The sequence below is a fragment of the Dethiosulfovibrio peptidovorans DSM 11002 genome (genome assembly GCF_000172975.1).
Taxonomy (GTDB): domain Bacteria; phylum Synergistota; class Synergistia; order Synergistales; family Dethiosulfovibrionaceae; genus Dethiosulfovibrio; species Dethiosulfovibrio peptidovorans.
Window position 1 is genome coordinate 732397 of the sequence record NZ_ABTR02000001.1, and the last position, 47604, is coordinate 780000.

At 56.5% G+C, this 47604-nt stretch carries 42 protein-coding genes, 2 rRNA genes and 1 pseudogene (2 of these 45 cut by a window edge); 21 read left to right on the forward strand and 24 right to left on the reverse strand.

Annotated features, from left to right (window positions below; translation table 11 throughout):
• The 9 genes in view from DPEP_RS03605 to DPEP_RS03645 are tightly spaced (at most 22 nt apart) and all read right to left on the reverse strand, a layout consistent with a single transcriptional unit that may run on beyond the window.
• Positions 1–974: the 5' portion of a putative bifunctional diguanylate cyclase/phosphodiesterase gene (locus tag DPEP_RS03605; RefSeq protein ID WP_005659677.1), read on the reverse strand. Its footprint begins 727 nt before the window's first position; only the first 974 of its 1701 coding nucleotides appear in the window; its start codon is at positions 972–974; its stop codon lies off the left edge, out of view.
• A gap of 22 nt (positions 975–996) precedes the next feature.
• A complete protein-coding gene (locus DPEP_RS03610) occupies positions 997–1842 on the reverse strand; it encodes an FAD binding domain-containing protein (protein WP_005659679.1) in 846 nt (281 codons plus the stop codon).
• Entirely contained in the window at positions 1839–2312 is a 474-nt protein-coding gene (locus DPEP_RS03615) for a (2Fe-2S)-binding protein (protein WP_005659682.1), read from the reverse strand. The genes DPEP_RS03610 and DPEP_RS03615 overlap by 4 nt, the downstream gene beginning before the upstream one ends.
• A complete protein-coding gene (locus tag DPEP_RS03620) occupies positions 2296–4599 on the reverse strand; it encodes a xanthine dehydrogenase family protein molybdopterin-binding subunit (RefSeq protein WP_040382360.1) in 2304 nt (767 codons plus the stop codon). Before DPEP_RS03620 ends, DPEP_RS03615 begins: the two co-directional genes overlap by 17 nt.
• Before the next feature lies 1 nt (position 4600).
• A complete protein-coding gene (locus tag DPEP_RS03625; protein ID WP_005659687.1) occupies positions 4601–4840 on the reverse strand; it encodes an acyl carrier protein in 240 nt (79 codons plus the stop codon).
• A 19-nt stretch (positions 4841–4859) separates the two neighbouring features.
• On the reverse strand, positions 4860–5942 hold the full coding sequence (locus DPEP_RS03630; RefSeq protein WP_005659689.1) for an SGNH/GDSL hydrolase family protein: 1083 nt from the start codon (positions 5940–5942) through the stop codon (positions 4860–4862).
• Positions 5939–6919 (reverse strand): GNAT family protein, encoded by a 981-nt coding sequence (locus DPEP_RS03635; RefSeq protein WP_005659691.1) that lies wholly within the window; start codon positions 6917–6919, stop codon positions 5939–5941. The genes DPEP_RS03630 and DPEP_RS03635 overlap by 4 nt, the downstream gene beginning before the upstream one ends.
• A gap of 16 nt (positions 6920–6935) precedes the next feature.
• Positions 6936–8051, reverse strand: coding sequence for a histidinol-phosphate transaminase (gene hisC, locus DPEP_RS03640; protein ID WP_005659692.1), 1116 nt, complete (start codon positions 8049–8051; stop codon positions 6936–6938).
• On the reverse strand, positions 8048–9259 hold the full coding sequence (locus tag DPEP_RS03645) for a hypothetical protein (RefSeq protein ID WP_005659694.1): 1212 nt from the start codon (positions 9257–9259) through the stop codon (positions 8048–8050). Before DPEP_RS03645 ends, hisC begins: the two co-directional genes overlap by 4 nt.
• 98 nt (positions 9260–9357) lie before the next feature.
• On the opposite strand from DPEP_RS03645, the gene DPEP_RS03650 reads away from it, so the two are divergent.
• The 7 genes from DPEP_RS03650 to DPEP_RS03680 all read left to right on the forward strand — a co-directional run bounded on the left by DPEP_RS03650 (position 9358) and on the right by DPEP_RS03680 (position 16788).
• The gene (locus DPEP_RS03650) at positions 9358–9831 is read left to right on the forward strand and encodes a methylglyoxal synthase (protein WP_005659696.1); all 474 of its coding nucleotides are present in this window, start codon (positions 9358–9360) and stop codon (positions 9829–9831) included.
• On the forward strand, positions 9828–11567 hold the full coding sequence (locus tag DPEP_RS13635; protein ID WP_005659699.1) for a methyl-accepting chemotaxis protein: 1740 nt from the start codon (positions 9828–9830) through the stop codon (positions 11565–11567). The genes DPEP_RS03650 and DPEP_RS13635 overlap by 4 nt, the downstream gene beginning before the upstream one ends.
• 51 nt (positions 11568–11618) lie before the next feature.
• Entirely contained in the window at positions 11619–12482 is an 864-nt protein-coding gene (locus tag DPEP_RS03660) for a metal ABC transporter solute-binding protein, Zn/Mn family (RefSeq protein WP_005659701.1), read from the forward strand.
• Positions 12479–13213, forward strand: a complete 735-nt coding sequence (locus DPEP_RS03665; protein ID WP_005659703.1) for a metal ABC transporter ATP-binding protein — start codon at positions 12479–12481, stop codon at positions 13211–13213. Before DPEP_RS03660 ends, DPEP_RS03665 begins: the two co-directional genes overlap by 4 nt.
• Complete coding sequence (locus tag DPEP_RS03670; protein ID WP_005659705.1) at positions 13206–14006, forward strand: metal ABC transporter permease; 801 nt, start codon at positions 13206–13208, stop codon at positions 14004–14006. Before DPEP_RS03665 ends, DPEP_RS03670 begins: the two co-directional genes overlap by 8 nt.
• A 94-nt stretch (positions 14007–14100) precedes the next feature.
• The gene (locus DPEP_RS03675; RefSeq protein ID WP_040382964.1) at positions 14101–15543 is read left to right on the forward strand and encodes an alkaline phosphatase; all 1443 of its coding nucleotides are present in this window, start codon (positions 14101–14103) and stop codon (positions 15541–15543) included.
• Between the two features lie 93 nt (positions 15544–15636).
• Positions 15637–16788 (forward strand): YibE/F family protein, encoded by a 1152-nt coding sequence (locus DPEP_RS03680; RefSeq protein WP_005659709.1) that lies wholly within the window; start codon positions 15637–15639, stop codon positions 16786–16788.
• Here the strand turns inward: DPEP_RS03680 and DPEP_RS12665 are convergent.
• Positions 16779–18797 (reverse strand): HD domain-containing phosphohydrolase, encoded by a 2019-nt coding sequence (locus tag DPEP_RS12665; protein ID WP_005659711.1) that lies wholly within the window; start codon positions 18795–18797, stop codon positions 16779–16781. The genes DPEP_RS03680 and DPEP_RS12665 overlap by 10 nt on opposite strands.
• A gap of 265 nt (positions 18798–19062) precedes the next feature.
• Here DPEP_RS12665 and DPEP_RS03690 point away from each other — a divergent pair, with 265 nt between their 5' ends.
• From DPEP_RS03690 to DPEP_RS03730, 9 genes are all read left to right on the forward strand, one after another.
• Positions 19063–19872 (forward strand): phosphate ABC transporter substrate-binding protein, encoded by an 810-nt coding sequence (locus DPEP_RS03690; protein ID WP_005659713.1) that lies wholly within the window; start codon positions 19063–19065, stop codon positions 19870–19872.
• A gap of 97 nt (positions 19873–19969) precedes the next feature.
• Positions 19970–20839, forward strand: a complete 870-nt coding sequence (pstC, locus tag DPEP_RS03695) for a phosphate ABC transporter permease subunit PstC (RefSeq protein WP_005659716.1) — start codon at positions 19970–19972, stop codon at positions 20837–20839.
• The gene (pstA, locus tag DPEP_RS03700) at positions 20836–21684 is read left to right on the forward strand and encodes a phosphate ABC transporter permease PstA (protein WP_005659718.1); all 849 of its coding nucleotides are present in this window, start codon (positions 20836–20838) and stop codon (positions 21682–21684) included. The genes pstC and pstA overlap by 4 nt, the downstream gene beginning before the upstream one ends.
• 16 nt (positions 21685–21700) lie before the next feature.
• Positions 21701–22465 carry a phosphate ABC transporter ATP-binding protein PstB gene (gene pstB, locus DPEP_RS03705; protein ID WP_005659720.1) on the forward strand — a complete coding sequence of 255 codons (765 nt, stop codon included), beginning with the start codon at positions 21701–21703 and terminating at the stop codon, positions 22463–22465.
• 23 nt (positions 22466–22488) lie between these two features.
• Positions 22489–23214, forward strand: coding sequence for a phosphate signaling complex protein PhoU (gene phoU, locus DPEP_RS03710; protein WP_005659721.1), 726 nt, complete (start codon positions 22489–22491; stop codon positions 23212–23214).
• 19 nt (positions 23215–23233) lie between these two features.
• A complete protein-coding gene (locus DPEP_RS03715; RefSeq protein WP_005659722.1) occupies positions 23234–23956 on the forward strand; it encodes a response regulator in 723 nt (240 codons plus the stop codon).
• Positions 23937–25643 carry a sensor histidine kinase gene (locus DPEP_RS03720; RefSeq protein WP_005659723.1) on the forward strand — a complete coding sequence of 569 codons (1707 nt, stop codon included), beginning with the start codon at positions 23937–23939 and terminating at the stop codon, positions 25641–25643. Before DPEP_RS03715 ends, DPEP_RS03720 begins: the two co-directional genes overlap by 20 nt.
• A 111-nt stretch (positions 25644–25754) precedes the next feature.
• Positions 25755–26522, forward strand: a complete 768-nt coding sequence (locus DPEP_RS03725) for an oxygen-binding di-iron domain-containing protein (RefSeq protein ID WP_005659724.1) — start codon at positions 25755–25757, stop codon at positions 26520–26522.
• A gap of 12 nt (positions 26523–26534) precedes the next feature.
• The gene (locus DPEP_RS03730; RefSeq protein ID WP_005659725.1) at positions 26535–27377 is read left to right on the forward strand and encodes a methyl-accepting chemotaxis protein; all 843 of its coding nucleotides are present in this window, start codon (positions 26535–26537) and stop codon (positions 27375–27377) included.
• Here DPEP_RS03730 and DPEP_RS03735 read toward each other — a convergent pair.
• Complete coding sequence (locus DPEP_RS03735; protein WP_005659726.1) at positions 27359–28534, reverse strand: CdaR family transcriptional regulator; 1176 nt, start codon at positions 28532–28534, stop codon at positions 27359–27361. The genes DPEP_RS03730 and DPEP_RS03735 overlap by 19 nt on opposite strands.
• A gap of 145 nt (positions 28535–28679) precedes the next feature.
• On the opposite strand from DPEP_RS03735, the gene DPEP_RS03740 reads away from it, so the two are divergent.
• The gene (locus tag DPEP_RS03740; RefSeq protein WP_005659727.1) at positions 28680–29057 is read left to right on the forward strand and encodes a hypothetical protein; all 378 of its coding nucleotides are present in this window, start codon (positions 28680–28682) and stop codon (positions 29055–29057) included.
• 97 nt (positions 29058–29154) lie between these two features.
• Here DPEP_RS03740 and DPEP_RS03745 read toward each other — a convergent pair whose 3' ends face one another.
• The 4 genes from DPEP_RS03745 to DPEP_RS13530 form a co-directional block, all read right to left on the reverse strand.
• A complete protein-coding gene (locus DPEP_RS03745; protein WP_005659728.1) occupies positions 29155–30036 on the reverse strand; it encodes a GGDEF domain-containing response regulator in 882 nt (293 codons plus the stop codon).
• A complete protein-coding gene (locus DPEP_RS03750) occupies positions 30033–32117 on the reverse strand; it encodes an ATP-binding protein (protein WP_005659729.1) in 2085 nt (694 codons plus the stop codon). Before DPEP_RS03750 ends, DPEP_RS03745 begins: the two co-directional genes overlap by 4 nt.
• A gap of 9 nt (positions 32118–32126) precedes the next feature.
• Entirely contained in the window at positions 32127–33374 is a 1248-nt protein-coding gene (locus DPEP_RS03755) for an HDOD domain-containing protein (protein WP_005659730.1), read from the reverse strand.
• A 120-nt stretch (positions 33375–33494) separates the two neighbouring features.
• Complete coding sequence (locus tag DPEP_RS13530; RefSeq protein ID WP_005659733.1) at positions 33495–34451, reverse strand: methyl-accepting chemotaxis protein; 957 nt, start codon at positions 34449–34451, stop codon at positions 33495–33497.
• On the opposite strand from DPEP_RS13530, the pseudogene DPEP_RS12990 reads away from it, so the two are divergent.
• A pseudogene (locus tag DPEP_RS12990) lies at positions 34440–35058 on the forward strand (transposase); the annotation flags it as partial. The gene DPEP_RS13530 and the pseudogene DPEP_RS12990 sit on opposite strands and share 12 nt — an antisense overlap.
• A 203-nt stretch (positions 35059–35261) precedes the next feature.
• On the opposite strand, the gene DPEP_RS03770 reads toward DPEP_RS12990, so the two are convergent.
• The 3 genes from DPEP_RS03770 to DPEP_RS03780 form a co-directional block, all read right to left on the reverse strand.
• Entirely contained in the window at positions 35262–35504 is a 243-nt protein-coding gene (locus DPEP_RS03770) for a hypothetical protein (protein WP_005659737.1), read from the reverse strand.
• Positions 35505–35518: 14 nt separating this feature from the next.
• Positions 35519–35710, reverse strand: coding sequence for a hypothetical protein (locus tag DPEP_RS03775; protein WP_005659738.1), 192 nt, complete (start codon positions 35708–35710; stop codon positions 35519–35521).
• Positions 35711–35889: 179 nt separating this feature from the next.
• A complete protein-coding gene (locus DPEP_RS03780) occupies positions 35890–36936 on the reverse strand; it encodes an IS5 family transposase (RefSeq protein ID WP_005658687.1) in 1047 nt (348 codons plus the stop codon).
• Positions 36937–37122: 186 nt separating this feature from the next.
• Between DPEP_RS03780 and pepT the strand changes: the two genes are divergently transcribed.
• Entirely contained in the window at positions 37123–38340 is a 1218-nt protein-coding gene (gene pepT, locus DPEP_RS03785) for a peptidase T (RefSeq protein WP_005659740.1), read from the forward strand.
• Positions 38341–38598: 258 nt separating this feature from the next.
• Here pepT and DPEP_RS03790 read toward each other — a convergent pair whose 3' ends face one another.
• The 4 genes from DPEP_RS03790 to DPEP_RS03805 form a co-directional block, all read right to left on the reverse strand.
• On the reverse strand, positions 38599–39711 hold the full coding sequence (locus tag DPEP_RS03790; RefSeq protein WP_005659742.1) for a Fic family protein: 1113 nt from the start codon (positions 39709–39711) through the stop codon (positions 38599–38601).
• 98 nt (positions 39712–39809) lie between these two features.
• Positions 39810–40868: an ABC transporter ATP-binding protein gene (locus DPEP_RS03795; protein ID WP_005659744.1), complete on the reverse strand. Its 1059-nt coding sequence runs from the start codon at positions 40866–40868 to the stop codon at positions 39810–39812.
• A 4-nt stretch (positions 40869–40872) separates the two neighbouring features.
• Entirely contained in the window at positions 40873–42543 is a 1671-nt protein-coding gene (locus DPEP_RS03800) for an ABC transporter permease (RefSeq protein ID WP_040382370.1), read from the reverse strand.
• Positions 42544–42631: 88 nt separating this feature from the next.
• Complete coding sequence (locus DPEP_RS03805) at positions 42632–43645, reverse strand: ABC transporter substrate-binding protein (RefSeq protein WP_005659748.1); 1014 nt, start codon at positions 43643–43645, stop codon at positions 42632–42634.
• Between the two features lie 168 nt (positions 43646–43813).
• On the opposite strand from DPEP_RS03805, the gene DPEP_RS03810 reads away from it, so the two are divergent.
• A complete protein-coding gene (locus DPEP_RS03810) occupies positions 43814–44005 on the forward strand; it encodes a type II toxin-antitoxin system HicA family toxin (protein ID WP_005659749.1) in 192 nt (63 codons plus the stop codon).
• 29 nt (positions 44006–44034) lie between these two features.
• Positions 44035–44454 carry a type II toxin-antitoxin system HicB family antitoxin gene (locus tag DPEP_RS03815; RefSeq protein ID WP_005659751.1) on the forward strand — a complete coding sequence of 140 codons (420 nt, stop codon included), beginning with the start codon at positions 44035–44037 and terminating at the stop codon, positions 44452–44454.
• Between the two features lie 61 nt (positions 44455–44515).
• Here DPEP_RS03815 and rrf read toward each other — a convergent pair.
• Together rrf and DPEP_RS03825 are read right to left on the reverse strand one after the other, a co-directional pair.
• Positions 44516–44630: ribosomal RNA gene (gene rrf, locus DPEP_RS03820) — 5S ribosomal RNA — on the reverse strand.
• Positions 44631–44683: 53 nt separating this feature from the next.
• A 23S ribosomal RNA gene (locus tag DPEP_RS03825) occupies positions 44684–47604 on the reverse strand; it runs 57 nt beyond the window's last position.

Here is a 47604-nt window from a genome sequence, read left to right on the forward strand (position 1 = left end):
AAGAACTCGCCTCGCTCCATGGCGAGCCTCATCTCCTGCTCTAGTGCGACCCGGCGACGGGCATCGCGGTCCATCTCGTCGTTGTACAGAGCATAGCCTCCAAGTAAGGCCTCCCTCTTTACCCTGTGCATGGCCAGTCCGGCGTTTCGTATCATCTCGTCTCCGTTGGCAGCATCGTCGGGGAACACGCTGACCCCCACGCTGACCGATATGTTGAGCTCCGCCTCGGAGATGGAGATGGGGCTGCTGAACACCTCGCAGATCGAGCGTAGGACCGTTCGTATCCTGTCGGATTTTCCGTTCTGAGGGATAACGAAGGCGAACTCATCGCTGCCGACCCGAGCCACCATCTCGTGGTCCTTCACGATAGACCGGAAACGATCGCCTATATGTCTCAGGACTTTGTCGCCCACCAGATAGCCGAAACCGTCGTTGACGTCTTTGAAGCGGTTCAGGTTCAGCACTATCAGCCCAACCGATTCGCTCTGCCTCTCCCCCCGGGCCAACGACGCCGAGAGCCGTTCCATAAGGACGAAACGATCGGACAGGCCGGTCAGGGCGTCCTTAGCGCCGTGAAAGGACTTGCCCTCTTTCATCGACTTCATCCTGGACAGATCGGAGAAGACCGCCATGTAATATATCGAGCCGTCCGAGCCGGGAAGTCTCTTTATGGAAAGCCACTCGGGATAGATCTCTCCGTCCTTGCGGCGGTTCCAGATCTCCCCCTCCCATCGGCCTTCGCCCTTTATGGACAGCCACATGTTCCTGTAGAAAAAATCGTCGTGATGCTGGGACTTCAATATCCTGGGGTTTCGGCCCATCGCCTCGGATGCCTCATAGCCGGTTATAGCGGAGAAGGCCCTGTTGACCGCCAGTATGGTCCCAGAACTGTCGGTCAGGGTAACCCCCTCTGTTATCTCGTCCCAGACAGCCTCCACCAAGGAGCCTCGGTCAACCGAAAAATTCAAAATCATATGAAATCCCTCCCGACGAGGATTATACGTCGACCACGACGGCGGACGACCTGAAGATCATAGGATAATTCCTCGCCAACTCCACCCGATAGGCCCTGGACGCCCGGATGTCATCTACAGGTTCTACCTCGGAGCTCAGAATATCTCCTGCAGACCGAAAAGGCCCCTCATCGGAAAGGCTAGCTCCTGCCATGGCCGCCTCAGTCCTAAGCGACCTGACCGGAACCGGCCCCATGGAGCCCAGGGCCATCCGAATATCCTCCACCGATCCTCCATCCTCCGAAGGCCTCCAAATTGCCGCACAGGAACCCACCGAGATAGCCATGGCCCTGCGCAGACCGTCTTTTCGGAAAAAAGGACGCCAGCCGGGCCTCAGAGGGACCAGTATCTCCGTCAGAAGCTCTCCCGGTTTCAGGGCGGTCTTTCCCGGTCCCAGTATGAAATCGTCTATAGGCAAGGACCTGGCCGAGTCAACCGACCTTATACACACCTCAGCTCCCAGGGCCCAGAGGGAACAGAGACCGTCCGCCCCGGGGGAGCCCGTACATATATTCCCCCCTACCGTCCCCATATGGCGCAGGGCCGGACCTCCCACGGAGGAGGCGGCCATGGCCAACAGGGGCACCTCATCGTCTATGAGGGGACTGTCTATCACCCTCTGCCAGGTGGCGCAGGCCCCTAAAGCCAGATAGTTTCCCCCTAGAGAGATCCATTTCATGCTCTCTATCCGGTCGAGCAGGACAAGATCGGGACGTTTTTCCGAGGATCGGAGCCTTAACGAAAGATCCGTGCCTCCCGCCATGGGGACAGCCCCGTCGGACAGGCATTCCAGGGCCTCTCCGACGGTGATCGGGCTGTATACCGTCACGAAGGGAGCTCCCTCATAATCTCGGCCCCCTCCATGACGGCGTCGACTATGGCCCTGTAGCCGGTGCAACGGCAGATGTTGCCGCTCAGGGCGATTCTGACCTCGTCCCTGGAGGGATCGGGATTCCTGGTCAGAAGGTCGACGGCGGCCAGCACCATGCCGGGAGTGCAGTAGCCGCACTGGACCGCTCCCAGGCGATCGAAGGACTCGAAAAGGGGCGCCCACCTGGGGAGGTCCCTTACCCCCTCCACGGTGGTGACGGTTTTCCCGTCCAGCTGAGCGGAGACCATGAGACAGGACAGACGGCTCTCCCCGTCGACCAGCACGGTGCAGGTTCCGCACTCTCCTGTACCGCATCCCTCCCGACAGGATGAGATACCCACCCTCTCCCTCAGGATCTCCAGAACTCTTTCGTCCCCGGACAGATCCATGGAGAGGGGCTCTCCGTTCAGCTTAAACTCTATCTTCATCTATCGTACCTCCGGACAAAGAGAAAAACACCCTCTCGGCGGTGAAGGGAGAGACTGTCAGAGGGCCGCATATATGGGCCAGACCGTTCGCCACCGCAGGGAGAGGCCCTATCAGGGGGAGCTCTCCCAACCCCTTCAATCCCTTCGGGCCGGAAGGTTCGTCCAGCTCCACAGCCAGACATTCCACCTCGGGAAGGTCCATGGAGGTGGGTACTATGTAGGTGGAGAGGTCTTTCGAAGCAACCTCGCCGTTCTTGACGGAGAAATCCTCGAAAAGGGCGTATCCCAGTCCCTGGGCTACGCCGCCCTCTATCTGCTGACGGTACATCTGAGGGTCCACCACCCGCCCCGCCTCGGTGATCGCCAGATAACGGGGAACCGACACCTGGCCGGTTAAGAGATCCACCTCGACTCTGGCGATGTGCACCGCCCAGGAGAAGATACAGTGAGGAAAACCGGAGCTCTTCGGACCATAGTCCGTCTCCGGCCCAGGAAAGGAAACGGGAGCCAAGCTCCCCGCCACGGAGCATCTTTCCGGAGGCTCCATGAAACCGGCGAGACCCTTCAGGGGCAGTTCCCTTCCGGAAGAAATACATCTTACCTTGCCGGGGAGGAGGGCAAGATCGTCCTCCCTCGCTCCTAGGACCATTCCGGCCTTTACGTACATGCGCCTCTTCAGCTCGTCCACCGCGGCGAGGAGGGCCCTGCCGTATATATAGGTGGTGCGGCTGGCAGCAGCAGGACCGGAGCGGAGGCTCCTGTCCGTGTCGGGCTGGACGAGATCGAATCTATCCCGCTCCTGACACAGAGACTCTCCCGCAAGGTGTACGTAGGTGGAACCGTTGCCCTGCCCCATGTCGGGTATTCCAGAGTAGAGCCTGAAGCGCCCCTCCTCGGTCAGCTCTATTCTGGCATTGGCGAAATCCGGTATGCCAGGGCCGAAGCCCTGACCGTGACATATCAGAGCAGCTCCGGTGGAACGGGCCTTGCCCTCCGGGGCGGAGTTTCGCCATTCCTGTCTGGATCTCCAAATTTCCTGTTCCAGAGCTCGATCCAGACAGGGGACGGCTCCTACCGTAGAGGTAAGGACCACTCCTGAACCATTCATATCGCCTCGTACAAGTCCGTTCTTTTTGCGAAACGCCAGGGGATCCGCTCCGAGTCTCTTGGCAAGGCGGTCCACCAGCTGTTCCAGGGCTCCCATCACCTGAGGGGCACCGAAGGCTCGAAAGGCTCCCCCGAAGGGGTTGTTGGTGTAGACCGCCCGCCCCTCCAGTTCTACCGCCTCGAACCGGTAGCCCCCGCAGCAATGATCCAGACCGTTGGTGAGCACGGGGACGGACATGGATGAGTAAGCCCCCGAGTCCAGGGTGAAGCGACACTTTATGGCCCTGAGGGTTCCGTCGGAGGAACACCCCAAGGTCATTTCGGTCACGGAAGAATGCCTTTTGGGGGAGCAGAGAAAGCTCTCCTCTCGAGAGAAGACCATCTTAACCGCCCGCCCCGGGCAGGTCATGGCGGCGGCACCGAGAAGTCCCTGAATCACCACTCCGTCCTTCCCGCCGAAGCCTCCTCCCAGACAGGGAGCCTTGACCCTTATCCTCTCCCGGGGAAGACCGAGCGCCCTCGACAATTCGTCCCTATCCCTCCAGGGATTCTGAGTGGATACCTCCATCTCCAGAACCTCTCCGTCATAAAGTGCCACTCCAGACTCGGTCTCCAGATAGGCGTGCTCCTGCATGGGGAAACGAAAGACATCGTACTCCATCAGATCGCAGTCCTCCAACACCGACCGGACGTCTCCTCTTCTGACCCATCCCGACGCCAGGAGATTGCCGCCCTCTCTGCCAGGATAGAGAACGGGAGCCTCCGGAGACAGGGCCTCCAGGGGATCGAAGACCGCCGGAAGGGGGTCGATCTCCACGGTCAAAGCCCTGGCGGCCGCCTCGGCCCTTTCTCTAGTGTCAGCAACGACCACGGCCACAGGGTCTCCGCGATATCTTATCCTCCCTCCCAGAGGGACCAGGACCGGCTGATCCAGCTCCAGTATCCCCAGGAGGTTCTCTCCCTCTATCGAATCAGCCTTACAGACGGCTACGACCCCGTCCATTGAGGCCGGCTCGTCCCCCAGAGATCGTAGAATCCCCGAGGGAGTTCCGGCACGGCGGGCCACCGCCCATAGGATTTTAGACCCGGTTATGTCCGAGGCGTAGCGTTCCTCGCCGCGGATCTTGGCCATTCCCTCGATCCTGGGCACCGAGATCCCGGCGACCAAGGGGCCTCTCATATCACGAAACCCGGGCCGCCACGTAGTTGGTTAGGTCCGATACAAGCTTGACCGCCTCCATGGCCTCCTCGGGAACCTCGAGGCCGTAGGCGTCCTCCAGCTCCATCACTATGTCCACCACGTTCATCGAATCGGCCCCGAGGGTCTCCAGATCGCCGTCTGACGGGACGTCCTCCACCGACATACCCAGCTCGGTGGCCACAGCCTGACGAACCTTAAGCTCTATATCCGCTCTGCTCATCTCTTTCTTCCTCCTTAATTCAACGGTCCAGGTCGAGCCATCCTAGGTCTTCCAGGGCCTTTTCCATGTATTCCGCGACGACGGTATGTCCTCTGTCGTTCCAGTGAACCCCGTCGAAATAAAGCGTTCCCACATCCTCCCTCCGGGAAAGGTGCTCCCTCAGGTCCAGAAAGGGAATTCCGGCGTCGGAGCAAAAATCGTCCCTCAGGAGGTCTTGACATATGTCCAGGGTGGGGCCGTACCCCTCGGAAAAGGCCCTCCAGTTTTCGTTGAGGGCGTCGAGAGGGCCCTTGTCCTCCCCGTCCCTGAGACACTGCTCCAATCCGGCGGCGGATAGGACCGCCACCTTGGCCCCCGACGCTTCGGCTATCTTCAGGATTTTTCGGTGGTTGTCCATGACTACCGCCAGTGCCTCGTTTCGCTTCTCCTCGGGGAAGGTCTTGAGCACGTCTCCGAATGCTCTCCTGTAGAAATCCCGCCCCTTCCCCTGATAATATAGACAGCTGTGCATCATGGCAATCTGAAGAGGCGACTGGGCGGAGTTCATGCCCCATAGAAATTTTATAGGCCAGCGACTTTCCCTGTTCCACCTCCGCCCCATGGCGTAGGCCATGGATAGGTCGTTTCCTCCGAAACGCAGCAACACCACGTCCGGTCGAATAGATTCCATCAGCTCGCCATCCCACAGAAGCCGATGCTGCTCCGACGAGTAGCCGGGATGGCCGCCGTTTATGACCTCCCACCGTCCCGGGCGACTCCGGTCCAACGAGTCCTGCAGCACCCTGCGCCAGACCATGTCCTCTCGAGAGAGCTTCACACCGAAGATCTCCGATTCGCCTATGACGACCAGCCTTTTTCTGCCCTCGAGGGGTTCGGGCCCTCTCAGCCCCCAACGGTTAATGGAGACGCATCGTGAACGATACCCCCTGAGAAGCCTGCTGTCCAGAGGTCCGTCGTCCTTCACGACGAACTCCCTGTATCTGTAGTCGCCGTAGATCCTGGGTCTGTAGGGTATACCGTAACGGTGTTTGTAGGAATATCGGGAAAGTATCTCCGCCGTGACCGTGACCATCGCCCCGGCGGAACAGAGAGTGCCTATCAAAGCGATCCCTCCCGGTCGGATCTGACCAGATCCATCAACATCGTGCCTCTCGGTGGAAGCACCTTTATCTCCTCCCACGTAGGCTCGCCGGTTCTCTGAAGCAGAATACCGTCCGACCCCTGGAACCACCGTGGAAGATAGCCCCCCAGGCGAAATCCCATCTCACGAACGACCTCCACCGATCGGTCGATACCCGGAAGTAGAGGCATCTCCAACATAATCACGTCCAGATCTCCCATCTCCTCCAGAGATTCCTCCATCGTGTCGACCAGTTTTTCGCCCAAATCGGTCACGGTGATGTAAGCCACTCCGGCCACAGGAAAAACAGCAGACTTGAGGCAGGCTTCCCCTTTAGGGAAACAGTTGTCCCGTCGGAACATCCTGGGAAACCCCTCGGCCAATGCCTCGATAGCCGAGGCATATCTGATGGGCAAAACCGATTCGACAGGAGGGATCCCCGGTTTTTCCATAAAGCTCATTATACAGCTGACCCGTCCGGACACGGAGAACAGCTCGTCGTGACCGTAAGCCCTTCCTGGAAGGAGGTTCAGAGCCAAAGCGCAGTGTTGGTGCCCCATTCGAAGGTCGATCCTCTGGGAACGGTCATGGGCCGTCGTGCTCTCGGTGTAACGAGCCTCCCATTCCAGTGAGGGCAACACCTCGTCGGAGATAGCCTTCGCCAGCATAGAAGCCGCAGGAGAGGACCTGAACTCGGGCAGAACCATGAGTCCCATGAGCTCGTAGAGGCCGGGATTCCATGCGGACCGGGACGCAACAGCCTGTCCAATCACCCGATCTCCGGAAAAGGCCAGCAAGGTAACCTGATCGCCATCCCTGTCGGCCTTGAAAACCGCCTCGGGATCGTAGACCACCGATGCTGGAAAATCGTCGCCGTATATGGCCCTGTAGAGCTTCGGAACCTCTTCGGCCGAGCTCTTTTCCAATCGTCTTATGCTTATCTCCAATCTATCCGACAAGCCATACACCTCCTCGTCAAGTTATTATCCCCCTTAAAGCCTTCACAAACTCCTCCATCACCGACAAAGTCGAAAGGGTTACCCTTATCTGATTAGGGGCCCGAAAGCCCGTCATGGAACGTATCATTATACCCCTCCGCATAAGTTTTCTGTACGCCAGGGTATCGCTCATGGGAAGGGACACAACGGCGAAGTTACCCTCCCTCACAGTGTGTGGTAGCCCCATGCCGGCCAGTTCCTCCAGTAGATATTCCCGGGCCTTACGACACATCTTTCTGGTACCCTTTATATGGGGTCCGTCGTCGGACAGAGCAGCCATCGCCGCCACCTGGGCCGGACCATTCACCGAGTAGACTACGCAGGTCCTCCGGATATCGTCCACCACCCTCCTGTCGCCGAACAGATAGCCGATTCGGAGTCCGGCCAGACCGTACATCTTGGAGAAGGTACGAAACACCACCAGGTTGGGGTAATCGTCCAGCATGGATACGGTCCGGGGAAAGTCGGATGCCTCTACGAACTCCATATAGGCCTCGTCCACCACGACTATGCACCGGCCGTTCACACTGTCCAGAAAAGACCTGAGCTCGTCCTCGGACCAGTAGGTCCCGGTGGGGTTGTTGGGATTGCACAGAAAGAGAACCTTGGTCCTCTCGTCCATCGCAGCAAGCATGGCCTCGCCGTCGAAACGATCGTCCTTCAGCGGAAGCACCCTCGCCTCGAAGCCGGAGAACTGGGCCACCCACTCGTAAACGGCGAAGGTCCTGTCGGCTGTGACGATGTTGTCTCCCTCCTTACAGAAGGCCTTGATGACGAAGGCTATCACCTCGTTGGCGCCGTTGCCCACTATGAAACAATCCGGATCCAGACCTAGCCTCTCTCCCAGACGGCAGCGGAGGTGATAGGCATCTCCGCTGGGATAGACCGAGGCCTCCGAAGGGGGCCAATTATCCAATACTTTCCTCGCCGCCTCGGGAGGCCCCAGTGGATTTTCGTTGTTGTTTAGCCTGTAGAGTCTTTCGCAACGATACAGACGACATAGGACGTCGTCGGGGCGACTGGGTATATAGGCCTCGAATCCCCTGACGTGATCCGGCACTAGCCGATCCAAAGGAGGGAAAGGGATCCTCACTTCCGTACCTCCATCACCAACAGATCCCCCTTGCCTCCCCAAGGTATAAGAACCTTGGGAACGAAACCGGCTTCAAGGGCATCTTGAGCCATATAGGCGAAGTCGGGCCATCCCAGATCCAGGTGGAAAGATACGGACCGAACGCCCCTCTCGATCAGAACGTCGAGATGGGCCAGGAGGTTTTTACCAACGTCGTTACCGGCCAAAAGAGGCTCTATCACCGCCGAGCCGTCCACCTCGGTGGAGACGGCCAAGAGGGACTTTTCGTCCAAATCTTCTCGTCGCTCCGCCGAACGGATATCCCTCGGAAGCTCCAGACGGTCCACCCCTTCCTCAACGAAAGGACGAAGGTCGTTCGGAACCCAGATCAGGGCGCCGTTGTCCTCCCTGAGCTGTCGAAAAAGGACACCTTCCGACGAGGACAGAGGCTCGAAATATCCCTCGGGCACATCGGCAACAGGTCGATCAACCACAATACCCATGGCGTCGCTCTTGCCCAAGACCTTCAAAGCCTCCTCGACCAGATCTCTGCCCACCGGCGAGAAACAAAACGGCCCTCTAAGCTCTATGACCCTCCCCATGGGCCTCCATAGGACGAGCCCTCCCAGCCGTCCCCTAGGAGAGCGGGCCACCAGAGCCCCTATAAGGCCCAGCTCCAGGGAGCGGTCCATACGTCCCGCCTTTTTGAGATCTCCGCCGCAACCGTAACGCTCCTCCACCTGGGTCGCCAGATGAGGCCATTCGTCCAGCCTGGGGATCCCTACATCCATCGGCTCGTCTTTATCTGGATAGAGGGGCTCCGCCGAGATCTCCCTGTACTCCCGATCCCTCTCGAAGGATATGACCGCCAGATCCCCCTTCTCCAGGGCGACTCCCATCCTGTGAGCCGATCTCGCCGCCAGGACCAGCCCCATCCTGTCCGGGTCGTCCGCTCTAGAGGTCATGTTGAAGGCCTCCAGGGGAAGCCTTTCCCGAGGGACCCTGCATTCCACCCTTATGGAGACTCCCCTGTCGGAACAGACCACATCCATGGTTCCTCCCCCTCCGGAGGAACCGGCAAATGCCAGAATTTCCTCCGCCGCCAGGGCGAGTCCCAGCTGTCCTCTACGGTCCAGGCCGAAGGCCTCGGAGGACCTCTCCACCACGGAGGTCGCCACTGGAATCATAGCTACCTCGAATGGGACCGATACAGACACCTCTCGTTCCATGAAAAAAACACCTCCCGATTTAAGCACCAATCTTCACGATTATAACCTCATGGAGGTACAATATCGATGGAATACCACCTATATAGGAGGGGATACCCTTGGAAGCAGTCAAGAAAATCGCCCTGGTGGCCCACGACAGCAGGAAGAAGGACCTGATACGATGGGCTAAAAGACACAGGGAGCAGCTGGCGGCTCATCGGCTATGCTCCACCGGAACGACCGGAGCCCTTCTGGAGGCAGCGCTGGGTCTTCCGATAGACAAGCTGAAATCGGGACCTCTCGGAGGAGATCAGCAGCTCGGAGCCAGAATAGCCTGCGAGAGACTGGACGCCATCGTTTTTCTGTGGGATCCGCTCAACACACAGGCCCACGATTCGGACATAAAGGCACTGCTGCGCATAGCGACCTTATACAACATCCCCATGGCCTGCAACATGGCCTCGGCGGACTTCCTATTCTCGTCGCCTCTGATATCCCTGCCATACAACAACGAACACAGGGATTTCGACGCCCATCAGCAGGCTAGAAATGAGGCTATCATAGAGGAATACCTGAAGGAGGAAGAACGATGAAAAGAGGAGGACTCATACCGCTAAGTCTCTTCGGAAAATCGGAAGCAAGGCGCCCATCGATCGAGACGCCCCACAGACCCGCCGAAGACGACCGATCCGTCAAGAAACTGTCCCTCTCCATAAGAGCTCAGGGCCTCTCGGAGGACCTGGAGGCCCTGGTCTCCGACGGCAGCGATTCTATGGACAAAGTGGGAGAACACGCCGACGGAATAGCCGAGTCCCTCTGCGACCTGGACCGCATAACGGGACGACTTAGCGAAGAGGTAACGAAAATAGGCGAACTGCACCACGGTTCCGCCGAGATACTGAAAGAGATAGCCCAAGGAGGCGCCTCCGTAAGAGAGAAGGCGGAGAAGAACAGAGATCTCGCCGTCGACACGGAGGAGGCCAACGAAAGGGTCGAGACGACCGCCAGGGCACTGGGAGAGGCCATAGAGAAGATGGTCTCCGTCAGCGGAGACATAGGCCGTTTCGTAAACGTCATAGCAGGGGTCGCAACTCAGACCAACCTGTTGGCCCTCAACGCCGCAATAGAGGCCGCCAGGGCTGGAGAACACGGAAGAGGCTTCGCCGTCGTGGCCGAGGAAGTTAGAAAGCTGGCGGAGGAATCCTCCCTGGCTGCCAAGCAAATCGGAGATCTGGCCCACTCCATAGAGGAACTGGCCCAAAGGGGGCAGGAGAGAATCTCCGAGGCGGATCGGTCCGTCTCGGAGGCGGGCAGACAGGCCAGAGAGAGCAGACTCAACCTGGAGTCCATGCTGGACGATCTGGTCAAGGTGCAAAACAGCCTGGAGACCGCATCCTCCAACGTGAACGACCAGGCCGAAGGAGTGGAGACCTTCGTGGCGTCCCTCCAGGAAACCGCATCGGTGGTGACCCAGGAATCGGTCAGGGTGGAGTCTCTCGCCGCCGCCATAGGAGAACAACGGGTCATAATGAGGTGCCTGGAGAAGAGGACCACGGAACTGAGCCCCATCGCCCGAGACCTGGAGAGAGAGGAACTCCCCCTAGATGGATATCCTTCGGTGAGATCGATATTGGACGACGGCAGGCTCAAGGTGGCCATGCTGGACACCGACTACGGCCTGTTCCACTTCGACCTGCACGGCAGCCCTAAGGGATTCGACGTCGATCTGTCCCGCGCAATAGCGGAAAAGATAGGTGTACCACTGGAGATAGTGCCGGTTCCCCAGGGAAACGGCGAGCCCGGAACCAGGTCGGGAATACTGAACCAAGGCCTCTGGGGAAAGGACGTCCACATCATGGCGTCCGCCGTGACCAAGACGGTAAAAAGAGGCGAAAAGGTCCTGTTCTCGCCCCTTTCCTTCGCCAGCGGCCAGTGCGCCGTATCCACCTCGGACAGAGGACTGACCCATCTGAGAGACCTCAGGGGAAAGACCCTGGCGGTTCACGGAGGACTCACCGGATCCGACCTGGCCCGGGAACTATTCCCCGACGGCAGAATCGTCGAGAAGGACAATTGGGACGACATCTTCCAGGCGGTGAAAAAAGGCGAGGCCGACGGCGCCATAGTTGAGACGCCGGTCTTCCTCCAGTACGGCTCTAACGACCCATCTCTCGTCATGGTGGGATCCCAGATGGACCGGGAAAACTACGGGGTGGTCATGCCTCTGACGACCTCCTCGGACCTGTTCGACCTTATAGCCAAAGTGGTAAAGGAAAAGCGAGACGAACTGGAACGCCGCTGGTTCGGAAAGGGCTTGCAAAAAAGTTAGCACCTTCTTATACTTAAAGGCTGCACCATCGGGAAAGGAGAGATACAACCTATGAGAAAATTTTTTCTATGGCCCCTGACGGCGGCACTATGTCTGACCGCCGGAGCGGCCTTGGCAAGTCCTACTCTTCACGTGGCGGTAAGCATTCTGCCTCAGAAATTCTTCGTCGAGAAGATAGGGGAAAGCTATGTGGACGTGACCACCGTGGTTCCCAAAGGGGCAAGCCCTGCCACCTACGAGCCCAAGCCCTCTCAGATGGCCGAGCTGTCCAGCTGTTCACTCTGGTTCACGATCGGTGTTCCCTTCGAGAGAGCCCAGAAAGACAGGCTGCTGGCAGCCCTACCGAATCTCGAGGAGGTCCCCACCTACCAGGGGATCAAGCTCTACCCCATAGAGGGAGCCGATCACCACGACAATCACGGCCACGGAGCCCTGGACCCCCACATATGGCTCTCCCCGCCGGAGGTCATGCTCCAGGTCAGGTCTATCGCCATGGCTATGGCCGAGGCAGACCCCCCTCGAAGCGACGTCTACATGAGCAACTACATAAAGTTCGCCACAGAGCTGGCGGATCTGGACCGCCGCCTGGCCCAGGAGCTCGCCCCCTTGAAGGGCAGGTCCTTCATGGTGTTCCACCCGTCCTGGGGTTACTTCGCCAGAGCCTACGGACTTAGGCAGAGGGCGGTGGAGCTGGAGGGCAAGGAGCCAAAACCAGCGGAATTGGGACAACTGGTAGAGCTGGCGAAGAACGAGGGGATAGATACGATATTCGTACAGCCGCAGTTCTCCACCGCCGCGGCTAAGACTCTGGCAAAGACGCTCGAAGGGGAGGTGGTCCCTCTGGATCCCCTTGCGGAGGACTGGGACTTCAACCTCCGCAAGACCGCCAAGGCCCTCAGGAAGGCCCTGCGGTGAACTCCGTAGAATTCGACCAAGTATCGTTCGGATACGAGGGAGCCCCGATCTTCGATCGAGTCTCCTTCTCCGTACCCACCGGGGAGTTCCTGGTGGTGATCGGCCCCAACGGAGGAGGCAAGTCCACCCTCCTCCGGCTTATGCTCGGGCTTCTCTCCCCGTCGGAGGGTAGAATCAACGTATTGGGCAAACCTCCGGGCAAGACCTCCGAGGTGGGCTACGTCCCTCAGGACGTGGAGAAGAGCCTTTCCATGCCTGTGACGGTAAGAAGGGTGGTCTCCATGGGCAGACTGGGAGCCCGATCCGGAGGAAACGACTCGGTCGATCGGGCCATGGATGCCATGGACCTGAAGCCCCTTTCGGACAGGCCGGTCGGGTCCCTGTCCCAGGGGCAGAGACAGAGAACCCTCATAGCCAGAGCACTGGCCAGCGAGCCCAAACTGCTGCTTTTGGACGAACCTCTTGCCAGCGTCGATCCCGACGCCAGAAAATCCGTCTTCGACAGCCTCAACGACGTGGCAGAGGGACGAACGGTCGTAGTGGTAAGCCACGACTACTCGATAATCCCCGCCTGCGCCTCCGCAGTGGCCTGCGTGGACCGAAGCGTCTATTACCACGACGGAGGGGAGTTGACCGAGAAGCTATTCTCCAAGGCCAGCGGTTCCTGTCCGGTGGAGATAATAGGGCACGGCCTTCCCCACAGAGTGCTGGAAGAGCATCGCCATGGTTGATCTTCTGCAATACGAGTTTATGAGAAACGCCCTGGCGGCGGCGGTACTGGCCAGCCTTATATCGGGAATACTGGGACCTATCACAGTCATAAGGCGTTCGGTAATGACCACCGGAGGGGTGGCCCACGGCGCCTACGGCGGACTCGGCCTGGCGTGGTTCGTGGGATGGCCCCCAAGGGCGGGGGTCTACGGTGCCGCCCTGATACTGGCCGGAATCGCAACCTATTTGAACAGGAAGGCCCCGGACAGATCCGACTCGATCATGGGGATCCTCTGGGCGGTGGGGATGGCGGTGGGAATAATCTTCACCGACCTGACCCCGGGATACGGAACCGAGCTGACCAGCTACCTCTTCGGCAGCATATTGACCGTGTCCTCCTCGGACCTGGCTGTAATGGCCTGCCTGGCCCTGGCGTCTATCGGACTGACGATCTTTCGCTATTCCTCCATCGAGGCCTTTCTCTTCGACGAGACCTACGCCGCCACCAGAGGCATCCCGGTCGGCAGGCTGGACTGGATCCTGACGGTCCTGACCTCCCTGGCGGTGGTGGCGGTTATAAGGGTGGTCGGTCTGATACTGGTTATAGCCCTTTTCACCATACCCTCCGCTCTGACCGAGAAGGGCTCCCGGTCACTGGCGTCGATGATGGTCCGATCCACCCTGGCGGCGGGGACCTTCTGCATGGCCGGGCTCTGGTTGTCCGTGCGGTTCGACGTCACCGCCGGGGCCGCCATAGTTCTCATAGCCGCTCTGAGCTGCCTTGCGGCATATGGAATGAAATCGTTACGCTGAGGGAACTCTATCGTTACGTCGAGAGAACAGAATGGGGACGACCTCCTAGGAGGCCGTTCCCATTCTTTTTCAGAGGTGATTCGCGGTGATATTTATGAGAGGGAGACGCTTTTTAGCTAAGTTCGTCCTTGCGACGGTCATGGTGACGGTCCTGGCGGGAGGAGCCTGGGCCGATAGGGCAAAGTACGTCTTTTTGATGATAGGCGACGGCATGGCCATGCCCCAGAGAAACGCGGCGGAGATATACCTGGCCTCCATGGCTGGCAAAGACGCCAGACCGGGGATAGTCAAGCTGGCCATGAGCACCCTTCCAGCCCAGGGTTTCTGCACCACCTACTCGACCAACTCGATCATAACCGACTCGGCGGCGGCCGGGACGGCCCTGGCCACGGGGAACAAGACCAAGTCGGGGGTCATAGCCATGAACCCCACCGGCACGGAGTCCCACGAGACCATCGCCGAGATGGCCCATAAAAGGGGTATGAAGGTCGGAATCGTGTCGTCCGTGTCCATAGAACACGCCACCCCCGCCTGTTTCTACTCACACAACGAGTCCCGCAACGACTACTACGAACTGGCCTGTCAGCTTCCAGAAAGCGGCTTCGAGTACTTCGCCGGAGGCGGTTTCAAGAAACCCAAGGGCCCCAAGGGAGACCAGCCCGACGTCATGGGAATCATAGATAAGGCGGGCTACAGGATAACCGAGACGATCGAGGATTTCCGGAAACTTTCCAAAGAGGATGGCAAGATCGTGGCGATCAACCCCGTGTTGTGGTCCGGCAAGGCCATGCCCTACGCCGTAGACGAGACGGACCGGTCCATCTCCCTGGCCGACTTCACCGCCAAGGGTATAGAGCTCCTGGACAACCCCGAGGGCTTCTTCATGATGGTCGAGGGCGGCAAGATAGACTGGGCCTGCCACGCCAACGACGCGGTCTCCTCCATAGGTGACACCATAGCCTTCGACGAAGCGGTCAAGGTAGCCCTCGATTTCTACAACGATCACCCCGAGGACACCCTGGTGGTGGTGACCGGAGACCACGAGACCGGAGGTCTCACCATAGGCTTCGCAGGAACCAAGTACGACACCTTCTTCGGCAAGCTGGACGGACAGAAGATGTCCTACGAGGCGTTCGACCTCGTCCTGGTCGACTATAGAAAATCCACCGAAGGCAAGGGATCTCTGGAGGACTTCTTCCCCCAGGTGGAAAAGGCCTTCGGCCTCAGCCTGAAGGGACAGGACGCCGTAACCGGCTCGGAACTGGCATCCCTCAAGCAGGCCTTCGCAGAGAGCATGAAGGGATCCAAGGAAAGGTCCGAGGACCAGGAGACCTATCTCCTCTACGGAGGCTACGAGCCCTTCTCCATAGCCCTGACCCATCTTCTCAACCGCAGGGCCGGTCTGGCCTGGACCAGCTACGCCCACACAGGCGTACCGGTTCCGGTAAGTGCCGTCGGAGTCGGACAGGAGACCTTCAACGGCTACTACGACAACACCGACGTATTCCGCAAGATGACATCCGCCATGGGGCTCTAAGCCCCTTTTCTTCCCCCCTGAACGAGGAGGGACGAGCCTGGACGGGCTCGTCCCTCCCTTTAATATGGAGAAAACACGAGAGGAGCGAACAACATGCTGAGACATTTCTACCGGTGGTTTCTGGACGGCACGTCGACGAAAGATCTGGCCTTCACCGCAATGATATCGCTTATATGTGCGGCTCTCTGGACTATGCCCACCGGCTTCGAGGACAAGCTGGACGGAAACGTGGGACACTACAAGGGCAGGGTTATCGCCGTTGATAACTCCACGGTGGTTCAGTGCGGCATAATCAAGACCGGAGACCAGGGATTGACAGTGAGGATAGAGGAAGGCCCCTTCGAGGACCGGACCGTGGAGGGAAGCAACGTACTGAGCGGCAAGCTCGAGCTGGACAGCTTCTACGCTACGGAAGACAGGGTACTCCTGGACATCACGACCGTCGACGACGAGATCGTAGGCGTACACGCTTCGGGGAAATACAGGCTGGGAGTGGAGGCGCTGCTGCTGCTGCTATTCGCGGCCACTCTGGCGGTGGTGGGAGGTTTCACCGGGGTGAAGGCCATGGTGTCCTTCCTCTTTTCGGCCCTCATGATCTGGAAGGTCATGATCCCCCTGTTCCTCAAGGGGTGGGACCCGGTGTTCGTGGCCTTCGGGGTGGTATCGGCACTGACATTCGCCATAGTATTTCTGGTGGCCGGCTTCGGCCGCAGAGGGGCCACTGCCTGGATCGGCGCCATGACGGGACTGGGGCTCACCTGTATACTGGCGGAAGTCTTTTCCGGACCCTTCGGGATCCACGGGGCTGTGAGGCCCTTCTCGGAGATGCTGCTTTATTCCGGCTATCCCCATCTGGATCTGACGAGGATATTTCTGGCCGGGATCTTCCTGGCCTCATCGGGCGCCGTCATGGACCTGGCGATGGATATATCCGCCGCCGTGGCGGAGGTTAAGGAGCACAGGCCCGATATAGACCGATGGAAGCTGTTCAAGTCGGGACTCAAGGTGGGAAGAGCCGTTATAGGGACCATGACCACCACCCTGCTGCTGGCCTACTCGGGGGGATACCTGACGATGATGATGGTATTCATGGCCCAGGGAATACCCATGTCCAACATACTGAACGTCAACTACGTAGCGGCGGAGATACTCCACACGATGGTGGGAAGTTTCGGCCTGGTCACGGTGGCTCCTCTGACCGCCCTCACAGGGGCCTTCGTCCAGTCCCGAACGGATCAGATCTGATCCGCGAAGAGATCGTCCAGGTCGGTTCTTCCCTCGAGAACGTCCAGACAGGCCCCAACCGCGTCGGGGTCGTAGAGAAATCCGCGACCCCGCCTTATCTCGTCCAGAGCCGCCGACAGCCCCAATCCGGCCCGATAGGGACGATGGGATGTCATGGCCTCCACCACGTCGGCGACGGCGAGTATCCGGGCTTCGAAAAGTATCTCGCCACCACCGAGATGTCTGGGATATCCGGAACCATCTAGCCTCTCGTGATGCTGCGAAACTATCGTAGCCACAGGCCAGGGGAACTCGATGTTAGAGAGGATCTCCTCGCCCAGCTGGGGATGTTCCTTTATTATCTCGAACTCCAGCTCGGAAAGCTCTCCCGGCTTGTTCAGGATCTCCGCCGGAACCCTTATTTTTCCAAGATCGTGAACCAAGGCCGCTATCCTCAACCCCTTCCTGCTCTCTTCGTCAATTCCCAGCCTTTCGGAGATCATGTCGGACAGCACCGCCACGTTTCTCTGATGCCGAGCCGTGTAGGGGTCCCTGACGGCCAACATATCCCCCATGGTCTTTATGCTGCTCTCGAAGGTCCGATGGAGCACTTCGTAGTTGGCCTTTATGGACCGTTCCCCTTCGTGACGCTCCAGAGCGGCGGATATTATGCTGCTAAAAACGTAGAAGTCGGTGGTTTTGTCCGAACCGGAATCGTCCCTTTCGGATCGGATAAGAGAAATCATTCCGCTTAGCTCACCACGGATAAAAAGGGGATAAACGTAGGCCTCGCCTCCGCCCAATAGCTCGAACAGCCTCCGCTCCATACAGGCCCTGGCGGGGATGGCGTCTTCGTTTCCGATCATCACGATGTCGTCCACCTGGAGGCGATGCCAGAGCCAGGGGATATCCCTCGAAGAAACGTTCTCTACGATATCGCCCAGATCGGGGTTCAGAGGTCCCTCGTGCCACCATATGGACCTCACCATATCTCCGTCGGGATCGAACTGTATTAGGTTGCAGTGGGATGCCCTGAAAAAGGACCCGAAATCCTCCAGAGCCTGCTTCAGGGAACCGTCTATGTCGTTCGAGGGAAAGACGAAACGATAGGACACCCTGGAGAGCAGATTCTGGAGGGTAGAGTGATACCTCAGCCTTTTCTCGTCCCGTTTTCTCTCCGTTATATCTCTGTAACCACAGTAAGCGAAGGTTTTATCCCCGAAAAGAAAGGGAGAGGCATGGATAGACACAGGCATCACGGTACCGTCGGTCCTGGTGCGGTATGTATCGTACACGAAAGCTTCCCCACTGAAGAGCTTCCTGGTCATCCTCTCGGCGTCTATCTGTATTCCCGGGGCCTTTCCGACTATGTCGTTTATGGACGTACCCCGCACCGAATCGGCTTCGCACAGAAACATACGACAGAAGGATCCGTTGACCTGGATTATTCTGTCCCTGTTGTCCAAAAAGGCGATCCCTTCCGGCGACTCCTGAAACAGGGCCTCCCAGAAACTCTTGCTCTTCTCCAGCTCCTCGGTCCTCCTGGCGACCTCCAGCTCCAGTCGTTCCTCCCACTCGGCCCGTTCCGCCAACTCCTGTTGAAGTGCGGCGTAGGCTCTCTCAAGGGCCTCCAGCCTGGGGTCATCTCCGTCCCTGCCCTCGGAGCCCCTTCTTCCAGTGACATCCACCATGGACAACAGATAGGATTTTATGCCGTCGATTCCGGTTATGGGGGTAACGCTGAGCTCGACCCATATGGACGAGCCGCCTTTTCCCAAATATCGTCTCTCCAGCCGGGAGACACCTTTCATGTAAAGGGTCTTCTGATCCTCTAATGTCAACACAGGAAAATCATCTTCTCCGTGACCCCACCAGGGATAGGGAGGCACAATGCCCAGCACTTCCGATTCGTCGTAGCCGGACATGTCCAGAAAGGCCCGATTCGCCAGGACGACCTTCAGCTCTCTGGACAGGACCAATATCGGTATGGGGGACTGAAGAAGCAGCGAAGAATGCATGTCCTCGGCCAAGGGGTCGACCTCCTCTTTTATAACTTTACATTTGATTATAGGGGTAATAAGCACGATGCAAAAGGGCCTAGATACCCAAAGAAACAACGAAACTCTTCCGTAAGTTCATGCCGTTCAAGTCCGTATCTTCGCCCCGCCGGGGAATACCTCTTTTACCTTATAGTTACCTCCGCTACATAAGTCCGTTACACAACCGTCCTATACTGACGTCACAGTCCGAGGGGAAGGTACCCTCGCTAGATCATCCAAGGAGGATCTCTATAAGATGAAAAAATCGGCTATCGCACTGGCACTGGCGGCAACTCTGTCTCTGGTCGGATCGGCTTTCGCCGGCGACCTGGTAATCAAGGGCTCCACCACCGTCCTTCCCATAGCTCAATCCGCGGCGGAGAAGTTCATGGAGAGCAATTCGGACGTGGCAATAACCGTGTCCGGCGGAGGAAGCGGAAACGGCATCAAGGCAATAATCGACGGAACCACCGACGTGGCCAACGCATCTCGATTCATCAAGAACAAAGAGGTCAAGGCAGCGGTGGAAAACGGCACCTACCCCGTACCCTTCGCAGTAGCCATGGACGCTCTGATACCGGTGGTGCACCCTTCCAACCAGATCAAAGACCTCTCCATCGAGCAGCTCAAGAAGATCTATAAAGGCGAGATAACCAACTGGAAGGAAGTCGGAGGATCCGACGCCAGGATCGCAGTTGTGGGACGTGACACCAGCTCGGGCACCTACGAGGTCTGGGAAAGCAAGATCATGAACAAAGACAGGGTGACCCAGAGAGCCCTTGTGGTGGCCTCCAACGGAGCCATGGTTCAGACCGTCGCAAAGAATAAACTGGCCATAGGCTACATCGGCCTCGGATACCTGGACAAGTCGGTCAACGCCCTGACCGTCGGAGGGGTCGAGGGAACGGTCAAGTCCGTCCTGGACGGAGATTACCCCGTCTCCCGCTACCTCTACATGTTCACCAAGGGATGGCCCACCGGCGACACCCTCAAATTCATCAACTTCGTCCTCAGCGACGCCGGACAGGAGATCGTAGGCAACACCGGCTACATCCCCCTTCGCTGATACGGATTCATAGAACACTAGGATACCGGGAACTTCAGCCCGCCGCCCGAGATGGCGGCGGGCTGGAGTCTATTCCAGAACACGAGAGGTTTTGTCGATGGACGAAAGAATTCCAGGGTGGCTGATCACCCTTACGGCTAGCGTAAGCCTTTTCATAATGGTCTTCCTGATCTACTTCCTCCTTCAGGAAGGAATACCCACATTGAGAGAGGTCTCCCTCAAGGAACTCCTGCTGGGCTTCGATTGGTACCCCACAGAGGAACCTCCGGCTCTGGGGATGGCGCCTCTGATCGTAGGATCCATGACCGTGACGCTGCTGTCCGCCGTCATGGCAGTCCCCTTCAGTTTCCTCATAGCCATATTCCTGTCCGAGGTGGCTCCGTCCTGGTTCAGGGAAATACTCAAACCGGCACTGGAGCTTCTGGGCTTCCTGCCGTCCATAGTCCTGGGATTCCTGGGCATGGTGGTACTGGCCCCATGGCTTCAAGAGAGATTCGACCTCCTCTCGGGACTGAATCTGTTCAACGCATCTCTGCTCATGGGAGCCATGATAGTTCCCATAGTGGCCTCACTGGCGGAGGAAAGCCTTCAGGCGGTGCCTAGAGAGCTGCGAGACGCCTGCTACGCCCTGGGAGCCACCAGATGGGAGACAATCCGAAAGGTAGTCCTGCCCGCCGCCCTTCCGGGGCTTCTCAGTGCATCGCTGCTCGGGATAATGAGAGGTCTGGGAGAGACCATGGTGGTGCTGATGGCGGCAGGGGGGGCCGCATTGGTTCCCATATCGATATTCGATCCGGTAAGGCCTCTGACCTCGGCCATAGCGGCGGAGATGGGAGAGACCCCGGTAGGTTCCGCCCATTACCACGCCCTGTTCTTCGCCGGACTTCTGCTATTGACCATGACCCTTGGGATCAACCTGATCTCCATGTGGATAGAGAAAAAGGGAAAGGAGCGCTGGATGGCATGAGCAGAAAACTGGTGGACAGAGGAGCATCCATACTGCTCTGGACCTCGGCGGCCCTTCTGGTGCTGGGGCTGCTGTCCATACTGGCCTACCTGATGGCCAACGGGGCGGAATCCATGAGCTGGGAGTTCGTCACCAGACCTCCCAGGGACAACATGACCAAGGGCGGCATAAGCACCCCCATAATAGGAACGCTCCAACTGGTGATCGTCTCCATGGTCTTCGCCATTCCCGTCGGAGTCGCCACCGGGATCTTCTTCGCCGAATACGCCACGGAGGGGCCGTTCACCACGGCGCTCAGGCTCTGCGTTCGATGCCTGGCCGGGGTGCCCTCGGTGGTATACGGTCTGTTCGGCCTCTCTCTGTTCGTGGTTTTTCTGAACTTCGGATCGTCCCTCCTATCGGCGGGGCTTACACTGGCCTGTCTGTCGTTACCCCTCATAGTAACGGCGTCGGAGACCGCTCTCCTGGCTGTGCCTCAGGACTTCAGACTGGCCTCTTACGCCCTTGGCGCCAATAAATGGCAGACAGTTCGGAAGGTGGTGCTCCCGGCGGCCCTTCCCACCATATTGACCGGAGCGATACTCAGCGTAGGAAGGGTGGCGGGGGAGACGGCACCGATAATCTTCACCGGAGCGGCGTTCTTCACCCCAAAGGTGGCTACGAGCCTCTTCGACGAGGTAATGGCGCTCCCCTATCACATAATGGTCCTTGCAACCGCCGGGACCCACATAGAGCAGACCAGGCCCATACAGTACGGCACCGTGCTGGTGCTGATTCTCCTGGTCATGGGAGTAAGCTCCCTGGGGATAATTCTCAGGGCCCGGCTACGCCGGAACAGACGATAACTCAGAGGTGAAGGCAATGACCGGAAGGGATACCGCGATAGAGATAAAAAATCTGAACCTGCACTACGGAACGGCTCACACGTTGAAGGATATATCCATGTCCATAAACGCAAACTCCGTGACCGCCTTCATAGGCCCCTCGGGATGCGGAAAGAGCACCTTCCTGCGGTGCCTTAACAGGATGAACGACTTCATCCCCAGCGCATCGATCAAGGGAACCGTGCTGGTCGACGGAGAGGACATCTACTCGCAGGGAACGGACGTTATAGAGCTACGGAAAAAAGTGGGAATGGTCTTTCAGAAACCCAACCCATTTCCCATGTCCATATACGACAACATCGCCTTCGGTCCCAGGATCCACGGCATAAAGGACCGGGACCGCCTGGACGGCATAGTGGAGTCGAGCCTGAGAGGGGCGGCCCTGTGGGACGAGGTGAAGGAGAAGCTCCACTCCCCGGCCAACGGCCTGTCCGGAGGACAGCAGCAAAGGTTATGCATAGCCAGAACCATAGCCACCGAGCCGGAGGTGGTCCTTATGGACGAGCCGACCTCGGCCCTGGACCCTATGGCTACGGCCCGCATAGAGGAACTCTGCCGACAGCTCAGGGAAAGATACACCGTGGTAATAGTAACCCACAACATGCAGCAAGCGGCCAGAATATCGGACGACACGGCCTTCTTCCTGATGGGCGACCTGGTGGAATACGGCCCTACGGAGAAGATCTTCACCTCGCCGGAGGACAGGAAAACCGGCGATTACATAACTGGACGGTTCGGCTAGATCCGTCGGGGAGGCTATCTGATATGATGAACATAGACTCTAGAAGCCACATAGAGGAGGAGCTCGGGAACCTCAAGAGGGAGACCCTATACCTGGCGGCCCTTGCGAGGGAATCGCTCAACAGGGCCGTGTGGGCCCTCAAGGAAAGGGATCGGGACGCGGCGTTGGAGGTCGTCCGAAAAGACGACGAGATGGACGACCTGACCAGATCCATAGACCAGAGATGTCTCCAGTTCCTGGCCCGCTTCCAACCCATGGGAGAGGATCTAAGGACGGTGCTGTCCATAATGCACATGGCGGTAGACATGGAGAGGATAGGCGACTACGGCGACAACGTGGCCAGGGTAGCCTTGGAACTATCGAATCAGCTTCCCATAAAGCCTCTCATAGATATACCCAGGATGTCCCAACTGTTCTCTCGGATGCTGGACCAGTGTATGGAGGCCTTCGACCGGTGCGACGTAGAGAAGGCCAAAGCGATCTTCCCCATGGACGACGACATGGACGATCTGGAGAGTCAGATACTCAGGGAGCTGCTCTTCCTCATGATGGCCCGTCCGGAACGGATAGAACAGGCCTCCCAGCTGTTGACCGTGGCCAGGACCCTAGAGAGAGCGGGAGACAGGGTTACCAACATAGCCGAGAGGGTGGTCTACATCTGCACCGGCGATACCGTGAGATCAAGCCGCTACAGACGTCCCAAACCGGGAAGCGAGATCGTAGACGAAGACGGGGAAACACTGCGATAATCGGAGGAGGGATCGGCCCGTGAGCTTACAGGGCAAGAGAATTTTATTGGTGGAGGATGAATCCTCCATAGTGGACGTCGTGTCTCAGGCTCTGAAGAGACACGGCTTCGACGTCATGACCGCCGACAACGGAGACGACGCCCTGGACATGCTGTATCCCGTGCTGCCCGATCTGGTTCTTCTGGACCTGATGCTCCCCGGCATGGACGGCTGGGAGGTCTGTCGACGGATAAGATCCTCTCCGGAGAGTCGGGCTCTTCCCATAATAATGATGACGGCCAGAAGAGACGAGCGGGATCTGGTACAGGGGCTAGAACTGGGCGCCGACGACTACATCCGGAAGCCCTTCTCCCTGGTGGAACTGATGGCCCGGGTGAAATCCCTGATAAGACGCACCCAGCTCGTCCAGACCAAACCGACCGTATCGGTAGGCGACCTGGAGATAGACCTGGAGGGCCAGATAGCCAAGTTCAAGGGAGAGGAGATCAACCTGAGCCTGACCGAATACAGGCTGCTCCGAACCCTGGCTGAGAGGCCGGGACAGGTTGTCCCGAGGGAGAGACTTCTCTCTTTGATATGGGGGGTCTACGGGGGCGACACCAGGACCGTAGACGTCCACATATCAAGGCTGAGGAAGAAACTGGCTCAGGCCGGAGGAGACTCGGCTCCTACCATAACGGCCCTCAGAGGCCGAGGATACAGGATAATCGTGGAGGAATCGGATGAAAAGCCTGAAGGGTAAGACCCTGCTGGCCGCAGCGGCCGCGGTATTGCTGACCTTTTTCGGATCCTGGCTGCTGATGAGCCGGATAGTGGAAGATCACATCGCCGACGAGGCGGTTCGAGAGCTGTCCCGACAGGCGGGGCTCGTGGCCCGTCTGGTTGAGGAAAGCGACGGCTCTCTCGATCTCGAAGAGCTGGCCCAAGAGTTGGAATGCAGAATCAGTCTGATAGACGAAAACGGCACGGTGCTTCGGGACACGGAGGCATCGGTCGAGAGATTGGACAACCACGGCAACAGACCGGAGATAAAGAGGGCCTTCTCATCAGGAGCGGGATCGGAGATAAGATACAGCAGGAGTCTGGACTCCACCATGGTCTACTCCGCCAGGGCCCTGTCGATAGACGGGAACTTACATGTGGTGCGGCTGGCCTACAGGCTGTCCGCCTTGGACCAGGCCGCGGCGGAAGGGCGCAAAAGGCTGTTTGGGCTATCCATACTGGCGGCCCTGGCCGTTTTGGCCCTGGCCCAGTTCATGATAAGGCGATTCTTCAGACCTCTGGAGAGGATAGTCGCGGCGGCGGACGACATAGCGACAGGGAGGGAATCCCGGTTCCCCATAATGGCCGACAGGGAACTTCAAAGCCTGTCGAGAGCCCTGGACGACATGTCCCAGCAGCTCCATGAAGCCATGGAGGAATTGCGTCATGAAAGAGGCGATCTGGAGACCCTGATAGCATCCATGCCGGTGGGACTGATACTTCTGGACAGAAAAAAGTCCATAAGGATGATAAACCACTGCGCCAGAGAGCTGTTGGACCTGAAGACCGGCGTACTCCTTCCCGGCAGCCTCCACCCTCTGATAGACCGGGTGGCCGAGTCTGGACAAGCCGATCCAATCACTCTGGACCTGCCGGAGAGGGGACTGTTCCTTACCGTTTCTGCCGAATCGATAGAGACGGGCATACTGCTGGTCTTTCATGACATGACGGAAGAGCACAGGCTGGACCTGGCAAGACGTAATTTCATAGCAGATGCAAGCCACGAGTTCCAGACCCCTCTGACCTCCATAGGGGTCACAGCGGAGTTCCTCATGGACGAGGAGGACGTCGACACCAGAAAACGATACCTCAACTCCATTCTGGAACAACAGAGACGGCTGACCTCCCTTGTGGACGATATGCTGTTACTCTCCAGGCTGGAAGCCGAGCCTCCCAAGGAAAAAAGAGAGCCCTTCGACCTGGCAAAAGTCCTGTCAGAGGTGATATCGGAACACCGATCCCACCCGATGGCCTCAAAGGTAGAGATAACTCTGGAAGCCCCCGAAAAGGCCCCCATGGTGGGACGAAGAGACGAGCTCTACCGGGCCCTGGGCAACCTAATAGGCAACGGTGTGAAATACGTCAGAAGACGCTTCGAAAACGAACCGGGCGGAAAGATAGCCGTGGAACTGAAAGAGGACGGAGACCTCTGGACGGTCACGGTGTCCGACAACGGAGTGGGTATAAAGGAAAGCCTGGCCTCCTCCATCTTCGAACGGTTCCAGAAAGGGGATCCCTCCAGAAGCAGAAAGAGCTGGGGACAGGGAGGATACGGCCTTGGACTGGCCATAGCCAAGAGGATAGTGGAGGGACACGACGGCAGAATCGATCTGACCAGATTCGTGGACGGAGCCACCTTCGAGGTAAGTCTCCCGAAATGCCGGTAAGAGACAATCCCGCAAAAAAGCGAGAGGAATTCCCCTCGCTTTTTTTTTGTATCTAGGGGTTATACTATACTGTAGTGACCTTCACTCCTACACTATTAAGGAGGATTTTAAATGAGCTCTTTCGACACGTCCGTACTCTACGAAGATGGTAACCACCGATACCTCCACCTAGGTTGGGAGGAAAAGGAAGAGAAAAGCATCGTCCAGACCAACCAGTACATGATAATCCATAATGGCGAGGTCGTTCTCATGGACCCCGGCGGAGCCCACGTGTTTCCCAGGGTATTGGCCAACGTTGCAGAGATAGTGGACATCGGTTCGGTCAGCCAGATATTCTACTCCCATCAGGATCCCGACGTATCCTCAGGAATAACCCTGTGGCTATCCATAGCGGAAAAGGCCAAGGCACATATATCGGGACTCTGGACAAGGTTCCTTCCCCACTTCGGCATCTACGAGACAAGCAGGATAGTAGCCATACCGGACAGAGGAGGCGACCTCACATTGAAGGACGGTACGAAGCTTCCCTGCATCCCCGCCCACTTCCTTCACTCCACCGGCCAGTTCTCCCTCTACGACCCCACATCGAGGATACTCTTCTCCGGAGACATCGGAGCGGCGGTATTCCCCGAGGGAAAGAGATATCCCGCCGTGGAGAACTTCGACGACCACCTCAGGTACATGGAGGGTTTTCACAAACGCTATATGGCCTCCAACTCGGCCTGCCGCCGCTGGGTCGACGCGGTTTCCAAACTGAAGATTGACGCCATAGCCCCTCAGCACGGAGCGGTCATAAAGGGCGACGACGTGGACAGATTCCTGAACTGGTTCGGGAACCTGAAATGCGGCGTCGACATCATGGATCAGCTCTTCCGATAGGGAGGCCCCGATATGAACAAAAGGGAAAGAGATCTGATAGCCAGACTGTCGTCGGCCTACTTCGGCAACACCCTGATGAACTCCTTCATGGACCAGCTGGACGAGGCCTTGGTAAGACGGGTCAACAACGTCCAGGGGGAGCTATCGGATATCTCCGACGACTTCCAGAAGCTCGATACCATGCTGGCCGACACAGTGGAGGAATTTCAGAAAAGCAGCACCCACGCCAGGAAGAACGTCGAGTCGATAGGCAAGATGAACCAGGAACTGGAGGAAGAACTTCACCGTTCCGGCACGGACATAGAGAACATGAGCTCCGACGTGAACAAGACGGTTGAGACCACCTACGAGACCCTGAACGGCTTCCTGGAGGTGGAGAAAATCTCCGAGGATATCACCAGGATAGCGAAACAGACCAATTTGCTGGCCCTCAACGCCTCCATAGAGGCGGCCAGAGCGGGAGAACACGGCAGGGGATTCAGCGTTGTCGCAGAGGAGGTCCAGAAGCTGTCGGTCCAGACCAAGGAGGCGTCGGACAAGATAACCGACAGGGTCTCCGAGATCTCCGGATCGGTCAAGGACGCCATGGACAACGTACGCCGGGTAAGCGAGATGTTCGACGTGGTGAGAAACTCCCTGTCCAGCTTTATGTCCTTCCTGGAGGAAAACAGGTCCTTCATGGACGACATCACGGTGATGCTGGACGGATCGGGAGAGAAGATGTCCGAAGGATCCAGAGAGATAGCCCACTCCGTGGGAGTCATGAAAGAGGCCATAGACCGCTTCGACGCCATGGCGTCCATAATATCCTCCATAGTCAGGGCCCAGAAGAACCTTCAGGACCTTCGCCTTTGACCGATGAGCTTGTCCAGGGAGATGGCCCAGTACAGCCGGCTCATCTCCCTGAAATCTCTGACATCGACATGGAAAATGGAAGCCAGCTTCTCCAGCCTGTAGTTCACGGTGGAACGATGGAGGTGAAGAGACCGGGACGCTTCGGCCACGTTGAAACCGCTCTCGCACCAGGCCGTCAGGGTATCGCGCAGTTCCTCCGTGTCACCTCTTCCCTCCAGAGGCGACAGCTCCCTCTCGGACATGGACTCCGTCAGTGAACGGGGAGAAAAGAACAAAAGCTCCTCCACCCTGTAGCCCTTTATCGGATAGAAACGGACGCCCGGAGCCACCTTTCTGCCGATCCTGAGAGCCAGCCGAGCCTCCTTACATGATCGGGCAAGCTCCTCTATACCCATGGCTCCGCTGCCTATCCCCACCGCCGCCTCTATACCCATGGACGAAAGAGACTTCCTGACTCCATTCCAGATCTCGCCGATCCTTTCCGACAAATCCGCCCCAAGTTTCCCCGACAGAGGGAGAAAAACCACGTAGAGATCCATCTTCATGGCGGCCATGAGGCTCCTGGGACCTCCCATAGCATCTCTAAGACGGGCCAACACGGGATCCCTGTAGACTCCTGCCCCGGCAGAATCCCTCAACCTGACGGTCTCCACCGACAAGGCGACGTATTCGGAGGAGCGATCGTATCCGAAATGCTCCGCCCTGTTCAGAAGCAGCTCCGGATCGCTGACCTTGGAGTTCAGCAGAAAAACGTCGGAGACCAACGCCTGGAGATTTCTCTCCCTCTCCATTACCTCCCTCTGCATGATCCTCTCCCTGAGATAGAGCTCGGCCTGACGCTTCACCACCAGGGCAAATGGAGTGACCTTTTCGGGATCGCCGGTTATCGCCACGGTGCCTATTACCCTGCCGTCGGGCCCTACCATGGGATAGGTAACCCCCGGCCTGGTCCCTTTGAGCCTATGGGAGACCTCCTCGGTATCCACGCTTCCCCTTCCTGTCTCGGCGGCTATCCTGGACGACTCGTTCAGGGTTCCGAACCCTCTGTCGGGATCGCTGCAACCGATTATCACCCCTTTAACGTCGGTGATAAGGACATCGTAACCTATTACCTCCGATATGGACTTGGCAAGCTCCTGAGCTATAGGTTCCAGCAAAATGATCGCTCCTTTCGTCAAAATGACGGAAGACTCCCTATATATAGGGCGATAGTTGACTCAAAATACCGAAGTCTTTTCGATAGGGGGAGGATAGAATGGGGCCAAGATACAGAATATCTCGTTCTTTAAGGAGGAACTCGTCATGAGACACGGTGTTATGTTGTCCGCTCTGGCCGGTGCTCTACTGCCCGCTTTGATCCTGGCGGGCCCAACTATATCCCTTTTCGGAATCGCCGTTTTCGGCATGGTGGCCGCCATAGGATCGGAAGATCTTCGGAACACCTTGGCAGGCTGTCTTGTCCTTTCCCTTTCCGGGATTCTCGTGATGTACTGCCCGGTTTTCGTCGAGGAGATGGCCTCTCAGGCCTCGTCCCTATTCTTGGGAGGGCTGTTTTTCTTCTCCGCCGGATCCTTCGGAGCCATGAGAACCCTTTTCAGGATAGGATCCCGGGAGATCCACGACGCCGATACCAACGTTCCCTTCGATACGTCCCTGGAGAATCTGCACCAGGTAGCCTAGGGACGGCGGTGCCCCTCGCCGCATATTCATATCGTCTCAATATATTCTCTGCCGCAAGAGGCCCTGTGCATATGCACAGGGCCTCTTGCGTGTAAAATCACAGAGATACCTTATCCCTACCGGCATCCTTGGCCCTATACATCGCTTCGTCCGCTCGGGCGATAAGACCGTCCATAGTCATTCCCTGCCGATATTCGGCCAAACCCATAGAGACGGTGAGCTCCACCTGATCGTCGTCCACCTTGAGGGGACGATCTCCGATCCTCTTCCTGACTCGATCGAGTATCCTGTACCCCTCCTCCGACGAGGCTCCGGGAAGTATCATAACGAACTCCTCTCCTCCGTAGCGTCCAACCACATCGTATGGTCTGAGCTCCCGGCATAGGATCTTCGCTATGGAACGGAGCACCCTGTCTCCCGCCAGGTGACCGTAGGTATCGTTTATCCTCTTGAAGTGGTCCAGATCCAACAACCCCAGACTCAGAGAGGTTCCCTCCCTATCCGCTCTGGCCATCTCCCCTGAGAGTCTCTCGAACAGGGCGTGACGATTAAGGAGATTGGTCAGCTGATCGTGGTTGGCGAAAAATGCCAGTTTCTCCTGAAGATCCAGAATCCTCTTTGCCACGGAAAGCCTCATCCTCAACTCCTGGGAATCGAAGGGCTTGACCACGTAATCGTCGGCCCCGGCCTCAAGCCCTCTTATTACGTCCTCTTTTTCGCTCTGCACGGTCAGGAGAACGATGTACTGATATTTTCCGTTCATCCGGTTTCTCTCCCGAACGAGACGACATATCTCCGTACCTTCCAGTCCCGGCATAAGCCAGTCTATTACCGCCAGATAGGGGGCTTCCTCGCTGGAGAGGACCTTCCAGGCCTCCTCTCCGTCGGAGACCACTACAGGATCGTATCCCCATTTTTTCAGCAACGATTCCAACATCACCCTGGTGGTCATGTCGTCCTCGGCTACCAGAATCCTCATAGCTCTTCACCCCCGCAGAAAAAATGCTCGAAATCATCCATCTCGAGGACAAGCTCGTCCATAAGATCGTTCAACAGCTCTCCATCCTCCGATTCCGCCGCCGTCTGGATCCTACCGCCTACGATCTTCAATCCCCAGGCCCCTGCTCCGGCAGCCGCCCCCTTCAATGTATGTCCGCCCATTCGGACCTTACGAAAATCCCCATCCTCGACTGAGGTCTTTATTTTCTCCACTATCTTAGCTAGATCGCTCCTAAAGGTCTTCACCACCAGGTTCGCTATGACCCTATCGCCGCCCATTCGCTCCACCAAACCGGTCATATCAAGAACGTATCTGCCCGAAACGGGCTTCCTCGGATCTCCCGGCTCCACGTTTCTCAAAGCTTCGGCCAGATCCTCCCGGGTTACCGGTTTCGGAAGATACCCGGACATCCCCTCCGCCAGATACCTTTCTTTGTCTTCCTTCATGACGTTGGCGGTGAGGGCTATTACTGGAACATCCCGGTCCAGGACAGGACCTCCTCTTTCCCTTATGATCGCCGTCGCCTCCAGGCCGTCCATCCCGGGCATCTGTATGTCCATGAACACCCCGTCGAAACACCTCTCGGAAAGGGCCCTGATCGCCCCCCTGCCGGACGATACCGTCGTCACATCGTGTCCCATATCCCTGAGCATAGCCTCTATAACCACCCTGTTTGTGTGGCTATCCTCCACGACCAGGAGAGAAAGAGGACGAATACGACCGTTATCTACCGGAGAGTAGACCTCGGGCACAGGAGGATCGCAGGGTATCACCTCCACATCGAGGGAAAAAGTCGACCCTCTGCCCCTTTCGCTCTCGACGGAGATATCCCCGCCCATAGCCCTTACGATCCTACGTGAGATGGCAAGCCCCAAGCCGGTACCGCCGTATTTTCTGCTCGTCGATCCATCAGCCTGGGAAAACGGCTTGAAAAGCCTCGGCACGACCTCCCTGGGGATCCCTATTCCGGTATCGAACACGGAAAAGGACAGAGTCAACTTATCCCCGTCGGATCGAAGACTTTTAACCGTGAGGGAGACCCGTCCGGACGAGGTGAACTTGACGGCGTTGCCCAAAAGGTTGGACAACACCTGTCTCAGCCTGATGGGATCTCCGGTTATCCAACGAGGTATATCCTTGGAAAGATCCAAGCTGAAGTCCAACCCCTTCCGTTTCGCCTCGGAACGATAGGATCCCTCCAACGCCTCCAGAAGCTCGAAAAGATCGAATGGAGCCTCGTCCAAATCGAGAAACCCTGCCCCCATCTTGGACAGATCCAGGATGTCGTTTATCAGTGCCAGAAGGGCGTGTCCCTCGTCTTTTATCACTTCTAGAGCCCGGTCCATCTCGGCGGGAGACTTCCCTCTGACTATCGCAGCGGTGCCGAGGATGGCGTTGAGAGGAGTTCTTATCTCGTGACTGACGTTTGCCAGAAAACGGTCCTTCGCCTGATTGGCCTCGGCGAGCTGGGCCTCCGATTCCTGAAGTCGGGATACCTTGCCCCTGAGCTCGTCGTTCAGGTCGTTGATCATCCTGTAGAGCCGGCTGTTTTTTATCACCCCGGCGGCAGCCCCGAGAACGACGGTAACGAAGGCCAGAGATATGTCCATTATCCCCCCCGGATCTCCCTCTATGCAGGCCATCATGATGCCCAACGGCTCGTCCTGGGCTATCAACGAGTGAATAAGCAGGGAAGTTCCGTCCGAGGAGGTCAGATTCAGGGGCTTGTTTCTGCCCAAAGCCCACGCTACGGTGCCGTCCTCAACCAGGATGGTTCGTTCCGACTCGAAGAAATCGGCCGATTCGGCAGGATCGCACCACTCACGGGAAAAATCCAATCCATCCTCGGATATCAGAAAAAAAGCGATCTCGCCGACGTTTATCAGTGAACGGATCCTGGAGGCCACGCTCTCGAGGACGTCGGAGACATCGCCGGATTGACCGAGGGTAACCGGGACGTTCAGAGAATCCACCGCATCGTCCAACACCCTGCGAGCTCTCTCCCTTTCCGAATTGATCAGCGAGATTCGCTCCTCCAGCTCTCTTATCCTCTCTTCCATGATCCCACCTCAGGCGATGAAAAATATTCGAAGTATCTCTTCGATCTGCCTCTCCGCTTGATCGAAGACGGAGCGGAGCTCCTCCTTGTGTATTCCGGTCAGATCCCACAGTCCCTCGTCCAGAGGAGGGAGGTAGAAGGTTCCGCTCGAGCCTATCTTCATGGCATTGGCCATCCAATCGGCTAACCACAGTAGAGAGGTTTCCTCTGGATTCTCCGACGACATTGGCTCGTGGTGCCATGAGGCCGTACCGAGGATAGGTTCCGGTATTCGCCAGCTCTCGAGAAGTCTGAAGGTGACCTGACCGTGGTCGAAGCCTATGAGCCGTCTCTCCACCTCCGCCAATGGAAGACGGAAAAAGCGAGAGACCCCCAGGCCATGGGACATATGGGAAGGGAACCGAACGTAAAGTATGGCCCGACCGACGTCGTGTAGCAATCCGGCCAGGAAGAAATGATCATCTCTACGGATCTTTCTTCTACTCGCCAACACCCTGGCCAAGACGCCACAGGTCACAGAGTGTTTCCAGAAAGACCTCATATCCACGTAGGACGACGGGATATGGTCGAAGGCGCTCATGGTGGACACAGCCAAGGCCAGAGAGGACAGCTCCTTTATGCCCACTATGGCGACGGCCCTGGAGATAGACCTTATAGGGGTGGGAAAGCCATAAAAAGCGCTGTTCACGAGCCTAAGCAATCTGAGAGACAGGTTGGGATCGGTACCTACTACTCTGGCTATGGATCTCGCCGAACTGACCGGAGACTGAATCACCTCTCGAATTTTAAAGTATATGTCCGGCAGAGAGCACAGAGGGACATCCCCCCCTATTACCTCGGAAATACGGGGTTTATCCACCGGAAGTCCCGCCCTGGACGGAAGCTCCTCCGGCCTTCTGTGATCGGTCATCTCGGAAAGCCCGTCCGAATCCTCCTCTTCGATCAGCCGGGCACATCTTTCCCTGCACAGATGAAAAATCTCCGAGCAGGGCCCATCGCCCTGATGGGATGGAAAGAAGCTTTGGACTATGGAATCGCTTCTGCCCATGGTCTCCATCAGAGATCTCTCCTGGGAGAGAAGCTCTTCCTGATCCACCCCCTCTACGTCGGCAAAGGCTATTCCCCAGACCTTCATCATCGATATATGCTTTGCCGAGAGGGACATTCCCCGCCCCAGGATCTTTCGACCAGCCGGGGTCGAGAGATCGTCGGCCAATATCATCCCCTCGGAGAGACGGGAGGTGCTGACCAAACCCATCGGTTCACTCCTCTCAGGTTAAACTCGATCTAAAGAAATTATACTTGAAAAAGCAGGTCGGGGACACCGTTGAACGGCGTCCCCGACCTGCTGCACTCTCCGGGTAAAACGATTTTTCCGTCATTTCTCTCTAATGGCCAGAGACGACGTCTCGGATATCTTGAATCGATCCACCTCCCTCTGAAGCTTCTCGGCCATCTCCGCCAGAGACTCGGATCCGATCGCTACCTGTTCTGCCACGGAGGAAACGTCTTTCATCTGTTCCCTTATGCCGCCGGTCGACTCGGAGACGTCGTTGGTCTTCTCCGCCATGTCCTGAACGGCGGAGGATATCTCCTGACTGGACGCTGCCTGCTCCTCCGAGACCGCCGCCATATCCTGGGCCGCCGCCTCGATGTTCGCCAGAGACTGAAGGATATTTCCTATGAATACCTCCGCCCCCTCGGCACCCTGCCGAGCCTCGGTGGCCTGCCCCTCGTTGGCCTCCACAAGGGTTATGACCGCCTGAAGATCTCCGGCTATCTCCTTGGCGAGATCGGATATCTTGGCCGCCGAATTATTGCTCTCCTCGGCCAGCTTTCTGACCTCCTCCGCCACCACGGCGAAGCCCCTGCCGTGCTCACCTGCCCTGGCTGCCTCTATGGCGGCGTTCAAGGCCAGAAGATTCGTCTGATCCGCAATTGAACCGATATCGGTCACGAAGGACTGTATCTGCTGGGCTCTGCTTCCCAGATCCTTGACCTTCTCCATCGAGCTTCTCGATTCGTCCGCGACCTTTATGACCGCCCTGACCGCTTTTCTGACCGACTCCAGGCCGTCCTCGCCGGAGTGACGGGCCTCTCCGACCTGTTCGGCCACATCGCTGCTCTTTCTGGCCGCGGCCTGAGATCCGGCGGCGACCTCTTGGACACTGGCGTTTATCTCCTCCGCTCCTGCGGCGAGACCTCCCACCATATCGCCGGTATGATCCACATTGGAATAGACCTCCTCGACTGTGGAATTTGCCTCTTCGGCGGTGGCGGAAAAAGTCTGGGCATGACCGGATAAATCGCAGGACATACCTTTTATGTCCTGCATGGAGGACTCCACAGCGTCGAGGACATCACCGAGGCCCTCTGGGGAACCCGGATAAGCCCATCTACCGTAAGCGATCTGAACAAGAAGATCTACGGCAGAATCGACGACTGGAGAAACCGTCCTATCAGGGGTGAGCATCCCTACGTGTTTCTTGACGGTATCTGGCAACGTTGTATAGTTCACTTCTACCGCAACGTCTACAGTGCCGTCCCGAAGGGGAAGGCACGAGAAGTAAGCCTGATGCTGAAGGCGATACACAACCAGGAAGACCTGAAAGCAGCCAGAGAAAAAGCTGAAGGCCATGAAACTTCAGAAAGCCGCCAAGATCGTCCAGGAAGGCTACGAGGAGACCCTGAGCTACTTCCATTTTCCCTCGGAACACTGGAAGCGGCTCAGAACCAACAATTCGCTGGAACGACTGAACCGAGAGATCCGTCGAAGAACAAAGGTCGTGGGCAACTTCCCCGACGGGGAATCGGCCCTGATGCTGGTATCCGCCAGAGTCCGGCATGTAGCTTCCACCAAGTGGGGTAAGAGAGCCTACATGAACATGGAGCATCTCAGAGAACAGATACTGGAGCAGGAAGATAACGCTGTCGTAAGCTAACACAGAAAGCCTTAAAAACCGAACATAGCCCTGTATGGGCCTGCTGACTCAAATATTAATGTGCGAAACATACTGGACAGTACCGGCGGCCAAGGCCAAAGAAAGCGTCGACGACGTGATATACGTGGAAAAGAAGCTGAAAAGCTAATCAGCGACGAATAAGGCGATGACCTCGAAAGGTCATCGCCTTATAGACAAACCTGTCAGTCTACCACCTTGTAGGTAAACTCCACGATGGTTTTCTTGCCCATGCCTGAGGGGAGAAAGATAATGTCGTCGCCGAAACCTATCTGATCGTTCTCTCGGATGTTGTTGATGTAGTTGATCATCTCCATCTCCATCTCTTCCCTGTCCCCGTAATTTCGGACTATATTTCTGGAGATAACATGATTCTCCGTTATAGGAACGTGAACCTGCATCATCATCTGGAATCCTTTTATCGACATGGAACCCTCTCCTTTCATCGAAAGAAAAATCTCGTGGCTACGATCACGAAGGGGGCTAACAGTATGGCCGTTATGGCCACAGTCAGGACAAGCCTTTTTCTATCGTGCCGTACCGTCTCTTTTCGCTCCCGAACCCTATTCTCCAGGGCTCCCTTTCGGACCGGATTTCCCCACATATCCGGATCGGGGGATATGAGTTTTCCCACAGCTCCGGTCTCCTTTCAAAAAAATGGTCTACCTATAGGGCACCTCTAGCAACCCCATATTTAGCGGTCTAAGCAGACAAAAAAGCCACAGACCAGAAACAGCGACAAATTAGGCTAAATCAGCGTTAAGATGATTCTCTATTGTCGCTCCGGTGACCTGAACAACTCGGCTTTTACCGTCATTTGGGCACGGCAGATATCGCCCCTGACTTCATCATCAGGAACGAGAATCGAACGATGTTATAGGCCAGGTTTCTCAGTCCTATAGCGGTTGAAGCTCTGGCTTTCCCGATAGTTCGAACTATCAGGTTGCCGGCCTTCATGGTTTGGGCTCCAAAGACGTGCTCCACTCGGCTTCGGACTTTGGATCTTGTTCTGTTACCCTGTTTTTCCCACCACGTGATGGGTTTGCCTCTGTATCCTTTTCGTTGGATCTTCGGTCTGTAGCCTTGTTCCTCAAGCCAAGAGATTTTCTCATGGCTTCTATAAGCTGAGTCGGCATAGACGTCTTTGCTGCTGTTACTGGGATCGATGAGTTCCTCGAATACATTGCTGTCGTGGACCGATGCCTCGGTTACGCTGTATTTACGGATGATCTTGTTCTGAGAGTCGATCTCTATGTGGTTCTTGTAGCCGAAGGAGCTTTTGCCGTTTTTCTTCGTCCACCTGGCATCGGTGTCTTTTTGAGATCTCTTGTTGTCGGGCCAGTCTTCCGGTGGTTCTCCATCCTTGATCTTGCGGTTTTCATCCCGTTTGTTCCTCTGGATCGGGACCTTCACTATGGAGGCATCCACTATCTGCCCTTTTTTTGCCTCGAAGCCGCTTTTACGGATGTGACCGTCAAAAAGATCGAACAGAGGCTTCATCAGTTCCGCCTTGGTCAGCTGCTCCCGAAAAAGCCATATAGTCTTGGCATCAGGGACTTTGGCTTCCAGGGAGAGGCCGAGAAAACGTCTGAAGGAAAGCCTGTCCCTTACCTGAAACTCCATTGCGTCGTCCGACAGGTTGTACAGTGCCTGAAGCACCAGGATCTTGAACATGAGAAGAGGAGGGAAGGGCTTTCTTCCTCCCAGAGAATCCTTCTGTCTGAGCCCTTCGCGGAAGTCCTTCAACGGCTGCTCGAAGATGGACCAGTCCACCGCTTTCTCTATTCGTACCAGTGGATCGTTCACCTTTTCAAGGCTATCGTAGGCTATTTCTTCCGCAAAGAGGCTCCGCTGTTTCAAGGGGATCCCATCCCTTCTCGAGAATTTTTGGTTACAACCGGTATTTTAACATCCCAGCCTAAACAGGGGTTTTTCTCCCTGCCAGTTAGGGGAGTTTTTAGAGATGCCCTATATTATACTATCGACGTATTCGGAATGTCCCCAAAGGGGCATATTTCTTTTTACGCATCGAAAGGACGGGATCTCGTGAAAGAACTAGTAGACAGATTTATAGGATACGCCAAGATCCACACCACCTCGGACGAAAGCTCCTCCAGCTGCCCCAGCACCTCCTGCCAGCTGGATCTAGCCAGGCTCTTGGTAAAGGAGATGACGGAGTTAGGCCTGGAGGATCCGAAGATGGACGACAACGGATACGTGACCGCCACCCTGCCTGCGACGGCGAAGGGGCCGACCATAGGCTTCATAGCCCACATGGACACCGCCCCCGACATGTCCGGCGAAAACGTATCCCCGAGGATAGTTAAAAACTACGACGGTAAAGACATCGTCCTTGACGAGGCGAGAGAGGTCGTGCTGTCCCCCTCCGACTTTCCCTGTCTAAACGACTACATAGGACAGGACCTAATAGTGGCGGACGGCACCACCCTCCTGGGGGCCGACGACAAGGCCGGTATAGCCGAGATAATGACGGCAGTAGCCTATCTGAAGGATCACCCCGAGATACCTCACGGCGGAATCAGAATAGGCTTCACCCCCGACGAGGAGATAGGCAGGGGAGCCGACCTGTTCGACGTCGAGGGATTCGGGGCGGACTGGGCCTATACGGTGGACGGGGGTCCGGTCGGACAGATGGAGTACGAGAACTTCAACGCAGCTTCCGCCACGGTCCGCATAAGGGGACGTAACGTCCACCCCGGAACGGCCAAGGACCAGATGATCAACTCGATCCACATAGGCACTAGGCTGGCCGAGCTGATGCCGATCTCGGAGGTCCCGGAGAAGACCGAGGGCTACCAGGGGTTCATCCACCTTCACACCTTCGACGGGACAGTCGAGGATACCACCCTCAAGTTCATCATAAGGGATCACGACAAAAAACTCTTCGAGGAAAAGCAGGAAACGGTTCGAAGAGCGGTGGACCAGATCAACCGGGAGTTCGAAGACAGGGCTACCCTGGAGCTCAAGGAGCAGTATCTCAACATGAGGGAACACATAGAGAACAGAATGGATATAGTCGAACTGGCCAAATCCGCCATGGAGGAGGTTGGAATAACCCCCATGGTGGAGCCCATCAGAGGAGGCACCGACGGCGCCAGGCTATCCTACATGGGGCTGCCCTGCCCCAACCTTTTCACAGGAGGACACAACTTCCACGGAAAGTACGAGTTCATACCGATACCCTCTATGGAGAAAGCCGTCGACGTGATAGTAGCCATAGCCAAGCTGGCGGTCCAATCTTAAGGGGCACCTCTGAAAACTCCAGTCCTCGGAGAGGTCGTTTCGGAGGAGCCCATTCGAGCCCGTATTTCCGACCTGCCGTCGTGTAGTACGAATGGGGCGACAGGACGTCGCCCCAAGCCGAGGGGGCACAGGACGTGCCCTCCGAGGCGGTCTGTACGAAACAGGCAGATCGGGAATACGTTTGGGCGAGACAGGGCGGAGCCGAAACGACCTCTCCGAGGAAACTCGGACGTGAGTTCTTAGAGACACCCTATGGTCTTATTTCACCGCATCCAGGTTCAGGGAATATCGATTCTCCCCGGCCTGAGCGATCAGCTTGAGCTCCGTAAGACGCTTTACGTCCCTTCTGGCGGTCTGTTTAGTGACCTTTCGATAAAGCAGAGAGAAAGGCCTTTCACCCATGAGGTCGTTCAAAGAGAAGTCCCGTAGGTCGTCGAGCAGAAGGGACAAAAGCTCGAACTGTCTGACCGTGATCTCCCTCTGGGCCTTCAACTGAGCGAGGTGCTCTCTGAAAACGAGTTTTTTTATCAGATCCGTTATCCTATCCTTGATATCCATCAACGACTCGGTGACTCCGTCCAGACAAAACTTCAAAAAAGGGGTTACATCCTTCCCCTTGAGCTTTATCGTCTCGGAAAAAGCGGAGTAATAGCCGTCGATATTCCGATAGTAATAATTGGACAACATCTTAGGCACATAACGAACGTTCGCCGCCTGAAGTATGATCGCCTCTATGAGCCGGGCGGTCCTGCCGTTGCCGTCGAAAAACGGATGGATCAGCGAAAAATGATAATGTGCCAATATAGCCCGAACGAAAGGCCCCTTCGAGATAAGCTCCTCGCTGTTGACCCACTCGACATACTCCCTCATCAGGTCCTCTATATCCTTCAATATACGAGGGGGCCTGTAAACTCCGCCGTGAGATTTGTCTCCGACCTCCGTATAACCTACGGGCTCGTTGAACTGGTGGGGAACCCCTGAGGTAACTATACGATGCAGCTCTCTGATCAGAGACTCCTCCAGGACAAAGGGGTCCTTTTCCGGCTTGATCTTCGATAGAAATTCATAGGCTCTGACGAGGTTGCGAATTTCGATCTCGCTTTTATGGACCACGTCGGGAACGTCGTCGTTCTCCATTATCCCGATGACATCTTCCTGAGAGAGGGGATTCCCCTCTATGGCGGCGGTGCCGAAGATGGACTGACGGACAAGCTCCGTCTCTAATTGGGACACCTTCCGAGGCAGAATCGGAAGGTCCGCCACCGTCTTGTTGAGGACCGTCGCAACGGCCAACGAAGGGGACAGGAGCTCCTTGTCATACTCTTCGCTGAAGTAGAAAGGGCCAGCCTTACAGGTCATATATCTTCTCATTCCTGCCACCTCCCTTGATACGAAAAATGTAACACATATATTCAGCTACAACAAGGGTTTAAGTGGAACAGGTCTATTCTAAATGATAGTCCTTTAGATCACTCTTTTTCCAGAAGATGCAACGTGTCGGGGCGCAGAGAAACCCGGATCGACTCGCCGGGACGAAAGAGCTCGCCGGTTATGGGGTTGACCTGATGTACAGTCAGGGTCTTCAGGTCGGGGCATTCCACCTCGTACTCCACCAGATTTCCCAGGAAAGTGGTCCTGACCACCTCGCAGGGGAAATGTCCCTCCTCTCGGGAAAGGACCACCGCCTCGGGACGGGCCACCACCTGCCGCACCTCTCCTGTCTCGAAAGAGGATATATCCATAGGATAGGTCTTCCCTCCCAGAAGAATCCCCCCGTCGGAAACCGTCCCCTCCAGAAAGTTGGCCTTGCCTATGAAATCGGCCACGAAGCGATTTCTCGGCCTTGCGTAGAGATCCACAGGAGAGCCTATCTGCTCGATCCGTCCGTCCTTCATCACCACAACCCTATCGGAGATGCTCATCGCCTCCGCCTGGTCGTGGGTAACGTAGACCGACGTTATCCCCAGGGTCTTCTGAAGCCGCCGGATCTCTATCCTCATCTGCTCCCTGAGCTTGGCGTCCAGGTTGGACAGAGGCTCGTCGAACAGCAGCAGCTCCGGCTCCATCACTATGGCTCTGGCAAGGGCCACCCTCTGCTGCTGCCCCCCCGAAAGCTGGGAAGGCTGACGGTTCTCCAGGCCCCGGAGCCCCACCAGGTCTACCACTCTCTCCATCTTGGCCTTTATATCCTTATGGCTCAGCCTCTTGAGCTTCAGGCCGAAGGCGATGTTCTCGAAGACGTTAAGATGGGGAAAGATGGCGTAGGACTGAAACACCAGCGTGGCGTTTCTCCTGTTGGGGGCCACGTCGTTCATCCTCTTATCGCCGAAATATATATCTCCCTCCGTCGGGTCCTCGAAACCGGCTATCATGCGAAGCAGGGTCGTCTTGCCGCAGCCGCTGGGACCCAACAATGTAACCAGCTCGCCGTCCTCCACAGAAAGGTCGACCTGATCCACAGCCCGGACCTTGGAGGCACCGTCGTAACCGTCGAATTCCTTTGTGACTCCCGAAATGCGAAGCTCCATAACACTAACCCTCCCGAACCTGAATGGCCGAGGCCCCGCCGGTACGTCCCGGCACGAGTCGACCTATGACCGCAACAGCGATCAAAACGATACAGACCAATATGACGCTGAAAGCCGCCGCGACCCCGAGCCTTCCGGACCCCACCTGACTGAGGATCTGCACCGTCAGAAGGTTCCAGTTGGCCGACACGAGGAAGATAGCGGCGCTGATCGCGGTCATGGCCCTTACAAAGGCGAATACCAGCCCGGAGAAAAACGCCGGGGCTATGAGGGGCAGCGTCACCTTGCGGAAAGTCGTCAAACCGTCGGCCCCCAGATTTCTGGAAGCCTCTTCTATTGACGGATCTATCTGCCGAAGCACCGCCACGCCGGACTGAATTCCCACCGGAATATAGCGAAACACGAAGTTCAGCACCAGAATGCTCAAGGTCCCTATCAACACCAGAGGAGGCCTGTTGAAGGCCAGTATGTAACCTATGCCCACCACGGTACCGGGAACGGCGAAATTCAATATGGAGCCGAACTCCAGAGTCCCCTTGCCCGGAAAGGACAGCCGGACCACCATGAAGGCTATCAACATACCCAATATCCCCGATATCGGAGTGGACAACAGAGCCACGATCAAGGTGTCCTTTATGGTATCCCCTCCCACCTGGAAAGCGTAGGTCAGATGGTCCAAGGTCGGGGTGAAATCGTATCCCCACACCTTGGTGAAGGCCCCTACGGCTATAACCCCGTAGAAGAGCGCCACGGAAAGGGCGAACAAACCCAGAACGCCTCGGAGCAAAACTCCTGCCCCGGGACCTATGAGTTTGGACGTGGAATCCACCGGTTTTCCAGTAACGGTGGTGTACTGTCTTTTTCTCAGGAAATAACGCTGTATCAGGAAAGCCGTCACCGACGGAAGCAGCAACACCACCGCCAGAGCCGCTCCCAGGGGCAGGTTGAACGACCCGGTTATCTCCAGATATGCCTGGGTGGCCAACATGGGGAAACGACTGCCTGCCAGCACCAGAGGATTTCCGAAATCCGCCAGAGACTCTATGAACACCACGAGAAAGGCGCTGGCTATGCCAGGCAGGCTCAGAGGCAGGGTGACCCTGAGGAAAGTCTGCCAGCGGGACGCCCCCACGTTCATGGCGGCATCCTCCAAGGTGGGATTCAGCGACTCCAGAACGCCTCTGAGGGTCAGATAGGCCACGGGAGCGAAGGTGAACACCTGCGATATCAGCACTCCCTTGAAACCGTAGATGGAATAGTGCCTTATCCCAAGCAGCCCCCTCGTAATGAGGCCGTTGGAGCCGAACAGCATCAGCACCGACAGAGCGCTGGTAAAAGGAGGCGCTATTATCGGAAGTATGAATATCAAATGCAAGATTTTTTTCCAACGTATATTGGTCCTCACCATCGTCAAAGCGGCCACATAACCTACGGCAACCCCTATGATACCGGTAAGAGCTCCCACCTGAAGGCTGTTCATAAGGGCGTTTCTGAGATAGGTGAACTGGCCGAAACGAAGGTAATTTTCCAGGGAAAAACCGCCTCCATCTCCCTGAAAACTCTTCAACAACACCATCCCCAGAGGGTATATGACGAATAAAGCCAGGGCGACCCCTACGGCTAGCACCAAAAGGGCGACCACAGGGTCCCTCCAGAGCAGACGAAGCTCTCTCATACCTCGTCGCAAGATACCACTTCCCTCCAAATCAAAAGCCCGGGGAGAGCTCCCCGGGCGAACTATACGAAAGAGGACTCGGGGAAAACTACTGTCCCAGCACCTCGGTGACCCAGCGTTCCACTATGCGCTTTTTGTCCTTGGCGGCCTTTTCCCTGTCGTAATCGATAAGGGAGATCTCCGAAAGGGCAGGAACTCCCTCGCCGGCCGATACGTCGGAACGGACCGGGAAAAAGTAGGTCTTGGCGGCGCTGAGGGAACTCTGCCCCTTCTTGGAAATTATCCAGTCCACCAGAACCTCGGCCTCGTCCAGGTTCTTGGCTCCCTTCACTATGGAAAGGGCGGCGGCCTCGTAGCCGACTCCCTCGGCGGGGAATATCACCTTGGACGGATATCCCTGATCGACCAGTTTGAGGAAGGCCGGTGTGAACTGTATGGCTATGTCAGTCTCACCTATGGCCAGGTTCTTGCTGGGACCGGTTCCGCTCTGGGTATAGGTCTGGATGTTGGGATTGAGCTTCTTCATGTAGTCGAAAGCCCCGTCCTCTCCGAAAACGGTCATAAGGGTCTGTATCATGGCATAGGCCGTCCCGGAAGACTGAGGAGATGGCATCTGGATCATCCCTTTGTACTCGGCCTTGGTAAGATCGGCCCAGGATTCGGGAACGGATATTCCCTGATCCTTCAGCTCCTCGTCCAATACGCCGAATCCCAGAGGATTCATGTAGAAGGCGTACCAGTAACCCTCCGAATCCTTGAAATTATCGGCCAAGACCTCTGCCTCGGAAGACATATAGGGACGGGTCAGACCTCTGGTCTTGGCAACTATGTGGTTCTCGTTGGGAGCCCCGAACCACACATCCGCCTGAGGATTGGCCTTCTCCGCCTCGATGCGGCTGAGAGCCGGACCGGAGGACAGAAAAACCATATTGACCTTTATCCCCGTATCCTCGGAGAAGGCCTTCAATATGTTGGTGGCGTTCTCCTCGTCTACGCTGGAATAGACCACCAGAGAGCGGTCTTCCGCCATGGCTCCAGCTACGAAAACGAAGGAGAAAAGAGCGACGAGCATCGTCGCCAGGAACCTGGAACATCTGGACATGGATGTTGCACCTCCTAAGGTATTTATTCTCGAAAGATCGGAACGAGAAAACTATACCACGTAACGTCTTCGTTACAAAGAGGGGCCCTTAGAGACAACGGCCCCTGCAATACGTATTGACACGTGTTGAACTTGCATCTATGATAATAGCGTCTCGGAGGTGAGGAATTGGGAAAATTCTACAGCCAGAGGGATCTCATCAAGATAGCAAGACAAAGGGGCTGGCAAATAGACGAAACTAGAGGCAAGGGAAGTCATGTTTTAGCTATGAAACCAGGAGAACGTCCTTTTCCAATACCGCGAAAGATAAAACCTGGACTCCTGTCGAAGATAAAGAAAAGACTTGATATCGAAGATTGAGAAGACTGCTTCTCGTTAGGAGGGATGTCATGAATAAAGTACCTTACTACACCTATCCGGCCGTGTTTTATCCCGACGGTGATGGATGGTCCGTAGAGTTCCCCGATCTCGAAAACTGCTTCACCTCCGCCGACTCTCTAGAGGAGGCGTTGATTGAGGCCCAATCGATTCTCGAAGATTGCATGTATTTCAGGGAGGTTCAAAAGGACGAGATTCCTGAGCCTACTGACGTGGATACCATCGTTCCCCCCGAGGGGGGTCTCGTTCAAAGGGTGGTAGCCGATATGGGGCCAACCAGAAGAGCATGGAGCAAAAAGTCCGTCAAGAAAACCTTGACCGTACCTTCCTGGATGGAGGAAGAGCTCAAAAAGCACGAAGACATCAACGTTTCGTTTATTCTACAGGAAGCGATCAAAAAAGAGCTCAACATAAAAGAGCCATCGCTATAGAACGCGACCAGCCCCGACCATCGAAGGATGGTCGGGGCTGGTCGTAGAAAGGAGAAAAGACTCTTGGCAGCGACCTACTCTCCCACGAAGCGAATCGCAGTACCATCGGCGCTGGAGGGCTTAACTGCCGGGTTCGGCATGGGACCGGGTGTACCCCCTCCGCAAAAGCCACCAAGAATCTTTCCAAACTATATATAAGCTCCCTGACAAGGAACAAAGAAAACAAAAAGAGGTTAAGGCCTCGGCGTATTAGTACCGGTCAGCTCCACGCGTTGCCACGCTTCCACCTCCGGCCTATCTGCCCCGTCGTCTACGGGACGCCTTACCTGCTTACGCAGTGAGGTATCTCATCTTGGAGGCGGCTTCCCGCTTAGATGCCTTCAGCGGTTATCCGTTCCGCACATAGCTACCCAGCTTATGCATCTGGCGACACAAACTGGTACACCAGCGGTGCGTCCACTCCGGTCCTCTCGTACTAGGAGCAGCTCTCCTCAAATACCTTACGCCCATGGTGGATAGGGACCGAACTGTCTCACGACGTTCTAAACCCAGCTCACGTACCGCTTTAATGGGCGAACAGACCAACCCTTGGGACCTGCTTCAGCCCCAGGATGCGACGAGCCGACATCGAGGTGCCAAACCTCCCCGTCGATGGGAACTCTCGGGGGAGATCAGCCTGTTATCCCCGGGGTAGCTTTTATCCGATGAGCGACGGCCCTTCCATTCGGTACCGCCGGATCACTAGGACCGACTTTCGTCTCTGTTCGACATGTCTGTCTCACAGTCAAGCCATCTTATACCCTTACGCTCTTCGGGCGTTTTCCATTCGCCCTGAGATGACCTTTGCGCGCCTCCGTTACTCTTTAGGAGGCGACCGCCCCAGTCAAACTGCCCACCTGACAATGTCCCGCTCTCCGATTCAGAAGCAGCGGTTAGAAACTTAACACAACAAGGGTGGTATCCCAACAACGCCTCCACGAATACTGACGTACTCGCTTCTCAGGCTCCCACCTATCCTGTACATGATGTGCCGAGTCCCAATGCCAGGCTACAGTAAAGCTCCACGGGGTCTTTCCGTCCCACCACGGGTAACCGGTGTCTTTACCGGTACCACAATTTCACTGGATCCATCGTCGAGACAGCGCCCAAATCGTTACGCCATTCGTGCAGGTCGGAACTTACCCGACAAGGAATTTCGCTACCTTAGGACCGTTATAGTTACGGCCGCCGTTTACTGGGGCTTCGGTTCAAAGCTTCGCCCGAAGACTAACCTCTCCCCTTAACCTTCCAGCACCGGGCAGGCGTCAGACCCTATACGTCGGCTTGCGCCTTCTGCAGAGTCCTGTGTTTTTAGTAAACAGTCGCTTGGGCCTGGTTTCTGCGACCACCCTCAGCTCCACCAGCATTAGCTTCACCAGGGTGGCACTCCTTCTCCCGAAGTTACGGAGTCAACTTGCAGAGTTCCTTAACGATGGTTATTCCACTCACCTTAGCCTTCTCAGCCAGACCACCTGTGTCGGTTTCGGGTACGGGCGTTCTCTTCCTCCCTAGTGGCTTTTCTCGGCAGCGTGGCGTCAATGTCTTCGCGCTCGTAAGCACTCCCCTTCAGGTCTCAGCATTATCAGGTAGGTGGATTTTCCTGCCTACCCTGCCTACTCCCTTGGACCGGCTCTTCCATCCGCCGGCTACACCTAGCCTCCTGCGTCACCACTTCGGTAATAACGTCCAAGAACGGGGCAGGAATGTCTACCTGCTGTCCATCGACTACGCTTCTCAGCCTCGCCTTAGGTCCCGCCTAACCCTGGGCGGATCAACCTTCCCCAGGAAACCTTGGTCTTCCGGTGAACAAGATTCTCACTTGTTTGTCGTTACTCATGCCTGCATTCTCACTTCCCATCGGTCCACCGCACTTTACAATACGGCTTCACTCCAATGGCAACGCTCCCCTACCGATGTATTTACATACATCCCGTGGCTTCGGTGTCATGCTTAGCCCCCTACATTTTCGGCGCAGAGATCCTCGACCAGTGAGCTATTACGCACTCTTTAAAGGATGGCTGCTTCTAAGCCAACCTCCTGGCTGTTTGGGCATCTCCACATCCTTGCCACACTTAGCATGTCTTTGGGACCTTAGCCGACGGTCTGGGCTGTTTCCCTTTCGACCACGGACCTTATCACCCGTAGTCTCACTCCCAGGCTTCACGTCTCGGTATTCGGAGTTTAGTTGAATTTGGTAGGACCCCAGTCCCCCGCATCCATCCAGTGCTCTACCCCCGAGACGAAATACCTGAGGCTGCACCTCAATGCATTTCGGGGAGAACCAGCTATTACCCAACTCGATTAGCTTTTCACTCCTAACCACAGCTCATCCAAATCTTTTTCAACAGATACTGGTTCGGTCCTCCATGAGGTTTCACCCTCACTTCAACCTGGCCATGGCTAGATCGTCGGGCTTCGGGTCTACTACGTGAAACTTGCGCCCTGTTAAGACTCGGTTTCCCTTCGGCTGCGGACCTTATAGCCCTTAACCTTGCTACACGCAGTATCTCGCAGGCTCATTTTTCAATAGGCACACCGTCACTTTCCATGCCTCGCGGCATTTCCAGCTCCGATTGCTTGTAGGCATACGGGTTCAGGTCTGTTTCACTCCCCGCCAGGGGTGCTTTTCACCTTTCCCTCTCGGTACTATTCGCTATCGGTCACCTGAAGTGTTTAGCCTTGGACGATGGTCCGCCCGGATTCAACCGGAATTCCTCGTGCTCCGGCCTACTCGGGAGATATGTCAACAGAGATTTCGCTTTCGACTACGGGACTTTCACCCTCTGCGGTCCGCTTTCCCAACACGGTTCGTCTAACGATTTCTTTTGTAACTGCTGTCGCAACCTGCAAGTCACGAGTACATATTCCCACAACCCCCCATAAGCAACGATTGCAGTCTTACACTTACCGGGTTTAGGCTGCTCCCCTTTCGCTCACCACTACTCAGGGTATCTCTCTCGATTTCTTTTCCTCCGGCTACTGAGATGTTTCACTTCGCCGGGTTCCTTCCCTTACGGGATGACCGAGGGTTGCTCGGCCGGGTTGCCCCATTCAGATATCCACGGATCAAAGGATGCTTGCTCCTACCCGTGGCTTTTCGCAGCTTGCCAC

What these genes read in the sequence shown, in the direction of transcription:
- DPEP_RS03720 (WP_005659723.1), top strand. Translation starts at nt 23,937, where the DNA reads ATGAAAAGCCTGAAGGGTAAGACCCTGCTGGCCGCAGCGGCCGCGGTA.
- DPEP_RS03800 (WP_040382370.1), bottom strand. Translation starts at nt 42,543, where the DNA reads ATGAGAGAGCTTCGTCTGCTCTGGAGGGACCCTGTGGTCGCCCTTTTG.
- DPEP_RS03615 (WP_005659682.1), bottom strand. Translation starts at nt 2,312, where the DNA reads ATGAAGATAGAGTTTAAGCTGAACGGAGAGCCCCTCTCCATGGATCTG.
- DPEP_RS03740 (WP_005659727.1), top strand. Translation starts at nt 28,680, where the DNA reads ATGAGACACGGTGTTATGTTGTCCGCTCTGGCCGGTGCTCTACTGCCC.
- DPEP_RS03725 (WP_005659724.1), top strand. Translation starts at nt 25,755, where the DNA reads ATGAGCTCTTTCGACACGTCCGTACTCTACGAAGATGGTAACCACCGA.
- DPEP_RS03750 (WP_005659729.1), bottom strand. Translation starts at nt 32,117, where the DNA reads ATGGAAGAGAGGATAAGAGAGCTGGAGGAGCGAATCTCGCTGATCAAT.
- DPEP_RS03675 (WP_040382964.1), top strand. Translation starts at nt 14,101, where the DNA reads ATGAGAGGGAGACGCTTTTTAGCTAAGTTCGTCCTTGCGACGGTCATG.
- DPEP_RS03815 (WP_005659751.1), top strand. Translation starts at nt 44,035, where the DNA reads ATGAATAAAGTACCTTACTACACCTATCCGGCCGTGTTTTATCCCGAC.
- DPEP_RS03795 (WP_005659744.1), bottom strand. Translation starts at nt 40,868, where the DNA reads ATGGAGCTTCGCATTTCGGGAGTCACAAAGGAATTCGACGGTTACGAC.
- DPEP_RS13530 (WP_005659733.1), bottom strand. Translation starts at nt 34,451, where the DNA reads ATGCAGGACATAAAAGGTATGTCCTGCGATTTATCCGGTCATGCCCAG.
- phoU (WP_005659721.1), top strand. Translation starts at nt 22,489, where the DNA reads ATGATGAACATAGACTCTAGAAGCCACATAGAGGAGGAGCTCGGGAAC.
- DPEP_RS03670 (WP_005659705.1), top strand. Translation starts at nt 13,206, where the DNA reads ATGGTTGATCTTCTGCAATACGAGTTTATGAGAAACGCCCTGGCGGCG.
- DPEP_RS03755 (WP_005659730.1), bottom strand. Translation starts at nt 33,374, where the DNA reads ATGGGTTTGGTCAGCACCTCCCGTCTCTCCGAGGGGATGATATTGGCC.
- DPEP_RS13635 (WP_005659699.1), top strand. Translation starts at nt 9,828, where the DNA reads ATGAAAAGAGGAGGACTCATACCGCTAAGTCTCTTCGGAAAATCGGAA.
- DPEP_RS03745 (WP_005659728.1), bottom strand. Translation starts at nt 30,036, where the DNA reads ATGAGGATTCTGGTAGCCGAGGACGACATGACCACCAGGGTGATGTTG.
- DPEP_RS03770 (WP_005659737.1), bottom strand. Translation starts at nt 35,504, where the DNA reads ATGTCGATAAAAGGATTCCAGATGATGATGCAGGTTCACGTTCCTATA.
- DPEP_RS03790 (WP_005659742.1), bottom strand. Translation starts at nt 39,711, where the DNA reads ATGAGAAGATATATGACCTGTAAGGCTGGCCCTTTCTACTTCAGCGAA.
- DPEP_RS03690 (WP_005659713.1), top strand. Translation starts at nt 19,063, where the DNA reads ATGAAAAAATCGGCTATCGCACTGGCACTGGCGGCAACTCTGTCTCTG.
- DPEP_RS03645 (WP_005659694.1), bottom strand. Translation starts at nt 9,259, where the DNA reads ATGGAACGAGAGGTGTCTGTATCGGTCCCATTCGAGGTAGCTATGATT.
- pstA (WP_005659718.1), top strand. Translation starts at nt 20,836, where the DNA reads ATGAGCAGAAAACTGGTGGACAGAGGAGCATCCATACTGCTCTGGACC.
- DPEP_RS03660 (WP_005659701.1), top strand. Translation starts at nt 11,619, where the DNA reads ATGAGAAAATTTTTTCTATGGCCCCTGACGGCGGCACTATGTCTGACC.
- DPEP_RS03680 (WP_005659709.1), top strand. Translation starts at nt 15,637, where the DNA reads ATGCTGAGACATTTCTACCGGTGGTTTCTGGACGGCACGTCGACGAAA.
- DPEP_RS03625 (WP_005659687.1), bottom strand. Translation starts at nt 4,840, where the DNA reads ATGAGCAGAGCGGATATAGAGCTTAAGGTTCGTCAGGCTGTGGCCACC.
- DPEP_RS03805 (WP_005659748.1), bottom strand. Translation starts at nt 43,645, where the DNA reads ATGTCCAGATGTTCCAGGTTCCTGGCGACGATGCTCGTCGCTCTTTTC.
- pstC (WP_005659716.1), top strand. Translation starts at nt 19,970, where the DNA reads ATGGACGAAAGAATTCCAGGGTGGCTGATCACCCTTACGGCTAGCGTA.
- DPEP_RS03730 (WP_005659725.1), top strand. Translation starts at nt 26,535, where the DNA reads ATGAACAAAAGGGAAAGAGATCTGATAGCCAGACTGTCGTCGGCCTAC.
- pstB (WP_005659720.1), top strand. Translation starts at nt 21,701, where the DNA reads ATGACCGGAAGGGATACCGCGATAGAGATAAAAAATCTGAACCTGCAC.
- DPEP_RS03620 (WP_040382360.1), bottom strand. Translation starts at nt 4,599, where the DNA reads ATGAGAGGCCCCTTGGTCGCCGGGATCTCGGTGCCCAGGATCGAGGGA.